The sequence below is a fragment of the Martelella sp. AMO21009 genome (genome assembly GCF_053484295.1).
Genome location: NZ_JBAKFR010000017.1, coordinates 1 through 54,024, shown reverse-complemented (window position 1 = coordinate 54,024; position 54,024 = coordinate 1). Strand labels below are relative to the sequence as shown.

At 63.0% G+C, this 54,024-nt stretch carries 59 protein-coding genes, 1 tRNA gene and 1 other RNA gene (1 of these 61 only partly in view); 27 read left to right on the top strand and 34 right to left on the bottom strand.

The features are described from left to right. Window positions 1-485: the 5' portion of a DUF1134 domain-containing protein gene (locus V6766_RS17160; RefSeq protein ID WP_448468520.1), read on the bottom strand. 118 nt of this gene lie to the left of the window's left edge; only the first 485 of its 603 coding nucleotides appear in the window; it begins with the start codon at window positions 483-485; its stop codon lies beyond the left edge, outside the window. 234 nt (window positions 486-719) lie between these two features. On the opposite strand from V6766_RS17160, the gene chpT reads away from it, so the two are divergent. Together chpT and V6766_RS17150 are read left to right on the top strand one after the other, a co-directional pair. Then, window positions 720-1,361: a histidine phosphotransferase ChpT gene (chpT, locus tag V6766_RS17155; RefSeq protein WP_448468518.1), complete on the top strand. Its 642-nt coding sequence runs from the start codon at window positions 720-722 to the stop codon at window positions 1,359-1,361. 362 nt (window positions 1,362-1,723) lie between these two features. Continuing rightward, entirely contained in the window at window positions 1,724-3,115 is a 1,392-nt protein-coding gene (locus tag V6766_RS17150) for a hypothetical protein (RefSeq protein ID WP_448468516.1), read from the top strand. A gap of 99 nt (window positions 3,116-3,214) precedes the next feature. On the opposite strand, the gene ctrA is transcribed toward V6766_RS17150, so the two are convergent. Then, the gene (ctrA, locus tag V6766_RS17145) at window positions 3,215-3,913 is read right to left on the bottom strand and encodes a response regulator transcription factor CtrA (RefSeq protein ID WP_018065059.1); all 699 of its coding nucleotides are present in this window, start codon (window positions 3,911-3,913) and stop codon (window positions 3,215-3,217) included. Window positions 3,914-4,333: 420 nt separating this feature from the next. Between ctrA and V6766_RS17140 the strand changes: the two genes are divergently transcribed. Next, window positions 4,334-4,684, top strand: coding sequence for a flagellar export protein FliJ (locus V6766_RS17140; RefSeq protein WP_026173521.1), 351 nt, complete (start codon window positions 4,334-4,336; stop codon window positions 4,682-4,684). 360 nt (window positions 4,685-5,044) lie between these two features. Here V6766_RS17140 and sciP read toward each other — a convergent pair whose 3' ends face one another. Both sciP and V6766_RS17130 read right to left on the bottom strand, forming a co-directional pair. Next, the gene (gene sciP / locus V6766_RS17135; RefSeq protein WP_018065061.1) at window positions 5,045-5,320 is read right to left on the bottom strand and encodes a CtrA inhibitor SciP; all 276 of its coding nucleotides are present in this window, start codon (window positions 5,318-5,320) and stop codon (window positions 5,045-5,047) included. 334 nt (window positions 5,321-5,654) lie between these two features. Beyond that, window positions 5,655-5,729 (bottom strand) — tRNA-Gly (locus V6766_RS17130). A gap of 352 nt (window positions 5,730-6,081) precedes the next feature. Between V6766_RS17130 and V6766_RS17125 the strand changes: the two genes are divergently transcribed. The 7 genes from V6766_RS17125 (at window position 6,082) to V6766_RS17095 (ending at window position 11,348) form a co-directional block, all read left to right on the top strand. After that, the gene (locus V6766_RS17125; protein WP_448431908.1) at window positions 6,082-6,579 is read left to right on the top strand and encodes a prolyl-tRNA synthetase associated domain-containing protein; all 498 of its coding nucleotides are present in this window, start codon (window positions 6,082-6,084) and stop codon (window positions 6,577-6,579) included. A gap of 54 nt (window positions 6,580-6,633) precedes the next feature. Then, entirely contained in the window at window positions 6,634-7,608 is a 975-nt protein-coding gene (trxA, locus tag V6766_RS17120) for a thioredoxin (protein ID WP_448468514.1), read from the top strand. A gap of 14 nt (window positions 7,609-7,622) precedes the next feature. Beyond that, window positions 7,623-8,288, top strand: a complete 666-nt coding sequence (locus V6766_RS17115; RefSeq protein WP_448468512.1) for an LON peptidase substrate-binding domain-containing protein — start codon at window positions 7,623-7,625, stop codon at window positions 8,286-8,288. A 9-nt stretch (window positions 8,289-8,297) separates the two neighbouring features. Next, a complete protein-coding gene (locus tag V6766_RS17110; RefSeq protein ID WP_018065065.1) occupies window positions 8,298-8,486 on the top strand; it encodes a Trm112 family protein in 189 nt (62 codons plus the stop codon). Window positions 8,487-8,741: 255 nt separating this feature from the next. Further along, window positions 8,742-9,326 carry a hypothetical protein gene (locus tag V6766_RS17105; RefSeq protein ID WP_448468510.1) on the top strand — a complete coding sequence of 195 codons (585 nt, stop codon included), beginning with the start codon at window positions 8,742-8,744 and terminating at the stop codon, window positions 9,324-9,326. Next, the gene (locus tag V6766_RS17100) at window positions 9,311-10,294 is read left to right on the top strand and encodes a hypothetical protein (RefSeq protein ID WP_448468508.1); all 984 of its coding nucleotides are present in this window, start codon (window positions 9,311-9,313) and stop codon (window positions 10,292-10,294) included. The genes V6766_RS17105 and V6766_RS17100 overlap by 16 nt, the downstream gene beginning before the upstream one ends. Beyond that, the gene (locus tag V6766_RS17095) at window positions 10,287-11,348 is read left to right on the top strand and encodes a hypothetical protein (RefSeq protein WP_448468506.1); all 1,062 of its coding nucleotides are present in this window, start codon (window positions 10,287-10,289) and stop codon (window positions 11,346-11,348) included. Before V6766_RS17100 ends, V6766_RS17095 begins: the two co-directional genes overlap by 8 nt. Before the next feature lie 12 nt (window positions 11,349-11,360). Here the strand turns inward: V6766_RS17095 and V6766_RS17090 are convergent, their stop codons facing one another. The 3 genes from V6766_RS17090 to V6766_RS17080 all read right to left on the bottom strand — a co-directional run bounded on the left by V6766_RS17090 (window position 11,361) and on the right by V6766_RS17080 (window position 14,531). Then, on the bottom strand, window positions 11,361-11,588 hold the full coding sequence (locus tag V6766_RS17090; RefSeq protein WP_018065069.1) for a hypothetical protein: 228 nt from the start codon (window positions 11,586-11,588) through the stop codon (window positions 11,361-11,363). Between the two features lie 151 nt (window positions 11,589-11,739). Beyond that, window positions 11,740-12,777 carry a DUF2793 domain-containing protein gene (locus V6766_RS17085; RefSeq protein WP_448468504.1) on the bottom strand — a complete coding sequence of 346 codons (1,038 nt, stop codon included), beginning with the start codon at window positions 12,775-12,777 and terminating at the stop codon, window positions 11,740-11,742. A gap of 215 nt (window positions 12,778-12,992) precedes the next feature. Beyond that, window positions 12,993-14,531, bottom strand: coding sequence for a YifB family Mg chelatase-like AAA ATPase (locus V6766_RS17080; protein WP_448468502.1), 1,539 nt, complete (start codon window positions 14,529-14,531; stop codon window positions 12,993-12,995). A gap of 164 nt (window positions 14,532-14,695) precedes the next feature. Here V6766_RS17080 and V6766_RS17075 point away from each other — a divergent pair, with 164 nt between their 5' ends. Continuing rightward, window positions 14,696-15,028 (top strand): TM2 domain-containing protein, encoded by a 333-nt coding sequence (locus tag V6766_RS17075; RefSeq protein ID WP_448468500.1) that lies wholly within the window; start codon window positions 14,696-14,698, stop codon window positions 15,026-15,028. On the opposite strand, the gene gshB is transcribed toward V6766_RS17075, so the two are convergent. The 7 genes from gshB to rsmI all read right to left on the bottom strand — a co-directional run bounded on the left by gshB (window position 15,023) and on the right by rsmI (window position 21,836). After that, entirely contained in the window at window positions 15,023-15,970 is a 948-nt protein-coding gene (gene gshB, locus V6766_RS17070; RefSeq protein ID WP_448468498.1) for a glutathione synthase, read from the bottom strand. The genes V6766_RS17075 and gshB overlap by 6 nt on opposite strands. Before the next feature lie 77 nt (window positions 15,971-16,047). Beyond that, on the bottom strand, window positions 16,048-17,100 hold the full coding sequence (locus V6766_RS17065) for a sn-glycerol-3-phosphate import ATP-binding protein UgpC (RefSeq protein ID WP_448468496.1): 1,053 nt from the start codon (window positions 17,098-17,100) through the stop codon (window positions 16,048-16,050). 11 nt (window positions 17,101-17,111) lie between these two features. Further along, entirely contained in the window at window positions 17,112-17,954 is an 843-nt protein-coding gene (locus V6766_RS17060) for an ABC transporter permease subunit (protein WP_448468494.1), read from the bottom strand. 10 nt (window positions 17,955-17,964) lie between these two features. Beyond that, the gene (locus V6766_RS17055; protein WP_448468492.1) at window positions 17,965-18,846 is read right to left on the bottom strand and encodes an ABC transporter permease subunit; all 882 of its coding nucleotides are present in this window, start codon (window positions 18,844-18,846) and stop codon (window positions 17,965-17,967) included. Between the two features lie 324 nt (window positions 18,847-19,170). Further along, window positions 19,171-20,469, bottom strand: coding sequence for an extracellular solute-binding protein (locus V6766_RS17050; protein WP_448468490.1), 1,299 nt, complete (start codon window positions 20,467-20,469; stop codon window positions 19,171-19,173). A gap of 118 nt (window positions 20,470-20,587) precedes the next feature. Further along, window positions 20,588-20,950: a YraN family protein gene (locus V6766_RS17045; protein WP_448468488.1), complete on the bottom strand. Its 363-nt coding sequence runs from the start codon at window positions 20,948-20,950 to the stop codon at window positions 20,588-20,590. Beyond that, complete coding sequence (rsmI, locus tag V6766_RS17040) at window positions 20,943-21,836, bottom strand: 16S rRNA (cytidine(1402)-2'-O)-methyltransferase (RefSeq protein ID WP_448468486.1); 894 nt, start codon at window positions 21,834-21,836, stop codon at window positions 20,943-20,945. The genes V6766_RS17045 and rsmI overlap by 8 nt, the downstream gene beginning before the upstream one ends. A 195-nt stretch (window positions 21,837-22,031) precedes the next feature. On the opposite strand from rsmI, the gene dnaN reads away from it, so the two are divergent. From dnaN to bfr, 6 genes are all read left to right on the top strand, one after another. After that, window positions 22,032-23,150 (top strand): DNA polymerase III subunit beta, encoded by a 1,119-nt coding sequence (dnaN, locus tag V6766_RS17035; protein WP_448468484.1) that lies wholly within the window; start codon window positions 22,032-22,034, stop codon window positions 23,148-23,150. A gap of 93 nt (window positions 23,151-23,243) precedes the next feature. Beyond that, entirely contained in the window at window positions 23,244-23,954 is a 711-nt protein-coding gene (gene pyrF, locus V6766_RS17030) for an orotidine-5'-phosphate decarboxylase (RefSeq protein WP_448468482.1), read from the top strand. Between the two features lie 144 nt (window positions 23,955-24,098). Next, window positions 24,099-25,070 carry a complex I NDUFA9 subunit family protein gene (locus V6766_RS17025; RefSeq protein WP_448468480.1) on the top strand — a complete coding sequence of 324 codons (972 nt, stop codon included), beginning with the start codon at window positions 24,099-24,101 and terminating at the stop codon, window positions 25,068-25,070. Window positions 25,071-25,183: 113 nt separating this feature from the next. After that, window positions 25,184-25,372, top strand: coding sequence for a hypothetical protein (locus tag V6766_RS17020; protein WP_230721647.1), 189 nt, complete (start codon window positions 25,184-25,186; stop codon window positions 25,370-25,372). Window positions 25,373-25,518: 146 nt separating this feature from the next. Then, window positions 25,519-25,848 carry a (2Fe-2S)-binding protein gene (locus V6766_RS17015; RefSeq protein WP_448468477.1) on the top strand — a complete coding sequence of 110 codons (330 nt, stop codon included), beginning with the start codon at window positions 25,519-25,521 and terminating at the stop codon, window positions 25,846-25,848. Next, the gene (bfr, locus tag V6766_RS17010; RefSeq protein ID WP_448468475.1) at window positions 25,796-26,281 is read left to right on the top strand and encodes a bacterioferritin; all 486 of its coding nucleotides are present in this window, start codon (window positions 25,796-25,798) and stop codon (window positions 26,279-26,281) included. Before V6766_RS17015 ends, bfr begins: the two co-directional genes overlap by 53 nt. 62 nt (window positions 26,282-26,343) lie before the next feature. Here bfr and V6766_RS17005 read toward each other — a convergent pair whose 3' ends face one another. Then, complete coding sequence (locus V6766_RS17005; RefSeq protein WP_448468473.1) at window positions 26,344-26,892, bottom strand: RNA pyrophosphohydrolase; 549 nt, start codon at window positions 26,890-26,892, stop codon at window positions 26,344-26,346. A 168-nt stretch (window positions 26,893-27,060) separates the two neighbouring features. On the opposite strand from V6766_RS17005, the gene V6766_RS17000 reads away from it, so the two are divergent. Continuing rightward, window positions 27,061-27,213, top strand: a complete 153-nt coding sequence (locus tag V6766_RS17000; protein ID WP_448468471.1) for a DUF5993 family protein — start codon at window positions 27,061-27,063, stop codon at window positions 27,211-27,213. 7 nt (window positions 27,214-27,220) lie between these two features. Continuing rightward, window positions 27,221-27,772: a disulfide bond formation protein B gene (locus V6766_RS16995; protein ID WP_448468469.1), complete on the top strand. Its 552-nt coding sequence runs from the start codon at window positions 27,221-27,223 to the stop codon at window positions 27,770-27,772. On the opposite strand, the gene arsB is transcribed toward V6766_RS16995, so the two are convergent. The 3 genes from arsB to V6766_RS16980 are packed head-to-tail and all read right to left on the bottom strand — an operon-like array spanning window position 27,739 to window position 29,720. Next, window positions 27,739-28,827, bottom strand: coding sequence for an ACR3 family arsenite efflux transporter (arsB, locus tag V6766_RS16990; RefSeq protein ID WP_448468467.1), 1,089 nt, complete (start codon window positions 28,825-28,827; stop codon window positions 27,739-27,741). The genes V6766_RS16995 and arsB overlap by 34 nt on opposite strands. Window position 28,828: 1 nt before the next feature. Continuing rightward, window positions 28,829-29,356 carry an arsenate reductase ArsC gene (locus tag V6766_RS16985; protein WP_448468465.1) on the bottom strand — a complete coding sequence of 176 codons (528 nt, stop codon included), beginning with the start codon at window positions 29,354-29,356 and terminating at the stop codon, window positions 28,829-28,831. Further along, on the bottom strand, window positions 29,337-29,720 hold the full coding sequence (locus tag V6766_RS16980; protein ID WP_448468463.1) for an ArsR/SmtB family transcription factor: 384 nt from the start codon (window positions 29,718-29,720) through the stop codon (window positions 29,337-29,339). Before V6766_RS16980 ends, V6766_RS16985 begins: the two co-directional genes overlap by 20 nt. Before the next feature lie 99 nt (window positions 29,721-29,819). Here V6766_RS16980 and V6766_RS16975 point away from each other — a divergent pair, with 99 nt between their 5' ends. Next, window positions 29,820-30,428 (top strand): HAD-IA family hydrolase, encoded by a 609-nt coding sequence (locus tag V6766_RS16975; protein ID WP_448468599.1) that lies wholly within the window; start codon window positions 29,820-29,822, stop codon window positions 30,426-30,428. Window positions 30,429-30,443: 15 nt separating this feature from the next. On the opposite strand, the gene recR is transcribed toward V6766_RS16975, so the two are convergent. The 6 genes from recR to ffs form a co-directional block, all read right to left on the bottom strand. Then, window positions 30,444-31,049 (bottom strand): recombination mediator RecR, encoded by a 606-nt coding sequence (recR, locus tag V6766_RS16970; RefSeq protein WP_448468461.1) that lies wholly within the window; start codon window positions 31,047-31,049, stop codon window positions 30,444-30,446. A gap of 353 nt (window positions 31,050-31,402) precedes the next feature. Beyond that, window positions 31,403-32,014: a LysE family translocator gene (locus V6766_RS16965; protein WP_448468459.1), complete on the bottom strand. Its 612-nt coding sequence runs from the start codon at window positions 32,012-32,014 to the stop codon at window positions 31,403-31,405. A 10-nt stretch (window positions 32,015-32,024) separates the two neighbouring features. Beyond that, window positions 32,025-32,348 (bottom strand): YbaB/EbfC family nucleoid-associated protein, encoded by a 324-nt coding sequence (locus tag V6766_RS16960; protein WP_448431971.1) that lies wholly within the window; start codon window positions 32,346-32,348, stop codon window positions 32,025-32,027. A 23-nt stretch (window positions 32,349-32,371) separates the two neighbouring features. Then, window positions 32,372-34,243: a DNA polymerase III subunit gamma/tau gene (locus V6766_RS16955; protein ID WP_448468457.1), complete on the bottom strand. Its 1,872-nt coding sequence runs from the start codon at window positions 34,241-34,243 to the stop codon at window positions 32,372-32,374. Window positions 34,244-34,370: 127 nt separating this feature from the next. Further along, window positions 34,371-34,841, bottom strand: coding sequence for a YbaK/EbsC family protein (locus tag V6766_RS16950; RefSeq protein WP_448468455.1), 471 nt, complete (start codon window positions 34,839-34,841; stop codon window positions 34,371-34,373). A gap of 28 nt (window positions 34,842-34,869) precedes the next feature. Next, window positions 34,870-34,966, bottom strand: an RNA gene (gene ffs / locus V6766_RS16945) — signal recognition particle sRNA small type. Between the two features lie 154 nt (window positions 34,967-35,120). Between ffs and V6766_RS16940 the strand changes: the two genes are divergently transcribed. The 4 genes from V6766_RS16940 (at window position 35,121) to V6766_RS16925 (ending at window position 37,614) form a co-directional block, all read left to right on the top strand. After that, window positions 35,121-35,528 (top strand): HIT family protein, encoded by a 408-nt coding sequence (locus tag V6766_RS16940; RefSeq protein WP_448468453.1) that lies wholly within the window; start codon window positions 35,121-35,123, stop codon window positions 35,526-35,528. Then, window positions 35,525-36,478 carry an NAD(+) diphosphatase gene (gene nudC / locus V6766_RS16935; RefSeq protein ID WP_448468451.1) on the top strand — a complete coding sequence of 318 codons (954 nt, stop codon included), beginning with the start codon at window positions 35,525-35,527 and terminating at the stop codon, window positions 36,476-36,478. The genes V6766_RS16940 and nudC overlap by 4 nt, the downstream gene beginning before the upstream one ends. Before the next feature lie 2 nt (window positions 36,479-36,480). Continuing rightward, the gene (locus V6766_RS16930; RefSeq protein ID WP_448468449.1) at window positions 36,481-37,167 is read left to right on the top strand and encodes a helix-turn-helix transcriptional regulator; all 687 of its coding nucleotides are present in this window, start codon (window positions 36,481-36,483) and stop codon (window positions 37,165-37,167) included. 72 nt (window positions 37,168-37,239) lie between these two features. Continuing rightward, on the top strand, window positions 37,240-37,614 hold the full coding sequence (locus V6766_RS16925) for a VOC family protein (protein ID WP_448468447.1): 375 nt from the start codon (window positions 37,240-37,242) through the stop codon (window positions 37,612-37,614). A 40-nt stretch (window positions 37,615-37,654) separates the two neighbouring features. Here the strand turns inward: V6766_RS16925 and V6766_RS16920 are convergent, their stop codons facing one another. Together V6766_RS16920 and V6766_RS16915 are read right to left on the bottom strand one after the other, a co-directional pair. Then, window positions 37,655-38,530, bottom strand: coding sequence for a prephenate dehydratase (locus V6766_RS16920; protein WP_448468445.1), 876 nt, complete (start codon window positions 38,528-38,530; stop codon window positions 37,655-37,657). Continuing rightward, window positions 38,527-39,282: a 3-deoxy-manno-octulosonate cytidylyltransferase gene (locus tag V6766_RS16915; RefSeq protein ID WP_448468443.1), complete on the bottom strand. Its 756-nt coding sequence runs from the start codon at window positions 39,280-39,282 to the stop codon at window positions 38,527-38,529. Before V6766_RS16915 ends, V6766_RS16920 begins: the two co-directional genes overlap by 4 nt. Before the next feature lie 150 nt (window positions 39,283-39,432). Between V6766_RS16915 and V6766_RS16910 the strand changes: the two genes are divergently transcribed. After that, window positions 39,433-40,236 carry a c-type cytochrome gene (locus V6766_RS16910; protein ID WP_448468441.1) on the top strand — a complete coding sequence of 268 codons (804 nt, stop codon included), beginning with the start codon at window positions 39,433-39,435 and terminating at the stop codon, window positions 40,234-40,236. A gap of 294 nt (window positions 40,237-40,530) precedes the next feature. On the opposite strand, the gene V6766_RS16905 is transcribed toward V6766_RS16910, so the two are convergent. The 7 genes from V6766_RS16905 to V6766_RS16875 form a co-directional block, all read right to left on the bottom strand. After that, a complete protein-coding gene (locus V6766_RS16905) occupies window positions 40,531-41,475 on the bottom strand; it encodes an AEC family transporter (protein WP_448468439.1) in 945 nt (314 codons plus the stop codon). Window positions 41,476-41,590: 115 nt separating this feature from the next. Next, the gene (locus V6766_RS16900; RefSeq protein ID WP_448468437.1) at window positions 41,591-42,910 is read right to left on the bottom strand and encodes an FtsX-like permease family protein; all 1,320 of its coding nucleotides are present in this window, start codon (window positions 42,908-42,910) and stop codon (window positions 41,591-41,593) included. A 3-nt stretch (window positions 42,911-42,913) separates the two neighbouring features. Next, the gene (locus V6766_RS16895) at window positions 42,914-43,585 is read right to left on the bottom strand and encodes an ABC transporter ATP-binding protein (RefSeq protein WP_448468435.1); all 672 of its coding nucleotides are present in this window, start codon (window positions 43,583-43,585) and stop codon (window positions 42,914-42,916) included. Between the two features lie 27 nt (window positions 43,586-43,612). Beyond that, window positions 43,613-44,068: a hypothetical protein gene (locus tag V6766_RS16890; protein ID WP_448468433.1), complete on the bottom strand. Its 456-nt coding sequence runs from the start codon at window positions 44,066-44,068 to the stop codon at window positions 43,613-43,615. 66 nt (window positions 44,069-44,134) lie between these two features. Further along, window positions 44,135-45,892 carry an alkaline phosphatase gene (locus V6766_RS16885; RefSeq protein ID WP_448468431.1) on the bottom strand — a complete coding sequence of 586 codons (1,758 nt, stop codon included), beginning with the start codon at window positions 45,890-45,892 and terminating at the stop codon, window positions 44,135-44,137. A gap of 369 nt (window positions 45,893-46,261) precedes the next feature. Further along, on the bottom strand, window positions 46,262-46,912 hold the full coding sequence (locus V6766_RS16880) for a DedA family protein (RefSeq protein ID WP_448468429.1): 651 nt from the start codon (window positions 46,910-46,912) through the stop codon (window positions 46,262-46,264). Then, on the bottom strand, window positions 46,905-47,261 hold the full coding sequence (locus V6766_RS16875) for a hypothetical protein (protein WP_448468427.1): 357 nt from the start codon (window positions 47,259-47,261) through the stop codon (window positions 46,905-46,907). The genes V6766_RS16880 and V6766_RS16875 overlap by 8 nt, the downstream gene beginning before the upstream one ends. Window positions 47,262-47,465: 204 nt before the next feature. Here V6766_RS16875 and V6766_RS16870 point away from each other — a divergent pair, with 204 nt between their 5' ends. Both V6766_RS16870 and clpB read left to right on the top strand, forming a co-directional pair. After that, window positions 47,466-48,092 carry a ribonuclease D gene (locus V6766_RS16870; protein WP_448468597.1) on the top strand — a complete coding sequence of 209 codons (627 nt, stop codon included), beginning with the start codon at window positions 47,466-47,468 and terminating at the stop codon, window positions 48,090-48,092. A 445-nt stretch (window positions 48,093-48,537) separates the two neighbouring features. Continuing rightward, window positions 48,538-51,141: an ATP-dependent chaperone ClpB gene (gene clpB / locus V6766_RS16865; protein WP_448468425.1), complete on the top strand. Its 2,604-nt coding sequence runs from the start codon at window positions 48,538-48,540 to the stop codon at window positions 51,139-51,141. 68 nt (window positions 51,142-51,209) lie between these two features. On the opposite strand, the gene V6766_RS16860 is transcribed toward clpB, so the two are convergent. Then, window positions 51,210-53,156 carry a M23 family metallopeptidase gene (locus V6766_RS16860; protein WP_448468423.1) on the bottom strand — a complete coding sequence of 649 codons (1,947 nt, stop codon included), beginning with the start codon at window positions 53,154-53,156 and terminating at the stop codon, window positions 51,210-51,212. Window positions 53,157-54,024: the final 868 nt, after the last annotated feature.

The following is a 54,024-nucleotide window of genomic DNA, read 5'->3' as shown; positions in this document are numbered from 1 at the left end:
TGCATCGAAAAGCCGGCCACGATATAGGCCGAGCCCGAAACGCCGCCGTAGCGGTGGTAAAGCTCGGGCACCGACGGCAGGTTGTAGACCAGCATCATCACCCGCGATCCGTCGCCGCCATAATCGATACCGAGCGACGGGCCCTGCCAGAACACCTTGTGGGAGCCGACATTCTTGGTGTTGAGCGTGCCTTCGCCATAGGTCAGGCCGGCGATGAAGGCGCCGGAGCCTTCCGCGCCGAGAATATAGCCGTTGGGCAGGCCGTATTTGGAAAACGCGTTTTGCAGCGTCTGCGCAAGGCCAGAACTCGCCTCACCAAAGAAATTATTGCCGGCGTCGACAATCTCATCGGGCGAGAATGTACCGGATTGCTGCGCTTGCTGCTGGGTCTGCTGTTGCGCGCCGGCCGGCACGATGGCGAAAGCCACCATCCAGAGGGCGAAGACAAATGCCTTGATGAACCTTACGGCGTTTGTGGCAAACATGGCGGTTCCATTCCTGTTGCTTTTTGGTCTGGTCCGCAAGCGCCGCCGGTTTTGTTGGCGGCAATCCGGCGGACGGCGGACTTTTGCCGGACATTGTGGGCCATACCCCTTAACAATGGATTTACCAAATGGGAGGATTTTGCCGGAAGCCGATTATCGCTTGCCATGACGCGGCGATACCAGCAAAAGACAGGGGCGGCCGCTGGCCGCCTGATCCGAAGGATGGTGGACGCGATGAAGAACCCGAACCTGACCCTGAGCGGCGCAGATCTTGCGGCCCTGCTTGCAAGCCGCATCTGCCACGATGTCGTCAATCCGATCGGGGCCGCCGGTAACGGGCTGGAACTGCTGGACGAGGGCGGCATGGACGAGGACGCGCTGCAGCTCATCCGCCAGAGCACGCTTTCCGCCACCATCCACCTGAAGTTCGCCCGCATCGCCTTCGGCGCTTCCGGTACGCTGGATACGCCGCTTGATACCGGCGAGGCGGAGACGGCGGCGCGCGACCTGATCGGGCTTGGCAAACGGGTGACGCTCAACTGGAACGGCCCGCGCATCAACGCGCCGAAGAACCGGGTCAAGCTGCTTTTGAACCTGTCCCTTGTTGCCCTCTCCACCATTCCGCGTGGCGGCACCATCGATGTCGGCCTCGATGCCGCAGGCGACATCTTCGCCTTCATCATCCGCACCCGCGGCAATTACGTACAGATGCCTGCCGATTTCGCCCGCATCTATGGCGGGGTCATGGACGACGCGATCACCTCGCATAATGTCCAGCCCTATTACACAGCGCTGCTGGCCGAGGAGTCCGGCATGGCCATCGAATTCGTCGTCAATGAGGGTGAGGTCGTGTTCGAGGCCAAGCCCGCGACCTGAGCGCCGACGCCCGTTTTCTTTTGCGTCGCAGCAGACGCTATCCCATTTTTGCCAAGCTTTACGGCTAATAGTCCGGCATTGAAATCGCTTGCAGCACGTCTCCCGGGAAACAATTTCCCGCCCGAGCCGTTTCTGCAAAGCCTGAACTTGCAATTTTCCCGTCAGTTTCTGAGGGAGCCCAGCCGTGAGATATCCGCAATTTCGCCCGGCCCTGCCGGCGGCTTTGAGTGTATTTGCGACCAAACGCGACCAGTGCCCGGTCGCCATCCCGCCGTCGAACGAAAGAGTTGTTCGCAGTTGCACAAGGCGTAATGCCCGCACCGACGGCATGCCCTCCGGCCTCCAGCCGCGTGATGCTGACCGTGTCTGATCGAAACGCGCGAAACGGGAACGCCGCCAGGCTGGGCATGGGCGCGCTTGCGGGCGTCGGGCTGGCGCTTGCCGGGTGCGCCTCCCAGCAGCTGCAGCAAACCACCCAGCAGATCGACCTTCTGGAGCAGGAACTCAGTGCGCAGCCGCCCGAGCCTCCGGATGATGGCGCCGTGCTGGGACCTTCTGAACTTCTGGCGAGCGCGGAAGGCGCCGGCAAGGATTTCATGCGCGCCCGCATCAGCCGCGCGCGGGCCATGCTCGAGCTCGACAAGGTCAAATCCGCGCGCCTGCCGCGCATCAGCGCCGAGGCGCGCCAGATCGCGACCTATACCGGCGATGACCTGGGCGATGTCACGGGTACCTCGAATATCGTGCTCGGCGTGAACTGGGATATTTCAAAGGCCTTGCTCCGCCTCGACCAGCCATCGGTCGAGGTCGCAGGCCGGCTGATCCCGGTGCAATACCAGATCGCCCAGCGCACCGCGACGTCCAACCTTCTCAACACTTACAATGAGTATACGACCCTCGATTTCAGGCATAAAAACGCCGTGCTGAAGGAAAAGGGGCTTGCCTGCCGGGCCGTCGATGTCGAGGCGGAGGTCGCGAACGAAGAGGCCACGCAACGAGAGTTGAAAGCGCTCAAGGCGCAGGTCGCCGCCGCCCGCCACGAAGCCGACGCGGTGTCGCGATTGCTCGCCTCGAAGCGGGACGAATTGCTGGGGCTTGCGGGCCTTGCCGAGGGCGGCTATCGCGTGGCTCCGGAGCGTTCCGTGCTGTCTTCGCTTTCCGGCTTCGAGGCCGTGAAGAGCGACGATGCGGAGGCCTGTTTCGCAAGCTCCGGCAAGAAGCGCCTGGAGGATCTGCTCGTTGAAGCCTCGGCCGCGCAGCTCGACCTTGCCCGGCAATCGCGTTTCACCAAGCTGAAAACCTCGATCCCCAGTTTCATGACCCAGACCGGCGGCCTCAATCTCCAGTTCCTGGTTTCCTACGTCCTGCCGCTGATCGATGAGGGCGATGCGTTGCGCATGACGCAGAACGCCCGGCTGACGCTCATGGAGACGATCCTGAGCGCGCGCGACAACCGCCGCGACTTCATGAACGACTTCAACGCCCTGAAACTCGGCATCGCCGCCGCCGAAAGCGACCTCGCCGCGGCAAACGCTTTGCTGGTGCGCGCGGAAAACCAGTTGCAGAATACCGATGAAGCGGCGCGGTGCGGCGAGAGCGTCGATGTCGAGAAGGCGAAAACCGCCGTGGCGGCCGCGAAATTCAAGATCGACATGCTCAACAGCCGCCTCCGGCTTCTCTGCGCGCCATTGAGCGAGAAGACCAGCGACGAGGCGGGCGCGGCACAGCTTGCCGGGACGCGAAGCGGAGAGTGAGATTTCGCGAACCTGCACCGCCCGGTCGGGCCGGGAAGGGCGCCGGCACAAACGAAAAGCGGCGCCGGAGCGCCGCGTTCTTCAGCCTTGTGAACCGCGTCAGGCGCGTTTCATTTCCTGCTGGTCCTGCTCGCGCAGCACATAGCCGCGGCCCCAGACGGTTTCGATGAAATTGGTGCCGCCGGCGGCGTTGGCGAGCTTCTTCCTGAGCTTGCAGATGAAGACGTCGATGATCTTCAGTTCCGGCTCGTCCATGCCGCCATAAAGGTGGTTGAGGAACATTTCCTTGGTGAGCGTCGTGCCCTTGCGCAGCGAGAGCAACTCCAGCATCTGGTATTCCTTGCCGGTCAGATGAACCCGCTGGCCGCCGACCTCGACGGTCTTGGCGTCGACATTGACGGCGAGATCGCCGGTGGAGATGATCGACTGCGCATGGCCCTTGGACCGGCGCACGATGGCGTGGATGCGGGCGACCAACTCTTCCTTGTGGAAGGGCTTCGTCAGATAGTCGTCGGCGCCGGAGCCGAAGCCGCGCACCTTGTCGTCCGTGCCGGACATGCCCGAGAGAATGAGGATTGGCGTTGCGATCTTCGAAACCCGAAGCGCCTTGAGCACTTCATAACCGGACATATCCGGCAGGTTGAGATCGAGAAGGATGATGTCGTAATCGTAGATCTTGCCGAGGTCGACGCCTTCCTCGCCCAGATCCGTGGTGTACACGTTGAAGTTTTCGCTCTTCAGCATCAGCTCGATGCTTTGTGCTGTGGCGCCGTCGTCTTCGATTAAAAGAACCCGCATGTCTTTCCCCTTGAACCGCCGCTGTGAAAGGTCTGTTGTCGCCCCCGACGCGATACGGACTCAGTGATGACCTGATTTGGAAGCTGCCATCTAATGGTTAACAAATTCTGATTCTTTTTGGCAAGACAGCCAGAAGATATTAATGAACATTAGAATGGCATTGATTTAATTGAACTTTTTTCATCTCAAAAGCCGATAAAAAAGATTAACCAAAACCGCTAAGTGACTCATCTGACTCGCTAGTTTTTGTTTGAATCCGCTGACGCGGTTTACCGACCCTTAAGCCCTGCCGGCTATGATCGGACATGACTGTAAACGAAAGGTTACCGCGATTTCGATTTCGTTAATCATTTTTGGCGCGAATCAGAAACCGAGGGGGGACCGATCCGCTATGCGTTCGTCAGCCGGGGAGTTTTGCGTATGAAGGCACGAAACAGTCTGTTGCGTCTGAAGGCGTTTCAGGTGAAGGAAAAGAAGCGGCAGTTGCAGCAGTTGCAACTCATGATGGATGAGTTCGCCCGCATGTCCGGCGAACTGATGCAGCAGATCGCCGCCGAGGAAAAGAAATCCGGGATCACCGACCCCGGTCATTTCGCATATTCGACATTCGCCAAATCGGCGCGCCAGCGGGCCGACAATCTGGCGGTCTCGGTGGCAGATCTGCGCGAGCAGCGCGACAAGGCCGAAGCCGAACTGGCGGAGATGGAACTGGATTATGAACGCGCCGCAGCCCTCGAGGAGCGCGACGCAGCCGGCCGCAAGCGCGCCTGACGGCTGCGCCGAGGGGTAGTGCTAAAACCGAAGGCCGCATCGCGATGATGCGGCCTTCGGTTTTTGGGGGCACGGACGGGCGTGATTGATATCCTGGCGTTTCGGAAGGTTTCGGCTTGAAATCGCGAGGAACCCGAAAAGCGGGCGCTACCGTCGTCTTCTTTGGAGAATCAGCTTAGCGAAAGACCGATCTCCGCTCTTTCGATCGAGACCTGGCCGATTTCCGAAAAAGCCGGCATTGATGCGGCGGTGCTCTGCCCTGCCGCGTCAAAATGCCTGCGTGATGAGACGGGCCGCAACGAAACATGTGGGTCGTTCGGCGTCAGCCGGGACCCGCGGGGCGGCGCGCTGTCGCGCCGGTCAGTTGCGGTATTGCTGAATCCGCGTGGTGCGCAGGCCCGCAAGGCCGTGATCGTCGATCGAGGCCTGCCAGGAGAGGAACTCCTCCACCGTCAGGCAGTATCGCTCGCACGCCTCTTCCAGGCTCAGCAGGCCGCCGCGCACGGCCGCCACGACTTCCGCCTTGCGCCGGATCACCCAGCGCCGCGTATTGGAAGGGGGCAGGTCGGCAACGGTCAGCGGGCTGCCGTCGGGACCTATGACATATTTTGCGCGAACGCGGGCTAGCTCGGTCATCGTACTCTCTACAAAACTCACAACCTACGCTCACAACCTAGCGCCACACTTTTAAAATTTGCCTAAGGCAAGTGTAACGCTCTGGTAACCAGCTTTTCCGGCTTCCATGGGGGCGATGTAGGTAGGGAGAATTTGCATGGGCGAAGGCGCGCGGATGCACCTATCGCGAGAGGCGGCGACGATATCCGGACGGAGCCAGGCGCGGTAGCGGTCGACGAGCCAGACCAGCCTCCAGCCGGTGCGCTCATACCGAAGATGGCGCGACAAAGCGGCTTTTCAACAGCCGCAAAGAACCGTGCCGGATTTCTTAAGATATTGATTTCCTTAAGAAAACTGGAGCGGGCGAAGGGATTCGAACCCTCGACCCCAACCTTGGCAAGGTTGTGCTCTACCCCTGAGCTACACCCGCTCATAAAACCCGGCCGGGGGTAGGTCTGAGGCCGGATATGTCGTCTCGGCGACGACGAAGGCGTATATGGCCCAAGCGGATTTCAAATGCAACAGAGAAATTACGGGAATGGCGCATTTTTTTGGATGAAGCGGAAAGGTTCTGTTTTTCAGTGTTTTAGGTGAATTGCCGCTTGCCTGCCGTCGTTGGCGGCGGGTGGTGACCCGAATTGCGCCCGGCCGTGGCAGCGAAGCGGGTGGGCATGCCGGATTGCCTGACCCGCAGCCATTGCCGAGTCAACCGGCGCGACAGAGTTGCATTGACCGACGATTGGTGTTGAAACAGGCGTCAATTCGAAACCGGAACGGCCCTGATGACCAAGACCTCCGACGACGTGTTCGCCTTTCTCGACGAACTCGGCATCTCCTATCAGAATCACGAGCATCGGCCGGTGTTCACCGTCGCCGAAGGTGATGATTTGCGCGAAAAGATTCCCGGCGGGCACACCAAGAACCTGTTCGTGAAGGATAAGAAGAGCCGCTATTTCCTGCTGACGGTGGAGGAATATGCCACCGTCGACCTGAAGACGGTGCACACGCTGATCGGGGCATCGGGGCGGGTCTCTTTCGGCAAGCCGGAGGCCTTGATGGATTATCTCGGGGTCGAGCCCGGCTCGGTGACGGCGCTGGGCGCCATCAATGACGATGAGCGGCAGGTCACTTTCATTCTCGATGAAAGCCTTATGGAGAACGAGATCATCAATTGCCACCCCTTGCGCAACACCGCCACGACCTCGATCGGGCGCGATGATCTGTTAAGCTTCATCAGGGCCACCGGGCATGAGCCGGTTGTCTTGAAAGTGACGGCGTGACACACGATCTTAAATCCAACAGAGACGGGGCCTACAGGCCATACGGAGAGAGTGATGAGCGGATTTGACAACCCCTATGGCGGTTCCTTCGGCGGCCAGATGAATGTTTCGGCCGATGGCGCCGTCAATGGCGCCACGCCGCCCGGCGGGCTGATCAAGGATACGACCACAGCCGAATTCGGCAAGGACGTGATCGAGGAATCGAAAGCCCAGCCGGTGCTGGTGGATTTCTGGGCGCCCTGGTGCGGCCCGTGCAAGCAGCTTGGACCCGTGCTGGAAAAGGCGGTGAACGCGGCCGGCGGCAAGGTCAAGCTGGTGAAGATGAATATCGACGAGCATCCGTCGATCGCCGGTCAGCTCGGCATTCAGTCGATCCCCGCCGTCATCGCCTTTTCCGCCGGCCAGCCGGTGGATGGCTTCATGGGCGCGGTGCCGGAAAGCCAGGTCAACGAGTTCATCGCCAAGCTTGCCCAGAACAGCCCGTCGGAAAAGGACCGCAAGGCCGAGATTGCCGAGGCGCTGGACCAGGCCGAGCAGATGCTCGCGGAAGGCAAGCTGCAGGAGGCCGGCCAGCTTTTCGCCGCCGTGATGCAGGCCGACCCGGAAAACCCCAAGGCGCTTGCCGGCATCGGGCGCTGCATGGTGGCCGCCGGCCAGCTCGACCGCGCCCGCCAGGTGCTGGAGCAGGTGCCGGAGGAGTTGCGCGAGGATGACGCCATCAAGGCGCTGGTCACCAAGATCGAGCAGATCGAGGAGGCGCGCAAGTTCGGCGACCCGGCAGCCCTTGAACATGCTCTGGCGCAGAACCCGGACGATCATGAAGCGCGCATGAAGCTCGCCAAGGTGCTGAATGCCGATGGCAAGCGCGATGAGGCTGCAGAACAGCTTCTGATCATCATGCGCCGGGACCGCGAATTCGACGATGACGGCGCGCGCCGCCAGCTGATTTCGTTTTTCGAGGCCTGGGGGCCGAAGGATCCGGCGACGATCGCCGCTCGCCGCAGGCTTTCGACCATTCTTTTCTCGTAAGGGACCAGACCGCCATGCAGGTTGGCAATGCCCGTTATCTGACCGCGAAGGATCTGCCGGAGAGCGCTCCGGTGTTTCCGCTGACGGGTGGGCTGTTGCTGCCGCACGGGCAATTGCCGCTCAACATTTTCGAGCCGCGCTATCTCGCCATGGTCGATCATGCGATCGCGGGAAATAGGCTCATCGTCATGGCCCAGCCCGCCCGCCACGACGAGACGCTTTCGGTTACCGACGATACGCCGGTTTCCAACATCGGATGTCTCGGCCGGATCACTTCGTTTGCCGAGACCGGCGACGGGCGCTACCTGGTGGCGCTCGCCGGCATCTGCCGGGTGCGGCTGATCGATGAGGTGAAGACGACGCACCCGTTCCGCAGCTTCACCATTGCGCCGTTCCTCGGTGATCTCAAGACCGAGGGTCAGGATGAAGGCGTGGACCGGGCAGGTCTTATCCGGGCGTTTCGTGCCTATCTCGATTCCGAAGGGCTCGATACCGAGTGGGATCACATCGAGCAGGCCAGCAATCTCACCCTCGTCAATTCACTGTCGATGATGGCGCCCTTCGGCCCGGCGGAAAAACAGGCCTTGCTGGAAGCGCCCGATCTCAAGGCGCGGGCGGCGCTGTTCATCGCGATCATCGAATTCGCGCTTGCCGGCGACCCCGGCGACCGGCTGCAATAGGGACGGGCGATGATTGCCAGGGAAGCCGGGATCGATCCCAAAATGCTCGAACTTCTGGTCTGTCCGCTGACCAAGGGTCGGCTTTCCTATGATGACGAGCGCCAGGAGCTTGTTTCGGAGAAGGCGAAGCTTGCCTATCCCATCCGCGATGGGGTGCCGATCATGCTGGCCTCGGAGGCCCGTCCGCTTGAGGATTGACGCCGGCTTTTTGTCCGCACTTGCTGGCGGCAAATCACTGTTCTAGTCTCCGCTTTATTAGCTGAATTTGCACGGCAAACCGGAAATGGTTTCATTCCGTAAAGGTTTGCGGATTAACGTGCATCAAAGACGCGGGCCGGCGCAGGCCTTGCGCGGGAACAGACAAGAAGCATGGCCGGGGTCCCGGACGATGCTTCGGAAGCATCGGGTTGCCCCCGTGGCGCGGCCGGGCGGGCGGTTCAGGACGGAGAACGGATGTCGCGTGTCATCATGCAATCGCCTGCCGGAGACGAATTTTATCCGGTCCGGGTGGAGCGAGCCTATTTCAAGCGCGGCGATGCCATCGTTGAGGGCGATCCGCTCTACGATCTGGCGACCGCCAATGGGCGGCAGTTGCGGATCCGCGCAACCCATGGCGGCCGCGCGGTTTCGCCGCCCTTCGAGGCCGGCGATTTCCTGAACGCGCCCGAAAGCCTTCTCGAGATCGAAACCGGCCTGCATCAGCGCGCGCGGCCAGACCCGCAGCCGGTCAAGGCGCCCGCGGTTCCTGCGTGGGATGACGATGTTGACGACGAGGTCTGGGATGCCTCGGCAGCGCCTCAAAGGCCGAAGCGGGACCCGCGCAAAGTTCTGCTATGGCTCGGCGGGAGTGTCATCGCCATTCTGCTTGTCTGCGTGGCAGGTTGGTTCGCGCTGTCCTATATGCCGCTTACGACAGACAGCGCGGAGACCGGCGGCTATTACGGCGCACGCGCCGGGCTTCAGCCGCTCGGGGGCAAGCGCCGGCTTTTCGTATCCGATGAACAGCAGGAAAGGTTCGAGCTATGGCTCGGTTCTTGACGTCGCTTCTCCTGGGATGGCTCGCGCTGTCTCTGTCGGCCGCTGTGGGCGCTGACGGCAACAGGCTGGTAGAGGCGCGGGGGCAGGCCTATAGCGCCAGCTTCACCCCGCCCGGTTTGCCGGCGGACGAGGCGTCATCAAGCGCGCTTCTGTGGGACGCGGACCTGCAGATGGCGCTGGAGGATGACGCGCCGGTGCTGACCGCGCGCTTTCGCTATGAAATTGAAGACTGGCGCTATCTGCTGCCGACATTCGGGCCCGGTGAGGTGCAGGTCTGGTCGCCATCAGGTGAGGCCGGGGCGCGATTGCCCGAGGAGGCGCCGCGCATCCGGCCTTCGGATGTCGAGATGATGTTCCGGTTTTATGCGCCCGCGCAGAACTCCTATGTCGGCCTATCGCAGAAGATCGCGAGCCCTGGCGCGCCCGGCGAATGGGTCGAGAGCGCGCCGTCGCGGCCCGGCTGGGGCCGAACTTTCATCTGGCTGAGCGGCATCAACAAGGATGCGTGGCTGTCGCCGGAAACGGCGCGCTCTGTCTGGGACGGCGAGCTCCGCCCCGAAGGGGTGGAGATCGTGCAAGCGGCATGGGCGGCGGACGAATTGACAGCGTTTCTGGCGGAAAACAACATGCGCAACCGCGCCGTGGCCGCCGCAGAAGCCGTCAACCGGCTGCTTGACGGGGTCAAGCGCAGTTTCGGCTATGAGGTGGCGGCAATGCGCGAGGACCCGCAACGCTATCTGGAATCGGCCTTTCGTCGCGGCGTGCCGATCGCGCTTCTGCGCAAGCTCGAGCGGCTGCAAAACCTGCCGAACGGACTGAAGCAGGGCGATGCCGCCGCCTATGAACAGGCCCGCCGGGAGGCCGGCGCGATCATGGCCGCCATGGAAAGAGCAACCGATTCCGGCGGAAGGCGTGGCGCGGAACTGGGCGGAAACGGACAGCCGGCCGGGGAGGTCGCGGATGAGTAGGCGGACATTGCGGCAACGCGGATTTCTGTTCCTGAACGCGCTTCTGGCAGCCTGTCTCCTTTCGTCTGCGGCAGCCGCCGCCACCCATGTCGAAGCGGTGGATGGCAGCGAGGGGCGGGACCGCAGCCTGGCGGCCGTCGTCAGCGGCCTCGATCAGGTGGTCTGTTCGGGCACGGTCATTGGTCCGCGCCATGTCCTGACGGCGGCGGCCTGCGTGATCGATCCCGAAACCGGCGCGCCGTTCGAGGATCGGCAGGTCATGCCGCGCATCGATCTCGATGACGGGTATATTCCGGCCGGGCGGCGCTTCGTTCAGCGCGTCTATCTGCCGGCCGCCGATGCGCCGTTTGGTCCGGGCGCTTCGTTGAAAGACCAGCTTGCCATCATCGAAGTGAGGGAGGCGGACGGGCAGCCGGCCTTTTCCGAGGTCACCGCGGAGGCGGGCTTTCACTATGGTCACGCCGGCAATGACGAGGGACTGGGCGTGCAGTTCTATGACGCCGCGACCGGCGGGCAGATGACGAGCGCCGGCTGCGCGGCGCTTGCCATCAGGGCCGGCGACCTCATGCCGCTCTCCTGCGCCTTGCCGGAGGGGGCTCAAGGCGCAGCCATCCGTTCGGCCTCGGGCATTGTCGGGATCTATCTCGGCCCCGGGCGCGGCCGCTATATCGGCAAGGCGGAGCAGGAGGCGATAGACCGTGTCACAACCGCGCTTCAACCCGGCTATTTCCGCGCGGCGGAGGCCGGCTACGCGCCGTTCATATCCTTCGTGCTCAACAATGGTTGCGATCAGCCGGTCAGCTATATCGCGCGTTATCGCCCTGTCGACGCTAGCAAAGACCAGCCATTCTCTACGGTTTCCGGAGAGATTGACGGGGGGCGAAGCGCGATCCTGCCGCTCAAGACCGAAAATGGCGTGATCTATCTGCGCGGAACGGCTGATGGTGGCAGGCTGGTCTGGGGCGGTGATCACCGGTTTGGCGGAGAGGGATATTTCAAGGTGGCGATAGCCGCCTGGGGCGACCATTTCCACACGCTGAGTTGCGGCGAATAGAGGCCTCACGCCTCAGGCGTCGTCCTTGCCGCTGAAATAGTGCCGATCAGGCGAGAAGAAGAAGACATAGGCCATGTAGGCGGCGGCGGCGCCGAACGGGATCGCCCAGAAGGGCGAGCCGATGAACAGCTCGGCGACAGCCCAGCCGGCGGAGAGCGCCACGGCCAGGATGCGCACCCAGAGCGGTTTCAGCGAAGGGTGTTTGAGATCGAAACTCTTGCGCCAGTCCATACCCGCCATGATCGCCCTTTCTCCTGCGGATGACTTCCCCGCATAAGGGGGCTCCGCTCTTTGTATCTGTCTCGCGCATGTCGCGGCGATTTCGTCCGCGACATGCGGGTCCACAATGGATAGCCCTGATCGCGGCAAGCATTCAAGCCGTTCGGCGCAATCAGGTCAGAACCGCGATTACCTCGGTGGCGCCATATCCCAGATTGTAGGTCGCCGCTCCGGTGAAAGAAAGCTGCGCGTCGTCGCCGGCCGCGAAATAGCCAATGGCGGTGGACGAGAGGGTGACCTCGTCTCCCCCCGTCGCGCCGCCGCGCACGATCACCACGTTTTCCGAGCCGTTCTTTTGCAGAGTGACCGTGAACGGGCCGCTCGCGGTTGCCGAGATATTGAGGGTAACCGCGTAAAAGCCGCTGACCGGAAAAGACAGCGTTTCGCCGCCGCCGGCAACCGCCGTGCCGAGAGAGAACCCGCTCTCGCCAGTGTAAAGCGTGTCGAAGCCGAGCGCGGACGGCGTGTCGATCAGCGTGACGCCGGAGGCAAGCGCGGCGCGCGCGAGCGGGCGTTCCGGCGTGACGACGGCGCCGGAGGGAGCAATGCGCAGGGCCTCGAACCAGCTTGCGCCGTCCGGGCTGACCTTGATGGCAAAGCCGTCGGTGCCGGCAAGGCCCATTTCGGCGCGGCCGGACCAGCCGGTCTGGAACAGCAGCGAGGCGGTGTCGCCGGGCGTCGCCTTGTTGATCTTGAGCTGGTGACCCGCCCCGGCATTGTTCAGCAGCGTTGCCGGAGAGGACACTGAAAGACGGTTGGTGGCATCCGCCGTGGCATTGATGCCGACGGACGCGAAAGATGCCTCATCGGGAACCGGCGGCGTAACCCAGGCCGCGCCGTCGAAGATGCGCCATGTCGCATCGCTGCCGAACCAGGCGGTCCAGCCGGCCGCGGGCGCTGCGAACTGCCAGAGACCATCCTGATAGATCGCGATCTCCCCGGCATGGCCGGAAAAGAGGCCGGTCGGACTATCGCCGACCAGATGGCAGACGCCGTCCTCGGGCGTTTCCGGCGGGGCATTGTCTTCTCCGGTCAGCAGGAGATGAACGATGGCGTCGAGACGCTGCAGCGCCTCGTTATGGGTAACGTGTTTTTGCGCCTGGGCGGGCATGATAAAGGGAAGGCCCAGCTTCGATGTTGCATCCGACATGAAAATCTCCTTCGCGGGCTGCGTCGCCACAAGCCTAGTCCCGCGCAGGAGGCCGGGAAAAATGGTTGGCGCAGGGGCGAGCAGGGAGAATGCTTCCTGAGCCGGGAGCCGGGAGCCGGGAGCCGGGAGCCGGGAGCCGGGAGCCGGGAGCCGGCGTTCCGGTTCTGTCGCGCAGCCATGCGATGCCGGCGGGGCCGCCACCGGGCGGCGACGCATCAGGCGACAGCGCCGGTCCGCTCGGCCGTTGCGACGCGATAGGCGATGGCTTCGCCGATATGCATGCGACCAACCTGGGCCTTGCCGTCGAGATCGGCGATCGTGCGGGCGACCTTGAGGACGCGATGATAGCCGCGGGCGGAAAACCGCATCTTCTCAGCCGCCTCGCGCAGCAGCGCAAGCCCCGCGACATCCGGCTCAGCGAGTTTCTCGATCAGGTTTGCCGCGCAGCGGGCATTGACCGTGACCGCCCGTTCATCGAGCCCGGCGAAGCGTTCGCGCTGGGCATTGCGGGCGCGTTCCACCCTGCGCGCCACCGCGCTGCTCGCTTCGCCCGTCGATTTCGCGCCGATCAGGTCGATCGCGCTGACGGCGGGTACATCGATGCGGATGTCGATCCGGTCCATCAGCGGGCCGGAAATGCGGGCCTGATAATCGGCGGCGCAGCGCGGGCCGCGCGCGCAGGAATGGCCGGGCTCGCCCGCCATGCCGCAGCGGCACGGGTTCATCGCCGCGACAAGCTGGAAGGCGGCGGGATAGGAGACGCGGTGATTGACGCGCGCGATCACGCATTCGCCGGTCTCCAGCGGCTGGCGCAACGCATCGAGCACCTGCGGCGAAAACTCCGGGAATTCGTCGAGGAACAGTACGCCGTGATGGGCAAGCGAGGCCTCGCCCGGCCGCGCCTTGATGCCGCCACCCACCAGCGAGGCCATGCTTGCGGAATGATGCGGTGCGCGGAAGGGGCGGCGGTCCGACAGTCTGCCGCCGGCAAGCTTGCCGGCGATCGAGTGCACCATCGACATGTCGAGCAGTTCCTGCGGCAGAAGCGGCGGCAGGATCGAGGGCAGGCGGGCGGCGAGCATGGATTTGCCAGCCCCCGGAGGACCGACCATCAGCAGGTTGTGCCCGCCGGCGGCAGCCACTTCGAGCGCGCGCTTGGCGCTTTCCTGCCCCTTGATATCGGCAAGGTCCGGCAGGTCTTGGGCGGAGGCGCGCACCGCCGGATGGGGGCGCGAGAGCACTTGCGTGCCCTTGAAGTGATTGGCGATACCGATCAGGCTCTTGGGGGCGAGAATGTCGATATCAGCGCTTGCCCAGGCTGCCTCCGGCCCGCAATCGGCCGGGCAGATCAGGCCCTTGTCCAGCGCGTTGGCGGCGATTGCCGCCGGCAGCGCGCCGGCGACGGAGGCGATCGTGCCGTCAAGATTCAGTTCGCCGATCACCATATAGCCGGAAAGCGCATCGGCAGGCACGGCCCCGAGCGCCGCCATCAGTCCGAGCGCGATCGCAAGGTCGAAATGCGAGCCCTCCTTCGGCAAGTCGGCCGGTGCGAGATTCACGGTGACCCGCTTTGGCGGAAGCGCAAGGCCCGTGGCATGGAGCGCCGCCTGCACCCGTTCGCGGCTTTCGGCCACCGCCTTGTCCGGCAGGCCGACGATCTGCATGCCGATCTTGCCGGGCGCGACCATGACCTGCACGTCGACCGGAACGCCTTCGATCCCTTGAAATGCAACCGTATGAACGCGTGAAACCATGACCATCCCGCCCGCTTGCCTGTGTCTTCAGGTTGCAAGGATTCCATAATTCCCGTTTACATGCAAGAACAAAAAGAGAACTTCAGTTTCCCCTTCGCACTCAACAGGATAGACAGAGCGCCAGTGCCGCGATACATCTCGGGCGGAAAAGCAAAGAGGATGCCATGGGGCTGACGACTGAAGAACAAATCCTGATCGAACAGCGTGTCACAAACAGCGCCAAATCGCCGGCCGCTGCCTATCTCTTGTGGTTCTTCGTCGGCTGGGCCGGTGCGCACCGGTTCTATCTCGGACGGTCCGGCACGGGCATTGCCATGCTGCTTCTGAACGTGGTGGGCTGGATCACCGCCGCGCTGGTCATCGGCTTTCTGTTCCTGGCCATCTGGGGCATCTGGTGGCTGGTCGATCTGTTCCTGATCTCGGGCATGATCGACGCCCAGAAGAACGAAATCCGCGCCCGCCTCACGCAGGAAGCGCTGGTCGCGCAGCGCTCATAGGCGCTTCTTCTCGATCGCGTCCCACATCAGGCTGGCGATATCCGCGCCGCCGAATTTCTTGACCTCGCGGATGCCGGTCGGCGAGGTGACGTTGATTTCGGTCATATAGTCGCCGATCACGTCGATGCCGACGAGGATGAAGCCGCGCTCTTTCAGCGCAGGACCGATGCGGGCGCAGATTTCCTTTTCGCGTTCGGTCAGGCCGGCGGCCTCGGCGCGGCCGCCGACATGCATGTTGGAGCGGCTGTCGGTTTCGGCCGGCACGCGGTTGATCGCCCCGGCGAATTCGCCATCTACAAGAATGATGCGCTTGTCGCCCTTGCGCACGGCCGGCAAATAGGCCTGGGCGATATAGGGCTCGCGGAACATTTGCGCGAACATTTCCAGAAGCGAGGTGAAATTGCGGTCGTCGCGGGTGGAATGGAACACGCCTGCGCCGCCATTGCCGTAAAGCGGCTTCAGGATGATATCGCCCATTTCCTCGCGGAAGCGCTTGATTTCGTTTTCATCCTTGGTGATCAGCGTCGGCGGCATCAGGTCGGCGAATTCGGTGACGAAGATCTTCTCCGGCGAATTGCGCACCCAGGCCGGATCGTTGACCACCAGCGTCTTCGGATGAATGCGCTCCAGCAGATGGGTGGAGGTGATGTAGGCCATGTCGAAGGGTGGGTCCTGCCGGAGCAGCACCACATCCATGGTCGAAAGGTCGACCCGCTCCGCAGCACCCAGCGTGTAGTGGTCGCCTTCCTTGTCGCGCAGCGTCATCGGCTCGACGGCGGCAAACACCTTGCCGTCGCGCAGGCTGAGGCGATCGGGCGTGTAGTGGAACAGGTTGTAACCCCGGTTCTGGGCCTCAAGGCTCATGGCAAAGGTCGAATCGCCGCCAATCTTGACGGTGGAGATGTGGTCCATCTGGACGGCGACGTTCTTGATTGCGGCCATGAAATGCGGGTCCCGGTTCGGTTAGAGCGACACGATATTTAGTCATCGCGCCGCCCCTTGGCAATCGCAGGAGTCGCTCAGGCGTGCGAAAGCCGCTTTCCGGTGGCGTGGTCGTAGAAATGGAGCTTTTCCGGCAGCACCGCGAAGGTGAGTTCGTCGGCAAGCGGTATTTCGGGGGAGAGTGCGGCCGTCAGCCGCTCGCCGCCGGTCAGGCAATGGGCGAGCCGCGTGGCGCCGAGTTCCTCGACATAATCGAGCCGGGCCTTCAACCCTGCGCCGGTCGTCGGCTGCAGGTCCTCCGGGCGGATGCCGACGGTGACCGGGCCATCGGCGGGCGCAGCACTTGAAAATTGCATGCTGTTGTCGCCGATCGTGAGCTTTCCGCCGGTCAGCTTGCCCTCGACCAGGTTCATCGCCGGCGAGCCGATGAAATTGGCGACGAAGGTGGAGGCCGGCTTGTGGTAGACGTCGAGCGGCGTGCCGATCTGTTCGATCTTACCGCCGTTCAGCACCACCAGCCGGTCGGCAAGCGTCATCGCCTCAAGCTGGTCGTGGGTCACGTAGATCGAGGTGGTGCCGAGACGTTTCTGCAGATGCTTGATTTCGCCGCGCATCGAGACGCGCAGCTTGGCGTCGAGGTTGGACAGTGGCTCGTCGAACAGGAAGGCAGCGGGCTTGCGCACGATCGCGCGGCCCATCGCCACGCGCTGGCGCTGGCCGCCGGAAAGCGCGCGCGGCTTGCGCTCCAGATAGGGTTCAAGCTCCAGCATGCGGGCGGCCTCGGCAACCCGCTCGGCGATCTCGGCCTTGGGCGTGCCGCGGTTCTTCAGGCCATAGGCGAGGTTGTTATAGACCGTCATATGCGGATAGAGCGCGTAGTTCTGGAACACCATGGCGATATCGCGCTCGGCCGGGTCCGTCTTGTTCACCACCTTGCCGGCGATCTTCACCTCACCCTCGGTGATGGTCTCGAGTCCCGCCACCATGCGCAGAAGCGTGGACTTGCCGCAGCCGGAGGGGCCGACCAGCACGATGAACTCGCCATCGGCAATCGCGATGTCGACGCTGTCGACCGCGCGCTGATCGCCGGAATAGATCTTGGAAACCTTCGAGATTTCGATTGCGGACATCGTTCTTGTTCCTATTTGTCGCTTTCGGTCAGGCCCTTGATGAACCAGCTCTGGAAGATCACCACCATCAGCACGGGCGGCAGCATGGCGAGCACGGCAAGGGCGAAGGCCTGATTGTATTCGGGGATCTGGGAACCGACCCAGACGAGCAGGATCTGCTTGATGCCGCGCACCAGCGTGTAGAAGCTCTCGTCATTGGTCATGATCATCGGCCAGAGATACTGGTTCCAGCCATAAACGAACATGATGATGAAGATCGCCGCGATCATCGTTTTCGACAGCGGCACCAGAATATCGATGAAGAACTTGAAAGGCCCTGCGCCGTCGATGCGGGCGGCCTCCAGCAGTTCATCGGGCACCGACTTGAAGAACTGGCGGAAGAAAAACGTGCCGGTGGCCGATGCTAGCAGCGGCACGATCAGCCCGGTATAGGTGTTGATCAGCCCAAGCTTGGTCATCACGTCGTAGGAGGGCAGGATGCGCACTTCCAGCGGCAAAAGCAGCGTGGTGAAGATCATCCAGAAGAACAGCGTCGAAAACCGCGAGCGGAAATAGACCAGACCATAGGCGGCCAGCATCGACAGCACGATCTTGCCAACGGCGAAGCCGACGCCGAGGATGAAGGAATTCATCACCATGCGCGCGCCGGTTACCTCGCCGGTGAAGCCGCCCTTGCGGGTCAGCAACTCCTTGTAGGTCTCGACGAAATCGCCGCCCCAGCTCACCTGCAGGCCGTTGATATGGACATCGATGGCGCTGTGGGTGGAGGTCATGAAGGCCACGAATACCGGGCCGATCATGATAAACACGCCGAATAGCAGGATGATGTGGTCGATCGGTTTTGTTCTGTACATGGCGCCGGCCTCAATTGTAGTGCACGCGCCGCTCGATGAAGCGGAACTGGAAGAAGGTGAGCGCAAGGACGATGATCATCAGGATCACCGATTGCGCCGCCGAGCCGCCGATGTCATTGCCGCGGAAGCCGTCCATATAGACCTTGTAGACCAGCGTGATCGGGTTGTTGGCGGCCTTGTCCTTCACGATCACGTCGATGATGCCGAACGTGTCGAACAGCGAATAGGTCATGTTGATGATCAGCAGGAAGAAGGCGGTCGGCGCCAGCAGCGGCAGCGTCACGGTCCAGAACCGGCCGAGGCGCGAACGGTTGTCGATCGCCGCCGCCTCGCGCACGGAGACCGGGATCGATTGCAGCCCGGACAGGAAGAAGATGAAATTATAGGGGATCTGCTTCCACACCGCGACGGTGATCATCGCAAAGGCGGTGTCGAAATAATTGATCCCGACCTTCATGTCCCAGCCGAACCAGGCCGCCATTTTGACGAACGGGCCGATATGCTGGTCGAAGAACATCATGCCGAGCAGGCCCGCGACCGGCGGCGCGATCGCGTAGACTGAGATCAGCAGCGTCTTGTAGCTGCTCGACCCGCGGATTACGTCATCGGCCTTGGAGGCGAGCAGCAGTCCGAGGGTGAGCGACAGGAAGGTGACGATGATGGTGAAGATCACCGTGAACCGCGCGACCTGAAGATAGTAGGAGGAGGTCAGCGCATCGACGTAATTGTCGAAGCCGACGAAGGTCTCGCCGAAGCCGAACGGGTCCTCCAGAAAGAAGGACGAGCGGATCGCCTGTGCCGACGGCCAGTAGAAGAAGATCACGATGATCGCCATCTGCGGCAGCACGAAGAGATAAGGCAGCAGGGACGAATTGAACTGGACGCGCTTCATTTTCTGTTTCCTGTTGCGGTCGGGGCGACCAACCCGCCCATGCCGCATAGCCCCCAAGTCTTCTCGCCCCGGAGGGGAGAGATGTCGCGACAGCGACAGTGAGGGGGGAGACCCACCCCGCGAACGCCCTCACGATTGGAAAGGCTGCATCACCCTCACTGCCCCTTTCGGGGCATCTCTCCCGCAAGCGGGAGAGAGTATTGGGAGCAAGTTCCATCATGCGGAGCAAACGCGACCGGCGTTTGCGACGGGGACTGCATTTGGCAAACATGCCAAAATCCGGGGGCGTTGGCCCCCGGATCGGCAATTCTCGAACGCAGTGCCTTAGTTGCCGGCGGTCTTGGCGAAGCGGGCGAGGAGGGCGTTGCCTTCCTGCTCGATCGTCGCCATCGCGTCCTGAACCGAGGTCTCGCCTGCGAAGATCTTGTTGTATTCGCGTTCCATCACTTCGCGGATCTGCGGGTAGAAGCCCATGCGGTAGCCCTTGGACCATTCGCCGCCCGGCAGCGAAAGCTGCTGGATGCCGACTTCGGCAACCGGCTGTTCCTTGTACCAGCCGTCTTCCTTGGCCAGTTCATAGGCCGCGGTGGTGACCGGAACATAGCCGGTGGACTTGTGATAGAAGTACTGGATTTCCGGCGAGGTCAGGAACTGGAAGAAGTCGGCCGTGCACTTGTTCTCGTCGTCGGATTTGCCGGAGAGCGCGAAGAGCGCCGCGCCGCCGATGAAGGAGTTGGTGCCGGCGCCGTCGATCGAGCCCCAATAGGGCAGGAAGGTCGCGGAGAAGGGCATCTGGGCGGTGCTCTGGAGACCACCGAACGAACCGGAAGAACCGATCCACAGCGCTACCTTGTTTTCCTCGAAAGGCTTCTGGTTGTCGGACCAGCCGGCGCCGTAATAGCCGAAGTAGCCGTTGTCGTACCAGTCCTTGAGCTTCTCATACATCATGATGTGCTCGGGCGTGTTCACCAGGATCTCGGTGCCGTCGACGCTGTCGTAACCATTGTTGTTGGTCGCGAACTGCAGATTGTTGCGCGAGAAGAAGTTCTCGGTCATTTCCCAGGTCAGCTGCGACTGGACCAGCGGAACGTAGCCGGCGTCCTTCAGGGCAGGCGCGATCTGCTCGAACTCTTCCCAGGTCTTCGGCGGCTCGACGCCGGCCTTTTCGAAGGCTTCGGTGTTGATGTACATGATCGGCGCCGACGAGTTGAACGGCATGCCGACGAACTTGCCGTCGCTGTCGGCGTAGAAATAGCGCACGCCTTCGATGAAGTCTTCGCGGTTGAATTTGTAGCCGGCGTCGTTGATCAGGTCTTCGGCCGGAACGGCAGCGCCCTTGGCGTTGATGATGGTGGCAGCACCCGCATCGAACACCTGGAGGATGTTGGGCTGTTCGCCCGAACGGAAGGCGGCGATGCCGGCGGCGAGCGCTTCTTCATAAGTGCCCTTGGAAACCGGCGTCAGCGTGCAGGCATCCTGCGAGGCGTTGAACTTTTCGGCGATCTGGTTGATGACTTCCTGGTTCTTGCCGCCCATGCCGTGCCACCAGGTGATGTCGGTGGCGGCGAAAGCGGTCGACGTGGAAAGGCCGGCGGCGAGCGCGGCCAGAACAAATTTCTTCATGGTCAAATTCCCCGGTTCTGAAAATCATCGACTGCGATGATTACCGGGGAGGTAGCCTTGCTGCGTGACGGGCAGACGACGGTTTTGTTGCAGAATTGTAAAAGCGCAAGCCTGGAGGTCAGAACGCGTCGGGAAAATGCCGCGGAAGGCGGCCCGGCAGGCAGGCGACGATGTCGTAGCGCTGGGACAGGCGGTGAAAATCGGGCTGGCGCGACAGCCAGACATCCGAGGCCGCGCGGATGCGGCGCGTGGCCGACGGCGTCACGGCGTCGATCGCCACCTGCGTTTCCCGGCGCGCCTTGACCTCGATGAAGATGGCGAGATCGCCCTTGCGGGCGATGATGTCGATCTCGCCGGCATGGGTCTTGTAGCGGGTGGCGACGACGCGATAGCCCTTGAGACGCAGAAAGAGAACGGCCAGCCACTCGGCGCGATGTCCGCGCCGTTCGGCCCTGCGGCGGGCTTTCGGCGCGTCAGCCATCCTTCAGCGCCAGAAGCCGCTGGTAGAGCTCCTTGCGGGGCAGGCCGGTCTCCTTCGCCGCCTGGGCCGCAGCCTTCGCCGCCGGCATTTCGGCCGCGAGCTTTCTCAGGAGCGCGGTCACATCGCCTGCATCCGGTGCGGCCCCGGCAAGCGGCGGACCGATCAGCAGCACGATCTCGCCCTTCACTGTTTCGTCGCGATAGAGCGCCGCCAGTTCGGAAAGCGTGCCGCGGCGAAAGGTCTCGTGGGTCTTGGTCAGTTCGCGGCAGACTGCGGCCGGTCGCTCGCGGCCGAGCACATCGGCGGCTGCTTCCAGCGTGGCGGCGATACGGTGCGGGGATTCGAAGAAGGCGAGCGTTGCCGGCACGTCGGCAAGTTCCGCCAGCCGGTCGCGGCGCGCCTTGTCCTTGGCCGGCAGGAAACCCGCGAACAGAAAGGCATCGCTCGGCAGGCCCGCCCCCACAAGCGCTGCAAGCGGCGCGGACGCGCCGGGGATCGGCACCACCTTGATGTCGGCTGCAATCGCCTGCTGCGCCAGCCGGTAACCGGGATCGGAGACCAGAGGCGTGCCGGCGTCGGAAACCAGCGCCACCGTCTTGCCCGCGCCGAGCGCCTCCATCAGCTTCTCACCCGCCTTTTCGGCATTGTGTTCGTGATAGGCATAGGGGCGCTTGCGGATCGCGAAACGGTCGAGCAGCTTGCGGGTCACGCGGGTGTCCTCGCAGGCGAGAATGTCGCAGCCGGCAATCGTCTCGAGCGCGCGGATGGTGATGTCGCCGAGATTGCCGATCGGCGTCGCTACCAGATAAAGCCCCGGCGAAAGCGGCCGCGCCTCGATCGGATGACCCGCGATTTCGAACCGATTGCTGTTGTCTTCCATCACCATTGTCCCGGCATTTTCATTGTCCGTTTGACCACGGCGTGGGAGCGCTCGCAAGGGGCGCCGGACCTCAGCCTGTGATCATTGGGGAAGGAAGGAGTGAGGGCCCTTGCAATCGGGCCGGATTTGCTGTCATTTTGTCACCCCGCCTGCGGCGCATGCCGTCGCCGTCCGCGCAATGTAAGAGTGAAAGCGAAAGTCATGCGTATCACGCTTGAGAGATCAAACCTGCTGAAGTCCCTGAACCACGTCCATCGCGTGGTCGAGCGGCGCAACACCATTCCGATTCTCTCCAATGTGCTGTTGAAGGCCGAAGGGAACGATCTCGAGATGAAGGCCACCGACCTCGATCTCGAAATCACCGAGAAGACGGCGTCGATGGTCGAACAGGCGGGCGCTACCACCGTGCCGGCGCATCTGCTCTATGAAATCGTGCGCAAGCTTGCCGATGGCGCGGAAGTCTCGCTTGCCACGGCAACTGATGGCCAGACCATCTCCGTTGCCTCCGGCAAATCCAAGTTCTCGCTGCAGTGCCTGCCGCAGGAGGATTTTCCCGATCTGACGGCCGGCTCGTTCAGCCATGCCTTCAAGCTGAAGGCGAGCGATCTGAAGATGCTGATCGACCGCACCCAGTTCGCGATTTCCACCGAGGAAACCCGTTATTACCTGAACGGCATCTATTTCCACGCCATGGCCGAGGGCAAGGCGCTGAAGCTGCGGGCGGTTGCCACCGACGGCCACCGTCTGGCGCGTGCCGAAATCGACGCGCCGGCCGGCTGCGAAAACATGCCCGGCGTCATCATACCGCGCAAGACGGTCGGCGAATTGCAGAAGCTGCTCGATGATCCCGAGATCGTCGTCGCCGTCGAGGTGTCGGACGCCAAGATCCGCTTCACCATCGGCTTGGTGGTGATCACCTCCAAGCTGATCGACGGCACCTTCCCGGATTACCAGCGCGTCATCCCGGCCAATAACGATCGCGAGATGCGCATCGACTGCGCCGATTTCACCAAGGCCGTCGATCGCGTTTCCACCGTGTCGTCGGAACGCGGGCGCGCGGTAAAGCTGTCGCTGGCAGAGGGCCAGCTCACGCTCACCGTCAACAACCCCGATTCGGGCAGCGCCACGGATGAACTCGCCGTCGGCTATGACAGCGAGCCGATGGATATTGGCTTCAACGCCAAATACCTGCTCGATATCACCGGCCAGTTGACCGGCGACGAGGCGATCTTCCTGTTCGCCGATGCCGGCTCGCCGACGCTGGTGCGCGACACCGACAGCGAGAACGCGCTTTACGTGCTGATGCCGATGCGCGTCTAGCGCAGGCGGCAGGCCCGAGGGCTTTTTCGCTTTTCGCGCGGGCGTTTTTATGCGAACTGCAACGCGGTGAAATGAGATGAAGGAGCCGATGACATGTCTGCACGCGACCGCCTGATTGTGGGTCTGGACGTTCCGACCGTGGCCGAAGCGGAGGCGATGGTCGAAACCCTCGGCGAGACCGTTTCCTTCTACAAGATCGGCTATCAGCTCGTCTTCGCCGGCGGGCTTTCCCTTGCCCGCGAACTGGCGGAAGACGGCAAGCAGGTCTTCCTCGACATGAAGCTGCTCGATATCGACAACACGGTCGCCAAGGGCGTCGAGAACATCGCGAAGATGGGTGTGACCATGCTGACGCTGCATGCCTATCCGAAGGCGATGCGCGCGGCGGTCGCGGCGGCGGCCGGGTCACCGCTCTGCCTGCTCGGCGTCAGCGTGCTGACCTCGATGGATGATGCCGACCTGATCGAAGCCGGCTACGACGCAACCGCCGCTGAACTCGTTGAAAAGCGCGCCCGCCAGGCGGCCGAGGTCGGCATGGGCGGGGTTGTCTGTTCGGCGGCCGAGGCTCGAACGGTGCGCGGCCTGATTGGCGCTGACATGGCGGTGGTGACGCCGGGCATCCGTCCGGTGGGCTCCGTTGCCGACGACCAGAAGCGGGTGATGACCCCGCGCGATGCCATTGCCGCCGGCGCCAGCCATCTCGTCGTCGGCCGCCCGATCGTCAAGGCCGACGACCCGAAAGCCGCTGCACGGCGGATTGTCGATGACATCGAGGCGGAGATGCTTGGGGCTGCGAACGGCTGAGACGCCCGCGCGCCGCGTCCTGTGTCGCCGCTGCCACGCCGGTCCGCCGAGGCTGTGCGATATTAACCGCCGCGACCTCTTGTCCCTTCACCTTCACGGTCAATTGGGCTAAGGGGGAGCTATCATCCAAACGAGAGGCTTGTCATGACGCTATCGAACATTCCCCCGCTGGTTACGGTCTTCGGCGGTTCCGGTTTTGTCGGTCGCTATGTCGTCCGGGCGCTGGCCAAGCGGGGATATCGCATCCGCGTTGCCGTTCGCCGTCCGGATCTCGCCCTGTTTCTGCAGCCGCTCGGCAATGTCGGCCAGATCACCTTCATGCAGGCCAACCTGCGCTATGAGGATTCGGTGCGTCGCGCCATCCACGGCGCCGACCATGTCGTCAATTGCGTCGGCATCCTGTTCGAAAGCGGCAAGAACGGCTTCGATGCGGTGCAGACCGAAGGCGCGCGGCTGGTGGCTGAAGTCAACCGGTCCGAAGGCGCGAAGCTCACCCATGTCTCGGCCATCGGGGCCGATGCCGACAGCCCGTCACACTATGCCCGCTCCAAGGGTGTGGCCGAAGCTTCGATCCGGGAAATCTGTCCCGACGCGGTGATCGTGCGGCCCTCGATCATCTTCGGTCCGGAGGACGATTTCTTCAACAAGTTCGGCAAGATGTCGCTGATCTCGCCGATCCTGCCGCTGATTGGCGGCGGCGAGACGAAGTTCCAGCCCGTCTATGTCGGCGACGTCGCCGAGGTGATCGCGCGTTCCGTCGAAGGCAAGCTGGAGGCCGGCACGGTCTACGAACTCGGCGGTCGCGACGTGCTGACCTTCCGCGAATGCCTGGAACTGCTGCTCTCGGTGACCGGCCGCAAGCGCGCGCTCGTCTCCATGCCGTTCGGCCTCGCCTCGCTGTCCGGCAGCATTGCCAGCCTCATTCCGTTCATCGCGCCGCCGTTGACGTCCGACCAGGTCAAGTTGTTGAAAACGGACAATGTTGTTTCGCAGGAAGCTCAGTCAGAGGGACGCACTCTTGACGGCCTCGGCATCCGTCCGGCACAGCTTGAGGTGGTGTTGCGCACTTACCTCGTTCAGTACCGTCAGCACGGCCAGTTCGGAAAAACCGCTTGACGGAATAAGGGGGCGGGTACATATCCTGCCCACAATTTCGCAAAAATTTCGCCACATTAGGAACCTGTCACAGTAGTTGCGCCTTTACTGTTTATTGGAAAGTCATCGCTAAGATGATCAAGCGGGTTCGTATCAAAAGGGTTTCTGGAACGATGGGTAAGTCTATCGCTGTTTTGTTCGCAGGCGCAGCATTGATGATCATGGCGGCGTCGCTCGCCGCCCCCGGCAGCATTGCCGCGGGCAAGCCCGGCTGCGCGCCCGCCTACGGGGTCGACCCCTGCGCGCTTGCCGCCGTCAACTGATTCCATTCGTTGATCAATTTCCGTTCGGCCCGGCTCAAGTCTTTGTGACGGGCCTTCGTCACGGGCTGACGCTAATTTAATCTTGACAATCAGTCTCGCCTTTTGCAAAACAGCTCTCATCAGAGACTTATGTCAATGGTGGAAGCATGCTGGTTTGCAGTTGCAATTTCATTACCGAAAAGGAAATTGAACAGACCATCGTCGAGCTGCTCGACGAGGACCGTTGGCAGCTTATTGTTCCCGCCAAGGTTTATCACCGCATGGCCAAGCGCGGCCGCTGCTGTGGTTGCTTCCCGAATGTCGCCGATATCATTGTCCGCACGACCGAGGCCTATCATAAAAATAGTGACTCGACCGAAGCTGAGATATGTGATTTTTTGAGCCGCCTCAAAGAGTTCCACCAAAAGAACAGGAGAGCGGACATTGAAAGGCGACAAAAAGGTTATCGAACGGCTGAACGAAGCTCTGTTTCTTGAGCTCGGCGCCGTCAATCAGTACTGGCTGCATTACCGTCTCACGAAAGACTGGGGTCTGACGAAGCTCGCAGAGAAAGAGCGCGCCGAATCGATCGAGGAAATGCACCACGCCGACAAGCTGATCGACCGCATCATCTTCCTCGAAGGCCATCCCAACCTTCAGACCGTAGCGCCGCTGCGCATCGGCCAAAACGTCAAGGAAGTGCTTGAATCCGATCTGGCCGGCGAATACGAAGCGCGCAATTCCTACAAGGAATCCCGTGATATCTGTCACGAGGCTGGCGATTACGTCAGCATGAAGCTCTTCGAAGAACTGATGATCGACGAGGAAGGCCATATCGACTTTCTCGAAACCCAGCTCGAACTGCTGGATTCGATCGGCGAGCAGAAATATGCTCAGCTCAACGCCGCATCAAGCGAAAGTGCCGAATAACCGCTCCCTGGTATTTTCGTTGGTTTTCGAAGGCCCGGATTTTTCCGGGCCTTTTTTGTCGTTCAGACGCTCCAGAGCGCGCCTCTGCCGGACGGAGCGTTCGTCTGTTGCGCCAGATGCCGGAACTCGTCGACGACCCTTTCATACACAGCGCGCTTGAAGGTGACGATCAGCCCAGGAAGGGTTTCGATATCGGCCCATTGCCAGGCGTCGAACTCGCGTTCATGGCCGTCCGGCGGCGGGTCGATCGCGATTTCGCTGTCGTCGCCGAGAAAGCGGAAGGCGAACCATTTCTGGGTCTGGCCGCGAAACTTGCCGCGCAGGCCGATGCCGATCAGGTGGTCGGGCAGGTCGTAATTGATCCAGCCGGGCGTCTCTCCGATGAGCTCCACCGATTTCATGCCGGTTTCTTCGTAAAGCTCGCGGGTTGCGGCCTCGAGCGGCGTTTCGCCCGGATCGATGCCGCCCTGCGGCATTTGCCAGAGCTGCGGGGAGCCGTCGGATTCCGAATTGTTTTCCGAAAGCCGGCGCCCCAGCCAGATCTTGCCTTCAGGGTTCAGGATCATCACGCCGACATTCGGCCGGTAGGGCAGTTCATGGGCTTTGCGCATGGTGAGCTCTTAATGCAGTTTTCGCTGGCGTATGGGTAAAGCAATTGGCGGCAAAGGTGAAACCCTTGCTGTCGTTTGATACCGGAATTGGTCCCATCGGTTGCTTGCCCGAAGCGCCAAAGCCTGCCATGGGTGGCTTGAGCATCCAACAGGGGGATAATCAGGATGATGGCTTTACCGTTTTTCATCGGCGCTGCGGCGCTTTACCTCGCGGCCCGCGACAGGCAGGGCGCGGCCATCGCCGTGACCATTTTGGGCGTGGCCGCGGTGCTCGTGCTGTACCGGTTCCATGCCACCGATATCCTCGATATCCAGCTGTGAGGGCGACATGAGCGAACGACTTGTCCATCTTCTGAATACGCTCGCGCTTTTTGCGATCTCGGTCGTGTTGCTGTTTGCCTTCTACGCCCAGTTTGCGGAAGGCGAGCTGCCGTGCCCGCTCTGCCTTTTGCAGCGGGCGGGCTTCGTGCTGGTCGGCGTCGGCCTGGCGCTGAACGTGATTCTCGGCGTCAAGCCGCGCCACTACGGGCTGATGATCCTCGGCGCGGTCGCGGGCGCTGTGGCGGCGCTCAGGCAGGTGGCCCTGCATGTGGTGCCGGGTACCGGCGCTTACGGCGATCCCTTCCTCGGCATGCATTTCTATACCTGGGCGTTCGTGCTGTTTTCGGTGGTCGTACTCGGATCGGGCGTGATGCTGCTTCTCGGCGGGTTCGCGACTGCGCCGCGGCGCAAGCTTTCCGGGCTTGGTCTCGCGGCAGTGGTGTTCTTCGCCGCGATGACGCTTGGCAACGGCGTTTCCACGCTCGCCGAATGCGGGCTCGGGCTCTGCCCGGACAATCCGGTAAGCTACGAGGCGCTGGATTCGCTGCTTGGGCGGTGAGACTGGTCGTGTACGGCGTTGCGGGCAACCGCAGCGCCGCTTTCATACCAGCTCTTGCTGCGGTTGACGATGTAGACCACCGACAGCATCACCGGCACCTCGATCAGCACGCCGACAACGGTGGCGAGCGCCGCTCCGGACTGAAAGCCGAACAGGCTGATGGCGGCGGCGACGGCGAGTTCGAAGAAGTTCGAGGCGCCGATCAGGGCCGAGGGTCCGGCAACGCAATGCTGCTCGCCCGCCGCCCGGTTGAGCAGATAGGCAAGGCCGGAATTGAAATAGACCTGGATCAGGATCGGCACGGCCAGCAGCGCGATGATCATCGGCTGGGCGATGATTTGTTCGCCCTGAAAACCAAACAGCAGCACCAGCGTGGCCAGCAGCGCGACCAGCGAGGCCGGCTGCAGGCGCGCAAGAAGGGCCTCCAGCCGCGCCGTTGAACCGCCCGCCAATAGCGAGCGTCGGATAAGCTGCGAAATGATCACCGGGATGACGATATAGAGCGCGACCGACAGCACCAGCGTGTCCCATGGCACGGTAATGGCGGAGAGGCCGAGAAGCAGCGCCACGATAGGCGCGAAGGCGACGATCATGATCGCATCGTTGAGGGCGACCTGCGACAGCGTGAAATGCGGCTCGCCCCTCGTGAGGTTCGACCAGACGAACACCATGGCGGTGCAGGGTGCGGCCGCGAGAATGATCAGCCCTGCGATATAGGAATCGATCTGGTCGGCGGGCAGATAGGGCCGGAACAACCAGCCGATGAACAGCCAGCCGAGAGCCGCCATGGAGAAAGGCTTCACCGCCCAGTTGACGAACAGCGTGACGGAGATGCCGCGCCAGTGGCGGCCGACTTGCGCCAGCGCGGCGAAATCGATCCGCAGCAGCATCGGTATGATCATCAGCCAGATCAGCACGGCGACCGGAAGATTGACCCGCGCAACCTCGATGGCGGCAACGGCATGGAAGGCCGCAGGGAAGAAATGGCCAAGCGCAACGCCCGCGACGATGCACAGAGCCACCCAGACGGTCAGGTAGCGTTCAAAGGTGGACATGTCAGATGGCCTTCGTGCTTTTTGCGGTTGCGCCGTCCATGGCGCCGATCTGCTTCATATGCGTGTCGATCCCGGGGGAATCGATGGTTTCCCGGGCCAGATCGAGGAAGGCCATGATCCGGCTTTTCAGGAATGTCGCGGTCTGGGCGAAGGCGCGCAGCTTCTGTTCTTCCGTGCCGGAAACGCCAGCCGGGTCTTCGACGCCCCAGTGGGCGCGCCTGCCGCTGCCACGCATGATCGGGCAGCTCTCGCCGGCGGCGTTGTCGCAGACGGTGATGATGAAGTCGATCTCGGGGGCATCGGGGCCGGAGAATTCGTCCCAGCTTTTCGAGCGGAAGCCTTCCGTTGGGTAACCCATGGTCTCAAGCGTCTTCAGGGCGAGCGGGTGAACCTCGCCCTTTGGCCTGCTGCCGGCGGAAAAGGCATGGAAGCGACCGGCGCCTTCCGTGTTCAGGATCGCCTCCGCCATGATGGAACGGGCGGAATTTCCGGTGCAGAGAAACAGAACATTAATGGTTCGGTCGGTCATTGCGGGTGTCCTCGTGGGTGGGTCCGGCATTGGCGCAGCAGGGTGCTAGCCCTTCGATCAACGGCGCGCAGAGATCCGCATTGCCGCCGCAGCAATCCTGCAGGAGATAGAGCATGACGGCGCGGAAGCCTTCCAGATCGGCCCGGTAGATGATCGAGCGCCCCTGGCGCTCATTGGCGACGATGCCCGCGCGGGCAAGCGTCGAAAGATGCGCCGACATGGTGTTTTGCGGAACGTCGAGCCTGCGGGCAAGCTCGCCCGCGGCAATGCCCTCCGGCTCGCTTTCCACGAGCAGCCGGAAGGTCTGAAGCCTTGTCGGCTGCGCCAGTGCGGCCAGCGCCGCGATCGTCTGATTCTCATCCATATATCCAGAATAATGGATATATTATCTTTGTCAAGCGTCAGCCTTGGCCCGCATGGCCAGGCAGGGTATGACGGGCCGGAAGCTTGCGGAGTGAGCGACATGACCAAGTGCCTGATGCTGGATGTCGACGGCGTCGTCATCAGCGGTCCGGACGGCCAGTCCTGGGCCCGCGATATCAAGCGCGATCTGGGCATCGACCCGGACATGCTTGAAGAGCATTTCTTCATTCCGCACTGGCCGGAAATCGTTGCCGGCAGGAAGGCGCTGCGAGATGTGCTGGAGGAATGCCTGCCGGTGCTGGCATCGCCGGTTACGCCGGATGATTTCATGGCCTACTGGTTCGAGCGCGATTCGGCGATCGACCATGATGTGCTTGCGGCCTGCGACCGGCTGCGCGCGCGAGGAACCCGCATTTTTCTCGCCACCAATCAGGAGCACCTGCGCGCCGAATATCTGATGGCGCAGCTCAAGCTTTCCGATCGCGTCGACGGGATCGTCTATTCGGCGGCGATTGGCGCGAAGAAGCCGGATCCGGCTTTCTTCGAGGCAGCCGAGGCAAAGAGCGGCTTTGCCCGGGCGGATCATGTTCTGGTGGATGATCAGCTCAAGAATGTCGAGGCGGCGCGGGCGCACGGCTGGCGCGCGTTCCACTGGACAGGCGGCGAAGACCTTGAGGCGCTGATCGAGGCGGCCGATCGAGACGGTTGACCGCTTGGCGCCCGGTTACAGGCTCGTGCGCGCCCTGAGTGCCGCCACCAGCGTGCCCTCGTCGAGATAGTCGAGTTCGCCGCCGACCGGCACGCCATGGGCAAGCCGGGTGACCTTGATGTCGAGGCCTTCGAGCTGATCGGTGATGTAGTGGGCGGTCGCCTGGCCTTCGACCGTGGCGTTGACGGCGATGATCAGTTCGCGCACCTCGCCTGCCTTCACCCGGTCGACAAGGGCAGCAATGGTGAGGTCGTCCGGCCCGATGCCATCAAGCGGCGACAGCGTGCCGCCGAGCACGTGATAGGCGGCGTTGAGGGCTGCCGCCCGCTCCAGCGCCCACAGATCGCCGACATCTTCCACGACGATGACAAGCCCCTGGTCGCGGGTCGGATCGGTGCAGATGGTGCAGGGATCGGCGGTGTCGACATTGCCGCAGGTGGAGCAGATCTTCACCTTGTCATAGGCATCCTGCATCGCGCCGGAAAGCGGGCCCATCAACTGGTCGCGCTTCTTGATAAGATGCAGCGCCGCGCGCCGCGCCGACCGCGGCCCAAGCCCCGGCACCTTCGCCAGAAGCTGAATCAGTTTTTCGATTTCGGGACCGGTGACTCGCTTTGCCATGGGTGCGCTTTAGCTGATTGCGGCGGGTAATGGAAACATTATCCGGCGTGAGAGAAAGGACTGTCCTCAATTCCCACGCTGCTTTGATGGTTTTGGTAATGCGTCGGGCCTCACCCACGCACCTCTGGGGACAAGGCGCAGTTCAGTTATTGGCCGCAAACGCCGCTCCCTCACCCGGCGCATTCGCGCCACCCTCTCCCCACGGGGAGAGGGGGAGCGTGGGGCATTCTCTGAGTATCCGTCAGGCACTGTCATCAAACGCGAAGCGCCGCCCTTCTCCCCTGAGGGGAGAAGGTGGCCGAAGGCCGGATGAGGGGGGCACGCAGTCCGCAAGGACCCAGCCATTTCCCGCCCTATCGCGTCGCGATCGCCACGGCTGCGCCGCCGATCATGCCGGCGCTGAGGCGGTTGGCGATCTTCATGGCGCGGGGGCTTTTCAGCAGGCGGCGGGCTCTGGCGGCCAGGAACACCCATGAGAGATCGACGACGGCGAGCACCATCAGCAGGGTGACGGTGAGTTCCAGCCAGCCGACGAGGGTGACGCTGGCAAGATCGAGGATCGTCGGCAGCAGCGCCACATAGAACACCATGATCTTCGGATTGCCGATCGTGACGCTCAATCCGGTGAGGAACATCTTCCAGCCGGAGCTTGCCTGCGGCAGGTCCGCGCCGGCGGTTTCCGTCCTTGCGAACCACATCTTCCAGGCGAGCCATAGAAGATAGGCCACGCCCGCCCATTTGATCGCCACGAACACGCCGTGGAAAGCGGTGGCGATGGCCACCAGCCCGAAGACTGTCAGCGCGAGCCACAATGCTTCGCCGAACCACATGCCCGCCAGAAACGGCAAGACATCGCGATGCCCGCGCGACAAGACGCGGGCGACGAGGGCTGCCACGCTCGGCCCCGGAGAGCCGGCGGCGACGAACAGCGTGATGGCGAACAGGGCGAGCGCGCCGAGCGTCACGGGTTGATCCTCAGAACGGCAGCTTCATGCCGGGCGGGATCGGCAGGCCGGCGGTCAGTTCCTTGGTCATTTCCTCCGCCTTCTCACTGGCGCGGTCCTTGGCGTCGCGGTGGGCGGCGACGATCAGGTCTTCCAGCATTTCGGCCTCGTCGCCGGCAAGCAGGCTCGGGTCGATCTTGATCGACAGCATGTCGCCCTTGCCGGTCATCTCGATTGTCACCATGCCGCCGCCGGAAACGCCTTCCACGCGGGCGGCCGCGATCTCTTCCTGCAGCTGCTCCATCTTGGCCTGCATTTCCTTGACCTTGCCCATCATGCCCATCAGATCGCGCATGTCGTCTCCTTAGAGTGTTGTTTCTATTCGTCGATATCGTCTTCCGGCAGCACGTCGCCGTCTTCGTTGACGGCGGCGTCCGGCGCATCGCCATCGGCGGTGTCCGCCGTTTCGCTCTCAGCGCGCACCCGCACATCGCGGATTTCCGCGCCGGGGAAGAATTTCAGGATGGCAGCAATGTCCGGGTCCTCGCGGGCATCGCGGAAGCGCTGCTCGCGCTCGGCCTCCTCGGCCTCCAGCAGTGTCGGCGCGCCGGCCTCCTTGCTGAGGCTGACGAACCAGCTCTCGCCGGTCCATTCGCGAAGCTTCGCGCCGAGATCGTTGAGAAAAGTCGCGGATGTGCCGGGCAGAAGGTTGACTTCCAGCCGTCCCGGCTCAAGCCGCACCAGCCGCACGAAATTGCGGATTTCCGAGCGCATCTTGATCGCGCGGTTCTTCGAGCAGAGATCGGTGATGTCCTGCAGCGATTTGATCGCCGAGGTTTTCTGCAGTTCGGGGGCGGGCTCCGGCTCGGGCTCCGCGGTTTCCGGCTGCGGCGCGATCTCCGGTTGGCGGGCCTCGGCGCTTTGCGGATGCAGCATGGTGACGGTGGCCGATTGCCGGGGCGCTTCGCCGGTCTGGCGGGCGGAAACGGCGTTCGTGCCGCCGGAGCCGCCAGCCTGCGGACGACCGGCCGGCGGTGCGGATTGGGCGGAACCTGCGGCCGCAGAACCGCCTTCCTCCAGCGCCAGCAGTCTGCGCGCGGCATCTTCCGGCGAGGGCAGGCTTGCGGCGTGGGCGAGGCGGATCAGCACCATTTCGGCGGCGCCCAGCGGGCGGGCGGCGTTTTCGGTCTCGGGAATGCCCTTCAGGAGCATCTGCCAGATGCGCGACAGAGCGGAGACTGCGACCTTTTCGGCGAAGGCCGTGCCCTGGCTGCGTTCGATCTCGCTCAGCGACACGTCTTCCGCGCCCTCCGGCACATATTTCAGCCGCGTCACCAGATGGGTGAAATCGGCAAGATCATTGAGCACGACCACCGGATTGGCCCCGGCCTCATACTGCGACTGGAATTCGGCAAGTGCGGCGGCGACATCGCCGGTCACGATATGGCCGAACAGATCGACGATCCGGGCACGGTCGGCAAGGCCCAGCATCGCCCGCACGGCGGATGCTTCCACATGGCCGCTGCCATGCGAAATCGCCTGATCGAGCAGCGACAGCCCGTCGCGGGCCGAGCCTTCTGCGGCGCGGGCGATCATCTGCACCGCCTCGTCCTCGATCTCGACCTCTTCCTTGGCGGCGATGGTGGAAAACAGCCGCACCAGATCGGCGGCCGGAATTCGGCGCAGGTCGAAGCGCTGGCAGCGCGATAGCACCGTGATCGGAACCTTGCGGATTTCGGTGGTGGCGAAAATGAATTTCACATGCTCGGGCGGCTCTTCCAGCGTCTTCAGCAGGCCGTTGAAGGCCTGGTTGGAGAGCATGTGAACCTCGTCGATGATGTAGACCTTGTAGCGCGCGGTCGAAGGCCGGTAGCGCACCTGATCGATGATCTCGCGGATATCGTCGATGCCGGTATGGGAGGCGGCGTCCATCTCGATCACGTCGACATGGCGGCCTTCCATGATCGCCTGGCAGTGCTCGCCGATTTCCTTCAGGTCGATCGTCGGCTTGTCGACGGTGTCGGTCTTGTAATTGAGGCCACGGGCGAGAATCCGGGCGGTGGTGGTCTTGCCGACCCCGCGCACCCCGGTCAGCATATAGGCCTGCGCGATCCGCCCGGTCTCGAAGGCGTTGGTCAGCGTGCGCACCATCGCCTCCTGTCCGACCATCAGGTCGGAGAAGTCTTTGGGGCGGTATTTGCGCGCCAGAACGCGGTATCCGGCGTCGCGCTGCTGTTCGTTCTCGGCCATTGCCACCTTTCCTGTCCGGTTTTCGACCGGGTTTTCAACAATAGCCCAAGCCGTGCGGCTCTGTCACAGAGTGCGGCTCAGTCTGGCAGAGCTTTCGGCGAAATGCACAGAATTTCTGAGGCCGACGTCAGGCTGCGGGGTCTGCGCAGACATCGACCCATTGGGCGCCGGTGATTTCGGCAAGCCGGTCGGGCGAAATCCGGATCGCGGCATTGCGGGAGCCTGCGGCCGGCACCACCTCGTCGAACGCCTTCAGGCTCTCGTCGCAATAAACCCGGATCGGGTTTGCCAGACCGAAGGGGCAGACGCCGCCGACAGGATGGCCGGTAATCGCCTCGACTTCATCCAGCGGCAGCATTTTCACCTTGCCGCCAAAGGCCGCCTTGGCCTTCTTGTTGTCGATCCGCGCATCGCCGCGCGCGACCAGCAGAAACACGTCATCCTTCACGCTGAAGGACAGCGTCTTGGCAATCTGGGCGGGGGCGACGTTATGGGCGCTTGCGGCCTCTTCCACCGTGGCGCTGGAGGCTTCGGTCTCGATGATGTCGATGTCGGGGGCTGCCGTGTCGAGATGGGCGCGCACGCTTTCGAGGCTCATGGCGTCTCCGGAACGATCCGTCGATAGGGTGGGAGGCCGGCACGATGACCCGTACACAACTCGTTGGGGCTGCTTCCTTCCGGACCTGACCCGGTTGGCGAGTGGCACGTCCACCACCAGCCTCCCGCCCGGACATATCGTCAATTCAGCCGATGAATGCAAGCTTGGCGGCGAAAAAATCTGGCCGGGCAGATGCCGGATATCACGGCGCAGCGGATTAGCGTTTGCCGTCGCCTTACCATTTGATAGAAATAAGACGAGTAATTGCGAAGGAATGACATGCAGGAATTTCAGATCGATCCGCGTCTTGAGCGCGACAGCATGGCGATCGCCGATCTGGGGCTTTGCCAGTTGCGGCTGATGCGCGACGCGCGCTGGCCCTGGCTGCTGGCGGTGCCGCAGCGCGCCGGGGTCGAGGAAATGTTCGATCTGGCGCCGCTCGACCAGACCATGCTGACCTTCGAGGTCAATGAGGCGGCGAAGGCCCTGAAAACCGTCACCGGGGCAACCAAGATCAATGTCGCGGCAATCGGCAACATGGTGCGCCAGCTCCATGTCCATGTCGTTGCCCGGTTCGAGGGCGATGTCAATTGGCCGGGCCCGATCTGGGGCTACGGCACGCCGGAACCGCGCACCGATGACGACTGCGCGGCCCTGGCGCGCAAGATTGCAGAGGCAATGGCATGACATCACTGTTCTTCAAGGCCGGCCCGCATGAGGACCCGAGCGCGCTGACCGCCTTTGCCGGCTGCAAGATCATCCGTGACAGCGAACACCGCGACGAGGAAACGCTGGAAAAGGCCGCCGCCGAACCCAATGCCCGCTTCCTCGGCTTTGCCGGCGGCAAGGGCATCGTCAAGCATGAGCGTCAGGTGCTCGATCCCTATTTCGCCCGCTACGAACTGGCGCAGTATTCTCCTGATCCCGAAAGCGCGATCCTGCTCGGGCGCGAGCCCTCGGGCGCGCCGCTGATCTCGATCAAGCTCGGCCTTGACCCCGAAGCCCTGCCGGGGCACCTGAAAGTGTTGACCACCCGCGCCGCCTATAGCGAAAGCCTGCTCGACGAGGCCACGCTCGGCGCCTTTGCGCTCGCCGTCAGCCTCAACGCCTGGACCGACAATCATGCCTTTTGCGGCCGCTGTGGTTCGCCATCGAAGTCGGCCGCCGGTGGCTTCCGCCGCGAATGCACGGCCTGCGGCAACATGATGTTTCCGCGCACCGACCCGGTGGTGATCATGCTGATCGTGGATGAGGCGGCCGACCGCGTGCTGCTCGGCCGCAGCCCGCATTTTCCCGCCGGCCGCTATTCCTGCCTCGCCGGCTTTCTGGAGCCCGGCGAAACCATCGAGGATGCGGTGCGGCGCGAGACGCTGGAGGAATCCGGCATTCGCGTCGGCGCGGTGCGCTACCACGCCTCGCAGCCCTGGCCGATGCCGCACTCGCTGATGCTCGGCTGCTATGGTAAGGCCGAGAGCTTCGATATCAGCCCGGATGATGCCGAGCTTGAAGACTGTCGCTGGTTTTCGCGCGACGAGCTTGCCGCGATCGTTGACGGCACTCATCAGGGCGGCATCAATTCCCCGGCGGAAGGCGCGATCGCCTATCGGTTGGTGCGCGATTTCCTCGACTGGAAGTAGGCATGGCCGGTTCGCGCTCGGAACGGCTGCTGGCGCTGCTGCAGGTCCTGCGCGGGCATCGCTATCCGGTAACGGGCACGCATCTTGCCGATGAACTCGGCATCAGCCTTCGAACGCTCTACCGTGATATCGCGAGCCTGAGGGCCCAGGGCGCTGCGATCGAGGGCGAGGCGGGGCTCGGCTATGTGCTGCGTCCGGGTTTCTTGTTGCCGCCGATGATGTTCTCGCAGGAGGAGATCGAGGCGCTGGTGCTCGGCAGCCGCTGGGTGGCGCGATCGACCGATGCCAAGCTTTCCGAAGCCGCGGACGCCGCCTTGACCAAGATCGCGGCCGTGCTGCCGCCGGAGCTTTCCGATGCGGTGGATGAAACGGCGCTGATTGTCGGTCCGCGCGCGATCGCGGAGGAGAAGGCCGATATCGCGGCGCTTCGAAGCGCGATCCGCCGCGAAAGGAAACTCGACATCGGCTACAGCGACGAGACCGGCGCGATCACGCGCAGGATCATCTGGCCGTTCGGCCTCGCCTATTTCGAGCGGGTGCGCGTCGTCGTTGGCTGGTGCGAGCTCAGGCAGGATTTCCGCCATTTCCGCACCGACCGGATCGCAAGCCTCACGGAGACCGGCGAACGCTATCCAAAGCGCCGCGCCGTGCTGCTGGCCGAGTGGCGGCGGCAGATGAACTATCTCTGACGACTGCTGACGGAAGCTGTCACCGGCACGCCTTAAGGATCTCCTCGGTTTTGCAAACGAAGGAGAAACCCAATGACCGCACTTCCTCTCAACCTTGTCGTTCTCTATGTCGAAGACCCGAAGGCGAGCGCTCAGTTCTACGCCGATTTTCTCGGATTGACGCCGATGGCGCTTTCCGACGGCTTTTCATCGCTCACAACCGATACCGGACTGACGCTCGGCCTGTGGCGCAAGGCGACGGCGCATCCGCCGGCGGAAGGCGGGCCCGGCTCGGCCGAAATCGGCATCATGGCGGCCGGCGAGGGCGGCGTCGAAGCGCTCTATCGCCGCGTCAAGCAGGATGGCATGACGATCCTCCAGCCGCTGGTCACGGCGGCTTTCGGCCCGACCTTCGTGATCGCCGATCCAGACGGCCACCGCATCCGCGTTTGCCAGCCGGACGATTGAGGCCGAGACCCCGGGCGGCGAACCGCCCGGGGTTGTGCAATTACGCCATGTCGTCCAGCGACTGCAGGTGGCGGCGCATCGGGTGGCCTTCATAGACGCCGAGAATGCGCACCTTCTCGGTGAAGAATTCGAGTTCCTCCAGCGCCCGTGCCACCGCCGGATCGTCGGGATGTCCCTCGATATCGGCATAGAACTGGGTGGCGATGAACTTGCCGCCGATCTGGTAGCTTTCCAGCTTGGTCATGTTGATGCCGTTGGTGGCGAAGCCGCCAAGCGCCTTGTAGAGCGCTGCCGGAATATTGCGGACATTGAAGATGAAGGTGGTCACGATCGTGCGGTCTTCGCCATTGCGCTCCGCCCGCTTCGCCTTGTCGGACAGGATCACGAACCGCGTAATATTGCTCTCGCTGTCCTCGACATTTTCGGCAAGGATATCGAGACCGTAGAGCGAGGCGGCGAGGCGGGGCGCGAGCGCCGCCATGGAACGGTCGCCCTTTTCCTGCAGCAGCATGGCCGCGCCTGCCGTATCGCCGGCGATCACCGCGTTCCACTTGTTGCGGCGGATGATCTTGCGGCACTGGCCAAGCGCGTGGATGTGGCTGTGCACGGTCTTGATGTCGTCGAGCTTCACGCCCGGCAGCGCCATCAGCTGGAAGCGGATCGGCATGAAATATTCGCCGATGATCGACAGGTGCGAATCGGGAAGCTGGTAATGGATATCGGCGACGCGGCCGGCCAGCGTGTTCTCGATCGGGATCATCGCCAGGTCGGCATCGCCGTTCTCGACCGCCAGGAAGGCATCCTCGAAGGTCTTGCAGGGCAGGGGCTCCATGTCGGGATACATGTCGCGGCATGCCATGTCGGAATTGGCGCCGTATTCGCCCTGGAACGAGATGCGGTTGGTTTTCATGATCATGAGGTGACACCTTCCAGTATGCGGCGCGCCTTTGCGAGGTCTTCGGCGGTATCGACGCCGAGCGGCACGGTCCTGACGATCTCGGCATCGATGCGCATGCCGGCTTCAAGGGCGCGCAACTGCTCCAGCTTCTCGCGTCCTTCCAGCGGAGAGACGGGCAGCGTGACGAAGCGCTCAAGGGCGGCGCGCCGATAGGTATAAAGTCCTATGTGGTGGTAGAGAGGCCCTTCACCCCAGGGGGCGGTCGCGCGGGTGAAGTAAAGCGCGCGCAGCCGCGTCGGTCCGACCGGCGAGCCGACGAGCTTCACCACCTGGGAAGCGGTCTTTTCCGCCTCATCGGTGATCTCGACCGTCAGCGTCGCGATATCGACAGCGGGGTCGGAAAGCGGGGCAAGCGAAGCCTGGATCAGCGCCGGGTCAAGCGTCGGCAGGTCGCCCTGGACATTGACGACCAGTTGCGCGCGGCCGTCGGGATCGACCTTGCCGAGCGCCTCGTGAATGCGGTCGGAGCCGGACTGGTGCGCCATGCCCGTCATCACCGCCTCGAAGTCGGCCGCCTCGACCGCCTTGAACACGGCCTCGTCATCGACGGCCACGACGACGCGGCCCATGCCTGATTCGCGCGCGCGTTCGGCGACATGGACGATCATCGGCCGGCCGGCGATATCGGCGAGCGGCTTGCCGGGAAGGCGGGTGGAGGCCATCCGGGCGGGAATAAGAATGATCGTTTCATCGGATTTGTCGATCGCCACTTGCAAGCTCTCCGTTAATTTGCCACTGACAGTCTGACGGGCCGGTGTGCATGCCGATGCGGCGTTGCATCGCGGCATCAAAAGACATAGGTTCTGCAAGAATGCAAGGTGTCCGGTAGAGAGGCTGGACGGAAGGGGAGCGGCAACGCAATGAAATTCAATCTCAATATGGTCCTTGCGGCCCTGTTGGGGACGGTCTTCGTCCTGATGACGGTTTCTTTCATCTCTGAAGCGATCTTCGACCCGCACCATCCCGAAAAGGAAGGTTTCGTCATCGAGGTTGCCGAGACCCCGGGCGGCGGCGCCCCGGCCGTCGAGGAAGAAACGCCGATCGCCGTTCTGCTCGTCGATGCCAATGCCGAAGCCGGCGAACGCGTTTTCAAGCGCTGTCAGGCCTGTCACACCGACACCGAGGGCGGGCCCAACAAGGTTGGCCCGAACCTTTGGGACGTCGTCGATCGCCCGATCGCCAGCCATGAAGGCTTTTCCTATTCCGCAGCGATGCAGGATTTTTCCGAGGGCGGCAGCAAACACTGGACCTATGAGAACCTGAACGCCTTCATCAAGGCGCCGAAGAAGGACGTTCCGGGTACGGCTATGGGCTTTGCCGGCCTTTCCTCCGACAAGGATCGCGCCGACCTGATTGCCTATCTCAGCACCATGTCGAACGATCCGGTGCCGTTCCCAGAGCCGCCGGCCGAAGACGACGCTGCTGCGGCCGAAGATGGCGCGGCGACCGATGACGGTGCCGCAACCGGCGACGGATCAGCCGACGTGACCGAAGGCAACGAAGCGCCGCCGTCACAGGGTCACGAACCGGCCCCGGCGGCAACGGACGAGGCGGCCGGTGATGCCGACGCAGGCACCGCCAACCCGCAGAGCACAACGGCCGAGCCGACCGACACCCCCGAGGCCACGCCGCCCGGCGCGGCTGAGGTCGAGCAGTCTCAGTAGAGAATAAACGAAACGGGGCTTCGGGCCCCGTTTTCAGTTTGTTGATAGACCTGTCTTCAAACAAACAATCCTCGTGCTCGACACGAGGATCCAGGCAACACGGCGAGTATTCGCAATAGACCTGCTGAATCCGGGACCCAGGGCAACACAAAGGGCAAATGAGGAAGTTCGAGGCATTGCCAATATGGCCCTGGATGCCGGCTCAAGGCCGGCATGACGGGAGGGTCTGGCAGGAGAGTTGTTGATCACTGACGGGGCTTCAGGCTCCGTTTCTTTTCCGTCCCCGCCGTCCTCTCAATACCCCAGCAGCAGCACCCAGAGGCTGACGGTCACCACGCCGAGGAGCGTGGTCAGCGTTATCGTGGAGGCTGCGATGTTGCGGCCTGTGCCGAACTGGTCGGCAAGCAGGAAGGCGTTGACGCCCGCCGGGCAGGATGCGCCCAGCACCAGTCCCGCCATGATCGGCTGCGGCAGGCCGGCAGCGTGCGACAGGGCGAAGACCAGAGCCGGAAGCAGGGCGAGCTTGATGACGGTGATCGCGGAGAAAAGCCCGGCATTGCCGGCGACCTTGTACTGCGCCAGCGTCATGCCGATCGAGACCAGCGCCACGGGCGCGGCGATGCCCGCGAGCATCGCGATGATGGTGGCAAGCGGTCCCGCCGGTTGCAGACCGCTGAGATTCATCGCCGCGCCGATGATGAGGCCGATGACAAGCGGATTGGTCGCGAGGTTGTAGCCGACGGTGGCGGCGAGGCGCGCCGGGTCGCTGGTGGCCCCGCCCTCCCGCGCCTTTGCGCGTTCGGCCAGCACTGTGGCGGTCACCATCAGCACCGGCATGTGGATCGCAAGCACGATCGAAAGCGCCACCAGCGCGGTTTCGCCCGCCACATGGCTGACAAGCGGAATGCCGAGCAGCGCCAGATTGGAAAACGTGCCGGACAGCCCTATGATCACGGCCGAGACGCGGTCGCGGTCGAACACGAAGCGGGAAACCATGGCGGCCGCGATCCAGGCGATCGCCACGCTCGCGAAATAGACGGCCCATATGCGCAACGGATCGGCGCCGGTGAAATCGGCGTTGGCGATGGTGCGCATCAAAAGCACCGGCAGGCCGATCCTGTAGACGAAGCCCGAAAGCACGCCGGCGCTTGTCGCAGGCAGATAGCGGACCTTGACGGCGACCCACCCGATCAGGATGAGGGCGAAGATCGGGATGACGCTGTTGAATATTTCTTGCATGGCGGGCTTTCAGGCGGGCGGCGCAGCTTGTGCCGCGTCTTCCGAAACTGTTCCCAGCGGCGACCGCTGTCAAGGTCGCCAGCCTGCCGGACAGTCTCCAGCCGCACCCGCCGTCTCAGTTTTTCAGGGCGGCCGCCGGCGACTGGCGATAGGCAATCAGCGCGGGCAGGGCGGAAAGCACGGCCGCGACCGCCACCAGCACGGCGGCGGAGCCGAGATCGGCGCTCGTGAACTCGACCGGAAGCGACACGCCGCGCTCGGCCGTGATCGACCGCGCGATCGCAAGCGCCGCCGCAAGGCCCGCCGCATAGCCGAGCGCGATGCCGAGCGCGACCAGCAGGAATAATTCGCTCCAGACGATCGTGAACACCGCGCCGCGCGGCGCGCCGAAAGCGCGCAGCGCCCCGATCTCGCGCCGGCGCTGGGACACATGGATGACGGTGACCAGCATGAGCGCCGCGGCCACCAGCACCTGCGCGCCCGCGGCGATCGCGGTCAGCACCTGTTTGGCGTCGCCGAGCGTGGCGTAGAGCTTCGTGAGCACCTCGGCCGGAAAGACGGCGAGCGTGTGGTCGCCGCGGTAGTCCTGCCGCAGCCGATAGGCATCGGCGATCGATTTCGGCTTCACCAGTATCGCGGGCAGGCCGGGCGTTTCGCCCGCATGCCAGTGCTCGTCAACAGGGGCGGAAGGATCGATATGATGATGGTCCTCGTCGTGCCCGGCTTCGTCGTGATCATCGTGAGCGGCGTCTTCGTCATGGTCCGCATCCGCATGTTCGGCTTCATGGTCATGATCATCCGCTTCGTGCTCATGCTCCTCGGCCTCATGCGCCTCCATGCCGTGGATCTTCCAGACGGCCTCGATCGGCACGAAGATGGCGCGGTCCCAGGGCGTGCCGGTCGGCTCGGCCCTGCCGGCAACGGTATAGGCGAGTTCGTCATGGGTGTGGCCGCCGGTCTCGACCGTGCCGTGCAGCGGTTTCACCGTGTCGCCGATTTCAAGGTCGACCGCCGAGCCGATTACCGCCTCGCCCAGATGATCGAAATTACCGCCTTCGGAAAACCCCGGCGTGGTGTTTTGGATCAACTCTGACGTGGTGCCGACGATCGGATAGCCGGCATAGCTGTCGCCGAAGCCGATCGGCGCGGCCCAGGCCACGCGCGGGTCGGCCTGAAGGTCGGGCAGGACGTCGCCATCCATCAGCGGCAGGTCGGCGGCCTGCAGGAAAACCGAGGAGAGCACGAGCTGGGTTTCGCTTCCCGGTGCGCCAATGACGAGATCGAATTTTTCGGAAGCCCGGGCGCTGCCGAGCCGGAGCGCCCGCTCCTCCAGCGTGACGGCGACGCCAAGCGCGGTTGCCAGCATGATCAGGATGACGATGACGATGGAGCCGGCCCAGAGACGTTTGAGGTCTGCGAGGATGAAACGGAACATGGGTCAGCCTCTCTTCTCGTCGCTGGCGATCGCGCCGGCAAGCAGCGATATCTCGCGCTTCAGCGGTGCAATCAGCCGCCGGTCATGGGAAACGACGATCAGTGTGGCGCCCTCTGCAAGCTCCAGCAGCAGCTGGCCGACGGTTTCGCCAGATGCGGCGTCGAGGCTCGCCGTCGGCTCGTCGGCGACGATGATGCCGGGTTCGCGCAACAGCGCGCGGGCGACGGCCACGCGCTGCATTTCACCACGCGACATCGTGCCGGTCTTCTGGTCGTGACGGGCAAGGCCGACGCGGTCGAGCAGGTCGTGCGCGCGTTTGATGCGCTCCGCCCCGGCGGCGCGGGCAAGCCTTGCCGGCAGCAGCACGTTGTCGAGTGCGGAAAGTGCCGGAAACAGGTGAAAATCCTGCATGATCAGGCCGATATTCTCGCCGCGAAACCGGTCCCGTCCGCTTTCGGACAGCGTCGAAAGCTCGGTGTCGCCCCAGCGCGCGCTGCCATGGGCGAGCCGCTCCAGCCCGGTGATGATGTTGACGAGCGTGCTTTTGCCGGAGCCCGAAGGGCCGGTGATTGCGACCCGTTCGCCGGCGGCGATCTCAAGCTTAGGGATCGTCAGCACCGGACTGTCGAGGCCCGGAAAGGTGACGGCGATATCGTTGAGCGAGAGAGGCAGCATCGGGACTGACCTTTCGGATATGTCGTTTCAGACCTTGCTGTAGCGCGCGCCACGCAGGCGCAGCTGGCTGACGAAGCCGGTCTCGGGGTCCACCCAGGAGCCGCTTTCGAGCGTGCCGGTCACCTCGATCATCTGGTTCGGCTGGGTGAATGTCTGCTTGCGGTCGAGATAGACGACCATGATATTGTCCGGCCAGTCGGCATCCGAGGAGCAGAACGGGCAGAGCGCCATCGGGATTTCCGAGAGCACGAAGAATTTCGCTTCCGCCTTCAGCGGCGGGGCCATGAAGCCGCGGATCGAGACCTTCTCCCCTGTCAGTTGCTTCACCTTGTCGGAGAATTTGAGGCCGAGCGGGCTGAAGGAGCCGTAAAGATCGTCGAAGGACAGTTCGTCGGCTGCAAAGGCGGGGCGAAAGGCAAGGCCGAGGCCGAGCGTGCCGAAGGCGGCAAGCAGGCTGCGGCGGGAAAGGGACAGAGCGGTCATCGGATCAAATCTCCTGGCAGGAGAGGACCGGGCGAAAACCACCCGGTCCCGTTTCGAAGGTGATGCTTACTGCTTCTGGCTGGCGCCGAGGGCGAAGCTGTCGGCCAGCACTTCATAGACGTCGGACTGCTCCATATAGCCCTTGAAGCCGTCGGCGCCGGGGCCGGAGGCCTGCAGCACGACGTCGTCGACGGCGTGAACGCCGGTCGAGGCGTCATAGGGCAGGTTGCCGGTGCGCAGAACAGCGCCGGGCACGTCCTTGTAGGCTTCGTTGGCGACGTAGCGGCCGTTCTCGTCCTTCACGGCCGGCTCGAACGGACCGTCCATCTTCGGGCGGAAGGTTTCGTAATAGTCGGGGAAGTTGTTGGCGAACATGGCCAGACGGCGGGAAACGTCGATCTGGTCCGGATAGCCGTCGCCGTTTTCGTCCGTGTAGTTCGGGAAGCCGGCGTCGTCATAGGTCATGACCTTGTTGCGCATCTCGTCGGCCTCGACCTCGTCGTCGATCGTGCCGATCACCGAGAAGCCGTGGGTGTGGTCGCCGGTGACGACGATCAGCGTATCCGGATTGGAATTCATCCATTCCATGGCGGCGCCGATGGCCTGGTCGAATTCGATCATGTCCATGACGGCGCGGTCCCAGTCGAGCGGATGCGACATCTTGTCGACATTGGCGGCCTCGACCATCAGGAAGAAGCCTTCCGGGTTCTTCGAAAGCTGGTCGATGGCAGCCGTCGTCATGTCCACGAGGCCGGGCTGGCTCGGGAACTTGTCGACGCTGCCCTTTTTCAGGAATTCGCGGTCGAGCGTCGAATCCATGTTGCCGGTGTGGAACAGGCCGAGCAGCTTGCCGCCTTCCGGCTTTTCGGCAGACGCCAGTTCATCGGCGGAGGTGACGACGGTGTAGCCGGCGTCTTCGAACATGGCGATGTAGTCATTGTCGTCCTTGCGCTTGGAGCCGGCGACATCGGACTTCAGGAAGTAGGCGGAACCGCCGCCGAGGATGACTTCCGGCTTGACGTCGTAGAACATGCCGACGATCTCGGCCTTGTCGCCGCGAAGACGGGTATGGGCGACGACGGCGGCAGGCGTTGCGTCTTCGATCTCGGCGGTGGAGACAACGCCGATCGACTTGCCGGTCTGGCGGCGCAGCGCCTCGGCAATGGTCTCGACCTTGGGATCGTCCAGGCTGTCCGGCGTGCGGTCGGCATAGACGCCGAGCGCGTTCACGCGGGTCTTGTGGCCGGTCATGTAGGCCGACATGGTGTTGGCCGAATCGGTCGCGATCGAATGGGTCGAGGAGGTGCCGATCGTGGCCATGTTGTCGAGGTCGTCCATGTTCAGGCGGCCGTTCGCCTTGCCCTCGGTCATGCCATTGGACATGATGCGGGCAGCGGTGCGGTGGCCCATGGACATGCCGTCGGCGACGAAGAAGATGATGTTCTTGGCCTTGGGCGTTTCCGGGGTGTCGTAAACGGTCCAGGTGACGTCCTTCTGCTCGTCGCCGGCTGTGACGGAAACGGCGTAATCGCCGGCCTCGGCAATGGCGAGATCGCGCAGGATCAGGGCGGAGCCGAGGCTCTCGTCATCCTTGCCCTTTTCATCGGCGACGAATTCGGCTTCCTGGCCGAAGACCTCGGCATAGGGCTTGCCGTTGACGGTGACGTCGATATCGCCGGCGTCATAGACCGCATCCAGCTCGACCTTGAAGTCGAAGGGCGAGGATGACAGCACGGTGGCGCGATCGAGCGGATAGATGGTTGCGGCATTGGCGGCACCTGCAAGGCAGGTGGCGGCGGCGAGAAGTGCGAGACGGGCGCGCATGGGAACCTCTTTTAAAGAGTGTCGGGAAGGGTGATACCAAGGACCAACGATTAGGACCCATATGATGCGCGCTGGAATGGCCATTCGAGTAGGAAAATACCACAGAGCGATGCTTGAGCATCGCGCGAGGATTTTGACGCCCTCGGTGGCCATTCCAGCCGCACCCTAAAGGGCCGGGCGCTTTTGAAAGCCTGCGTCGTTGAAAATCCTCGCCGTAGCTATGGCTACGTCTGCGGTTTTCGCCTAGCCGGCTTTCAAAATCGCGCCGGTCATATGAGTTCTAATCGTTGATCCTTGGTATTAGTGCGCTTCCGCGATAGTCCCGCCTGATAACAATCCGATGACGTTTTTGCTGCGGTTTGATGAACCTCAGGAACGGTAGCGCCTCCCGCGCGGCTTCAGGTAGCGCTTGCGCCGGCGCTTCTTGAGCGAGAAGTGCAGGACGCGGGTGATGTACCAGAACAGCGCAAGCGAAATCACGCCGGCTGCGAGAAAGCCGGTGGCATTGCCCATGACATGGGCGACGGCGATGATGTTGCGGGAGAATATGAAGCCGAGAATGTTATAGGTCGACACCCAGACGGTCTGGCCGCAGATGGCCGCGACCGTGAAGGCGCGCCAGCGCATGCCGGCAGCGCCCGCGACCGGGTTGATATAGGGGCTGATCTGGGCCAGCAGCCAGCGCGTGAAGAAGATCGCGAAAACGCCGCGCCGTTCCAGATAGTCCTGGGCGCGGTCCACCAGACGCTGGCGTTTGGGCCCGCGCGATGCGAACCGCGCCACATATTTCGCGCCGCCCTTGCGCCCCACCCAGTAGCCGATCTGGTCGGAGGTGCAGGCGGCGGCGAGACAGGCGGCAATGGCCGGCAGCATCGGCAGATCGCCAGAGGCCGCCAGCGATCCGCCAAACAGCATGATCACGGCGGCGGGCATCGGTATGCCGAGGCAGGCCAGAAACACGATGAGCGCCATGACCGGAATGCCGTAGACCGGCACCAGCGCCAGAAACTGTTCATTCATCGTCGCCGGCCTGTTCGTGCTCGTCGAGCGCTTCGGCGATCTGGTCTTCCAGTTCCTCCAGTGTCTCGCCCCGCTCCCGCGTGATCCGCCAGAGCGGCAGGCGGCGGCTGTGTTCCGGATCGAGGCCGAGCGCCTCGGCGAGGTCGTGCACGGGGATATCGTTGACCATCGCCACATGGCCGAGCGTCATCCAGCTCTTCAGCTCCAACTCGCGGGGGCTGTGCCAGTAATAGACCGCGAGCACGGTCTTGAGCGCCAAGGCCAGCGTCAAAAGCAGGGCCCCGATAAAGGCGATGGAAAGCGCGCGGTGGCGCTGCCAGAATGCGCGGACGGGTTTCAGCAGCGTCATGGGCCGTCCTTTCCGGGTACGCTGAAGGAAGCGGAGTGTCTCCGCCGGGCTTGCCTCATGCGATAACCGCTTGGCCGGCATTGCACAACACCCCTGCATGGCAGCGGCATGGCGAGGTTCTCGGCGGCCTCCGCGTTTTTGGGTATCGTCGCGCGGACCAATCCGCTATGAACCCGGTTCATGACGACAAGACAGGCGATGGAGATGCGCGACATGATCCGCGTGCACAAACACGATATTCCGGCAGAACAGGCGGCGCGTTACACCGGCGCAATCGCGATCGACAGCGAGACGTTGGGGCTTATTCCGCGTCGCGACCGGCTGTGCGTGGTGCAGATATCGCCGGGCGACGGCAGCGCCGACCTGATCCAGATCGCGCCGGGGCAGACGGAAGCGCCGAACCTTGTCGCCATGCTCGCCGATCCGGAGCGCCAGAAGATCTTCCATTTCGGCCGTTTCGATATCGCCGTGCTCTATCACACCTTCGGCGTGACCACCGCCAATGTGTTCTGCACCAAGATCGCCTCACGCCTGACCCGGACCTATACCGACCGGCACGGGCTCAAGGACAATCTCAAGGAAATGCTCGATATCGACGTTTCCAAGGCGCAGCAATCCTCCGACTGGGCGGCCGAGGAACTGACCGAGGCGCAGCTGCAATACGCCGCCTCCGACGTTCTCTATCTGCACCGCCTGCGCGACAAGCTGATGGAACGGCTGATCCGCGACGGCCGCATGGAACTTGCCAGCGCCTGCTTCGAGTTCCTGCCCGCACGGGCAAAGCTCGATCTTCTGGGCTGGGAAGAAACCGACATTTTCGCTCATAGCTAATCTGTTCGCTTGCGTCCACGGAGCGTTGGATTGGTTCCGTCGCCGCGACGGGCTTCTCCCCTCTCGGCGTCATCCTCGGGCTTGACCCGAGGATCTATTCACGCCGGTCGCGAGCGGCGTTGGCGTTTGGGCAGGCGGTCTCGCCACGAAAGGTGTCAGCCGTGACGCCAGTCGCATGGAGAGGTGCTTAGATCCTCGGGTCAAGCCCGAGGATGACGCCGGTGGGGCTGGCGGTTTCAAACCGCGTTTGGCGGCTTCCACCCCCTGTTGCATATCTGCAACGAATTTGTTTCGCGGCCTCTTTAAACGGCTGAAATCCGCTCCCATATCTGCTTCAGGCGGCAGCGAATGCCGCTGTCATCGGCTCGCCTCAGAAGAGGGGGTTGACCTGAATCATCGCTCTGTCGCTTCACAAAGGGCAGGGTGAGGAATGGAGGCACGAAACATGAATCTCGATAAATATTCCGAACGGGTCCGCGGCTTTCTGCAGTCCGCGCAGACCTATGCGCTGGGCGAGGGCCATCAGCAGTTCGACGCCGCGCACATCCTGAAGGTGCTGCTCGACGACGAGGAAGGCATGGCCGCGTCGCTGATCGCGCGCGCCGGCGGGGACGCTGCCAAGGCGCGGCTTGCCAATGATGCAGCGCTTGCGAAAATCCCGAAGGTTTCCGGCGGCAATGGCCAGATTTATCTGGCCCAGCCGCTCGCCAAGGTATTCACCACCGCCGAAGAGGCCGCCAAGAAGGCGGGCGACAGTTTCGTCACTGTCGAGCGCCTGCTTCTGGCGCTTGCCATCGAAAAGAGCGCGTCGACCGCGAAATCGCTGGCCGATGCCGGCGTGACGCCGAACGGCCTGAACGAGGCCATCAACGAAATCCGCAAGGGCCGCACCGCCGACAGCGCCAGCGCCGAACAGGCCTATGACGCGCTGAAGAAATATGCGCGCGACCTGACGGCGGACGCCCGCGACGGCAAGCTCGATCCGGTGATCGGCCGCGACGATGAAATCCGCCGCACGATCCAGGTCCTGTCGCGCCGCACCAAGAACAATCCTGTGCTGATCGGCGAGCCGGGCGTCGGCAAGACCGCGATCACCGAGGGCCTTGCGCTCAGGATCGTCAATGGCGACGTGCCGGAAAGCCTGAAGGACAAGAAGCTGATGGCGCTCGACATGGGCGCGCTGATTGCCGGTGCGAAATATCGTGGCGAGTTCGAGGAGCGGCTGAAGGCCGTGCTGAACGAAGTGCAGGCGGAAGCCGGCCAGATCATCCTGTTCATCGACGAGATGCACACGCTGGTCGGCGCCGGCAAGGCCGATGGCGCGATGGATGCGTCGAACCTTCTGAAGCCGGCGCTTGCGCGCGGCGAGCTGCACTGCGTCGGCGCGACCACGCTTGATGAATACCGCAAGCATGTGGAAAAGGACGCGGCGCTTGCCCGACGGTTCCAGCCGGTCATGGTTGCCGAGCCGACGGTCGAAGACACGGTGTCGATCCTGCGCGGGCTGAAGGAAAAATACGAGCAGCACCACCAGGTGCGTATCGCCGACAGCGCGCTTGTTGCCGCCGCCACGCTCTCCAACCGCTACATCACCGACCGGTTCCTGCCGGACAAGGCAATCGACCTGATGGACGAGGCGGCAAGCCGCGTGCGCATGCAGGTGGATTCCAAGCCGGAAGAGCTCGACGAACTCGATCGCCGCATCATGCAGCTCAAGATCGAGCGGGAAGCGCTGAAGAAGGAAACCGACACGGCCTCCAAGGACCGGCTGGCGCGGCTTGAATCCGAGCTTGCTTCGCTCGAGGAAGAAGCCGATGCGCTGACGGCGCGCTGGCAGTCGGAAAAGAACAAGCTCAACCGCGCCGCCGATCTGAAGAAACAGCTTGAGACGGCCCGCAACGAGCTTGCGATTGCCCAGCGCGGCGGCGAGTACCAGAAGGCGGGCGAGCTTGCCTATGGCACGATCCCGAAACTGGAAAAGGAACTGGCCGAGGAGGAGTCGGAAGACAATACCGTCACGGATTCGATCCTGCAGGAGGTCGTGACCCCGGACAATATCGCCCAGGTGGTCTCCCGCTGGACCGGTATCCCGGTCGACAAGATGCTGGAAGGCGAACGCGACAAGCTGCTCAGAATGGAAGACGAACTCGCGAAATGGGTCGTCGGCCAGGGCGAGGCGGTGCAGGCCGTATCGCGCTCGGTCAGGCGTGCCCGCGCCGGGTTGCAGGATCCGAACCGGCCGATCGGCTCGTTCATCTTCCTCGGCCCCACCGGCGTCGGCAAGACCGAGCTGACCAAGTCGCTCGCCAGGTTCCTGTTCGACGACGAGACGGCGATGGTGCGCATGGACATGTCGGAATACATGGAGAAGCACTCCGTGGCCCGGCTGATCGGCGCTCCTCCCGGCTATGTCGGCTATGACGAGGGCGGCGCGTTGACCGAAGCCGTGCGGCGGCGGCCGTATCAGGTGGTCCTGTTCGACGAGATCGAAAAGGCCCATCCGGACGTCTTCAACGTTCTGCTGCAGGTGCTCGATGACGGGCGTCTGACCGACGGCCAGGGCCGCACGGTCGACTTCCGCAACACGATCATCATCATGACCTCGAACCTCGGGGCCGAGTTCCTGACGCAGCTTGGCGACAATGAGGACAGCGAGGCCGCGCGCGAGCAGGTGATGGCGGTGGTCCGGGCGTCGTTCCGGCCGGAATTCCTGAACCGGGTCGACGATATCATCCTGTTCCACCGGCTGCGCCGGGACGATATGGGCCAGATCGTCGATATCCAGCTCGGTCGTCTGGAAAAGCTGCTGTCGGATCGCAAGATCGTGCTCGATCTCACGCCGGAAGCCCGCAACTGGCTGGCCGACAAGGGTTACGATCCTGCCTATGGCGCGCGTCCGCTGAAGCGGGTGATCCAGACGGCGGTGCAGGACCCGCTGGCCGAGAAGCTCTTGGGCGGCGAACTCTCAGACGGCACCCATGTGCGCGTCGATGCCGGCTCCGACCGGCTGGTGTTCACCACCGGCCGCAAGCTGGAAGACGCGGCGTAATTGGACGACGTGAAACGAAGGGGCCCGCCATCCGGCGGGCCCTTTTTTGTTGCGCGGCTATTTGCCGATCAGTTGGTGTTCGAGGCCACCTGGCCGCCGGCATTGTCGTTGCCGAGCAGGGCGTCGATGCGGGCGCGTTCCGACTGGAAGCGGGCGAGGTTTTCGCCGGCCAGCGCGTCGGAATTCGGGAAGCGGATCTTCATCGGATCGACCTTGCTGCCGTTGACGATCACCTCGTAATGCAGATGCGCGCCGGTCACCAGGCCGGTCGCCCCGACATAGCCGATGATCTGGCCCTGCTTGACGCGTGCGCCGGGTTTGACGCCGCCGGCGATCTTGCTCTGGTGGTTGTAGGAGGTCTCGTAGCCGTTGGCGTGGCGGATGATGGTCTGGTTGCCGTATCCGCTGGCCCAGCCGGCCTTTTCCACGACGCCATCGCCGGCGGCGATGATCGGAGTGCCTGTCGGCGCCGCCCAGTCGACGCCCGGATGCATGCGTGCATATTTCAGCACCGGGTGGCGGCGCATGCCGTAACCGGACGTGAACCGGCCGTTTGGCACCGGATTGCGTAGCAGAAAACGCCGGATGCTGCGGCCATCCTTGTCGTAGAAGTCCACGGCGCCGGTTTCCGGGTCGCGGAAACGGTAGAGCGCGATGTCCTGGCCGCCGATCTGCGCATCGATGTAGAACAGTTCGGACCCTTCCGTCGCCCCGCCCTTGGGATCGGCATCGGAGAAGAACAGCTCAAGCGTGTCTTCGGGCGAGGCCTGCGATTGCAGATCGACCTTGCTCGCCAGAAGATTGACCAGTTGCGCCGACATCTGTTCGTTCAGGTCGTAGCTCAGCATTGCCCGGTAAATGCCGTCATAGACCCGAACCGGCTTCTGCGCCGTGCCGAGCAGCAGGTCGGTCTCGTCGGCGGCGGCGTTGGCAACCGCATCGCTCATGGCCGGCGGCGTGCCCTTGACGAAGCGGCCCTCGTCGTTGAGCGCCATCGTCATGCGATGCTCGCCGTTGCGGTAGAGGCTGAGGCGCACGACGCGCATGTTGCGGCCCATGCGCAGGAGCCCGATGCGCAGCGTGTCGCCGGCCTTCAGCATCGCCGATCCCGTGCCCTCCTGGATCAGCCGGCCAAGTTCGTTGGCCTGCGGCGGGGGATAGCCTGCCGCAGTCAGAAGCGCCGACGTCTCCACCGCCTGTCGCACCGGCAGGATGTCGTCGCTGAAATCACGGGTGAACACGGATTGCAGCGCGCTCACCGACACATTCTCATCGATGATCTGGGCGCTGAGCGCGGGCTTGAGCGGCAACAGGCTGGGTTCCGGCTCAAACCGGTCGGGGTCGACATAGCTCAGCATCGAAATTTCGCTGACACTGTCCTGCAGCGAGGCTTCGTTGGCGAGAATGGTTGCCTCGATTTCTTCGGTGCTGAGGTCGGCGGCGAACGGCGCGTCCGGCCGCGTCATCGGAAAGGCGATCGAGCGGATCTCGACCTCGCCCTGGACATCCGTGTCGTAAATTACGTCGGCGCCGTGCTGGACATCGCTCGGTGCGTCGTTTGAGGAAAACACGGCGAAGGGATCGAAGGCCGGATAGGAAGGGGTCTCGCCGTAATTGGCGGCGAGCGCCATCTTGACCTCGGAAAACGGCTCGTAGTGAACCACGTCGCTATCGCCCTGCCGCACCGCAGTCGGCACCTGCAGGATGCGGCGGTTCGAGGGCTTGGCGATGACGGCGGTCTGCACCAGACGCGCCCCGCGAGCCGCACTTTCATTGTCATCCGGACCGGGCAACGCGGTCTTGGCAAAGGCGGAGGCGGGGATTGCGAGCCGTTCGCGGCCGTCGACGGCGACGGAAAGCGCGACCGCCATCAGCGCGGTGCTGGTCAGGCCCGTCAGGCAGACGCCGGCGAGCCAGCGCAGCGAAACGTCGCGCCGCGCCGGCGGCGTGCGGCCGTCGACGACGATCGGATTTCGCCGGCCAAAGGAACGCGCCGGATTGTCTTTCATTTTCATAGGCCTGTCGTCTCGCATCGTAATTTGCGTATCCGCCCGTTTCCATGTGCCGAAATTCGGCCGATTAGTCAAACCGCCACGGGCGCGCCGGGGCACGGTGGAGCAGGTTTGCGCGGGAGAAGCGCCACCATATGGAAGAGCTTCACATCAAAGAGGCGAGGCCCGCATCCATTCGGCGAAAAACGGGACGCGCCACGAGAGCCGTCCGCAAACCCGCACCTATATGGTTGACCCCGTCCCGCTGTCGGTGATCCGTACAGCGGCGCAAATGTCTCGTCTGAAGATGGCATATTGAAGGCGCTGTCATATCCGGCTATCGCCAGCCCGGGTGTTTCCCCCTTGCAGCCCCCGATTTTCGAGGAGCGGCGCCGGTCGAACTAAATTATCATTGAAATTCAATAGTATAACAAAAATGTCATTTTTTTTCGAATTGCGTTGTTGACGATCGGGAAGAGGTGGGTCTATAAGCCGCCTCACCGAACGACGGGGCGGCGCTGAAGCGGGGCCTACGGTTCGAAACAAAATCTTCCGACAGGCTTAAATGCTTCGTCAGGCTGAGCTTAACAGATTGGCCGAGAGTGGATTTGTGACGGAAAATTTCCGTCGGTTATTTGGACAATTGAATATGTGAAGAAAGAGAAACGTGGCGAGCGGCTTTGTTTCGGGTCACCTTCGGGTGGCTTGAGAAGAGACTTAGAAGCGGTCACGTTTTAGGAAACTGCTTGGACATTGCGCAGTGATGCGCGGTCTAAGGTGTGTATGAACACTTCGGTGTTTGACATTAAGTGCGCATCGTACTTTCTGAAGGCTTCGCCTTCAGGTCGATGCGACAAGGTTTCCGTCGATTCTTACTGAGGCAACGGAAGTT

Bases quoted from the DNA above. Each gene is read 5' to 3' on its own strand.
- V6766_RS17075 (WP_448468500.1), top strand. From the start codon at position 14,696: ATGGGGCTGACGACTGAAGAACAAATCCTGATCGAACAGCGTGTCACA.
- V6766_RS17060 (WP_448468494.1), bottom strand. From the start codon at position 17,954: ATGTACAGAACAAAACCGATCGACCACATCATCCTGCTATTCGGCGTG.
- V6766_RS16950 (WP_448468455.1), bottom strand. From the start codon at position 34,841: ATGAGCCTCGAAAGCGTGCGCGCCCATCTCGACACGGCAGCCCCCGAC.
- V6766_RS17095 (WP_448468506.1), top strand. From the start codon at position 10,287: ATGAGTAGGCGGACATTGCGGCAACGCGGATTTCTGTTCCTGAACGCG.
- V6766_RS17080 (WP_448468502.1), bottom strand. From the start codon at position 14,531: ATGGTTTCACGCGTTCATACGGTTGCATTTCAAGGGATCGAAGGCGTT.
- V6766_RS16985 (WP_448468465.1), bottom strand. From the start codon at position 29,356: ATGACCGACCGAACCATTAATGTTCTGTTTCTCTGCACCGGAAATTCC.
- V6766_RS16895 (WP_448468435.1), bottom strand. From the start codon at position 43,585: ATGCTGCCTCTCTCGCTCAACGATATCGCCGTCACCTTTCCGGGCCTC.
- V6766_RS16980 (WP_448468463.1), bottom strand. From the start codon at position 29,720: ATGGATGAGAATCAGACGATCGCGGCGCTGGCCGCACTGGCGCAGCCG.
- V6766_RS16995 (WP_448468469.1), top strand. From the start codon at position 27,221: ATGAGCGAACGACTTGTCCATCTTCTGAATACGCTCGCGCTTTTTGCG.
- V6766_RS17085 (WP_448468504.1), bottom strand. From the start codon at position 12,777: ATGTCGGATGCAACATCGAAGCTGGGCCTTCCCTTTATCATGCCCGCC.
- V6766_RS17015 (WP_448468477.1), top strand. From the start codon at position 25,519: ATGCTGGTTTGCAGTTGCAATTTCATTACCGAAAAGGAAATTGAACAG.
- V6766_RS16920 (WP_448468445.1), bottom strand. From the start codon at position 38,530: ATGATCATGAAAACCAACCGCATCTCGTTCCAGGGCGAATACGGCGCC.
- V6766_RS17065 (WP_448468496.1), bottom strand. From the start codon at position 17,100: ATGTCCGCAATCGAAATCTCGAAGGTTTCCAAGATCTATTCCGGCGAT.
- V6766_RS17110 (WP_018065065.1), top strand. From the start codon at position 8,298: ATGATTGCCAGGGAAGCCGGGATCGATCCCAAAATGCTCGAACTTCTG.
- V6766_RS16875 (WP_448468427.1), bottom strand. From the start codon at position 47,261: ATGACGCTGCTGAAACCCGTCCGCGCATTCTGGCAGCGCCACCGCGCG.
- V6766_RS16900 (WP_448468437.1), bottom strand. From the start codon at position 42,910: ATGTTCCGTTTCATCCTCGCAGACCTCAAACGTCTCTGGGCCGGCTCC.
- chpT (WP_448468518.1), top strand. From the start codon at position 720: ATGAAGAACCCGAACCTGACCCTGAGCGGCGCAGATCTTGCGGCCCTG.
- V6766_RS16880 (WP_448468429.1), bottom strand. From the start codon at position 46,912: ATGAATGAACAGTTTCTGGCGCTGGTGCCGGTCTACGGCATTCCGGTC.
- V6766_RS16925 (WP_448468447.1), top strand. From the start codon at position 37,240: ATGACCGCACTTCCTCTCAACCTTGTCGTTCTCTATGTCGAAGACCCG.
- V6766_RS16955 (WP_448468457.1), bottom strand. From the start codon at position 34,243: ATGGCCGAGAACGAACAGCAGCGCGACGCCGGATACCGCGTTCTGGCG.
- V6766_RS17005 (WP_448468473.1), bottom strand. From the start codon at position 26,892: ATGCGCAAAGCCCATGAACTGCCCTACCGGCCGAATGTCGGCGTGATG.
- V6766_RS17105 (WP_448468510.1), top strand. From the start codon at position 8,742: ATGTCGCGTGTCATCATGCAATCGCCTGCCGGAGACGAATTTTATCCG.
- V6766_RS17025 (WP_448468480.1), top strand. From the start codon at position 24,099: ATGACGCTATCGAACATTCCCCCGCTGGTTACGGTCTTCGGCGGTTCC.
- V6766_RS17100 (WP_448468508.1), top strand. From the start codon at position 9,311: ATGGCTCGGTTCTTGACGTCGCTTCTCCTGGGATGGCTCGCGCTGTCT.
- clpB (WP_448468425.1), top strand. From the start codon at position 48,538: ATGAATCTCGATAAATATTCCGAACGGGTCCGCGGCTTTCTGCAGTCC.
- V6766_RS17050 (WP_448468490.1), bottom strand. From the start codon at position 20,469: ATGAAGAAATTTGTTCTGGCCGCGCTCGCCGCCGGCCTTTCCACGTCG.
- V6766_RS17055 (WP_448468492.1), bottom strand. From the start codon at position 18,846: ATGAAGCGCGTCCAGTTCAATTCGTCCCTGCTGCCTTATCTCTTCGTG.
- arsB (WP_448468467.1), bottom strand. From the start codon at position 28,827: ATGTCCACCTTTGAACGCTACCTGACCGTCTGGGTGGCTCTGTGCATC.
- V6766_RS16885 (WP_448468431.1), bottom strand. From the start codon at position 45,892: ATGCGCGCCCGTCTCGCACTTCTCGCCGCCGCCACCTGCCTTGCAGGT.
- nudC (WP_448468451.1), top strand. From the start codon at position 35,525: ATGACATCACTGTTCTTCAAGGCCGGCCCGCATGAGGACCCGAGCGCG.
- gshB (WP_448468498.1), bottom strand. From the start codon at position 15,970: ATGGCCGCAATCAAGAACGTCGCCGTCCAGATGGACCACATCTCCACC.
- V6766_RS16905 (WP_448468439.1), bottom strand. From the start codon at position 41,475: ATGCAAGAAATATTCAACAGCGTCATCCCGATCTTCGCCCTCATCCTG.
- dnaN (WP_448468484.1), top strand. From the start codon at position 22,032: ATGCGTATCACGCTTGAGAGATCAAACCTGCTGAAGTCCCTGAACCAC.
- V6766_RS17125 (WP_448431908.1), top strand. From the start codon at position 6,082: ATGACCAAGACCTCCGACGACGTGTTCGCCTTTCTCGACGAACTCGGC.
- V6766_RS17020 (WP_230721647.1), top strand. From the start codon at position 25,184: ATGATCAAGCGGGTTCGTATCAAAAGGGTTTCTGGAACGATGGGTAAG.
- V6766_RS17045 (WP_448468488.1), bottom strand. From the start codon at position 20,950: ATGGCTGACGCGCCGAAAGCCCGCCGCAGGGCCGAACGGCGCGGACAT.
- V6766_RS16960 (WP_448431971.1), bottom strand. From the start codon at position 32,348: ATGCGCGATCTGATGGGCATGATGGGCAAGGTCAAGGAAATGCAGGCC.
- V6766_RS16890 (WP_448468433.1), bottom strand. From the start codon at position 44,068: ATGACCGCTCTGTCCCTTTCCCGCCGCAGCCTGCTTGCCGCCTTCGGC.
- ctrA (WP_018065059.1), bottom strand. From the start codon at position 3,913: ATGCGGGTTCTTTTAATCGAAGACGACGGCGCCACAGCACAAAGCATC.
- rsmI (WP_448468486.1), bottom strand. From the start codon at position 21,836: ATGGTGATGGAAGACAACAGCAATCGGTTCGAAATCGCGGGTCATCCG.
- pyrF (WP_448468482.1), top strand. From the start codon at position 23,244: ATGTCTGCACGCGACCGCCTGATTGTGGGTCTGGACGTTCCGACCGTG.
- recR (WP_448468461.1), bottom strand. From the start codon at position 31,049: ATGGCAAAGCGAGTCACCGGTCCCGAAATCGAAAAACTGATTCAGCTT.
- V6766_RS16940 (WP_448468453.1), top strand. From the start codon at position 35,121: ATGCAGGAATTTCAGATCGATCCGCGTCTTGAGCGCGACAGCATGGCG.
- V6766_RS17000 (WP_448468471.1), top strand. From the start codon at position 27,061: ATGGCTTTACCGTTTTTCATCGGCGCTGCGGCGCTTTACCTCGCGGCC.
- V6766_RS16860 (WP_448468423.1), bottom strand. From the start codon at position 53,156: ATGAAAATGAAAGACAATCCGGCGCGTTCCTTTGGCCGGCGAAATCCG.
- V6766_RS16910 (WP_448468441.1), top strand. From the start codon at position 39,433: ATGAAATTCAATCTCAATATGGTCCTTGCGGCCCTGTTGGGGACGGTC.
- V6766_RS17140 (WP_026173521.1), top strand. From the start codon at position 4,334: ATGAAGGCACGAAACAGTCTGTTGCGTCTGAAGGCGTTTCAGGTGAAG.
- trxA (WP_448468514.1), top strand. From the start codon at position 6,634: ATGAGCGGATTTGACAACCCCTATGGCGGTTCCTTCGGCGGCCAGATG.
- V6766_RS17090 (WP_018065069.1), bottom strand. From the start codon at position 11,588: ATGGCGGGTATGGACTGGCGCAAGAGTTTCGATCTCAAACACCCTTCG.
- sciP (WP_018065061.1), bottom strand. From the start codon at position 5,320: ATGACCGAGCTAGCCCGCGTTCGCGCAAAATATGTCATAGGTCCCGAC.
- V6766_RS16930 (WP_448468449.1), top strand. From the start codon at position 36,481: ATGGCCGGTTCGCGCTCGGAACGGCTGCTGGCGCTGCTGCAGGTCCTG.
- V6766_RS16870 (WP_448468597.1), top strand. From the start codon at position 47,466: ATGCGCGACATGATCCGCGTGCACAAACACGATATTCCGGCAGAACAG.
- V6766_RS16975 (WP_448468599.1), top strand. From the start codon at position 29,820: ATGACCAAGTGCCTGATGCTGGATGTCGACGGCGTCGTCATCAGCGGT.
- V6766_RS17115 (WP_448468512.1), top strand. From the start codon at position 7,623: ATGCAGGTTGGCAATGCCCGTTATCTGACCGCGAAGGATCTGCCGGAG.